At 42.4% G+C, this 57671-nt stretch carries 54 protein-coding genes and 1 pseudogene (1 of these 55 running past the window's edge); 24 read left to right on the forward strand and 31 right to left on the reverse strand.

The window, feature by feature from the left end; all coding sequences use genetic code 11:
• Window positions 1-287 (forward strand): annotated as a pseudogene (locus tag LPA49_RS18135) (IS4 family transposase); the annotation flags it as partial.
• Window positions 288-336: 49 nt separating this feature from the next.
• On the opposite strand, the gene mutM reads toward LPA49_RS18135, so the two are convergent.
• A complete protein-coding gene (gene mutM, locus LPA49_RS18140; RefSeq protein ID WP_196857573.1) occupies window positions 337-1146 on the reverse strand; it encodes a bifunctional DNA-formamidopyrimidine glycosylase/DNA-(apurinic or apyrimidinic site) lyase in 810 nt (269 codons plus the stop codon).
• Entirely contained in the window at window positions 1139-1648 is a 510-nt protein-coding gene (locus tag LPA49_RS18145) for a hypothetical protein (RefSeq protein WP_196857572.1), read from the reverse strand. The genes mutM and LPA49_RS18145 overlap by 8 nt, the downstream gene beginning before the upstream one ends.
• 151 nt (window positions 1649-1799) lie before the next feature.
• On the opposite strand from LPA49_RS18145, the gene LPA49_RS18150 reads away from it, so the two are divergent.
• Window positions 1800-2726, forward strand: coding sequence for a manganese-dependent inorganic pyrophosphatase (locus tag LPA49_RS18150; protein WP_182396111.1), 927 nt, complete (start codon window positions 1800-1802; stop codon window positions 2724-2726).
• A 75-nt stretch (window positions 2727-2801) separates the two neighbouring features.
• Here the strand turns inward: LPA49_RS18150 and rlmB are convergent, their stop codons facing one another.
• Window positions 2802-3548: a 23S rRNA (guanosine(2251)-2'-O)-methyltransferase RlmB gene (gene rlmB / locus LPA49_RS18155; RefSeq protein ID WP_075594453.1), complete on the reverse strand. Its 747-nt coding sequence runs from the start codon at window positions 3546-3548 to the stop codon at window positions 2802-2804.
• Between the two features lie 14 nt (window positions 3549-3562).
• Window positions 3563-6028 carry a ribonuclease R gene (gene rnr / locus LPA49_RS18160; protein WP_230237407.1) on the reverse strand — a complete coding sequence of 822 codons (2466 nt, stop codon included), beginning with the start codon at window positions 6026-6028 and terminating at the stop codon, window positions 3563-3565.
• Between the two features lie 181 nt (window positions 6029-6209).
• On the opposite strand from rnr, the gene LPA49_RS18165 reads away from it, so the two are divergent.
• From LPA49_RS18165 to queG, 6 genes are all read left to right on the forward strand, one after another.
• Window positions 6210-7058 (forward strand): DUF350 domain-containing protein, encoded by an 849-nt coding sequence (locus LPA49_RS18165; protein WP_227006840.1) that lies wholly within the window; start codon window positions 6210-6212, stop codon window positions 7056-7058.
• A 16-nt stretch (window positions 7059-7074) separates the two neighbouring features.
• Window positions 7075-7335, forward strand: coding sequence for a hypothetical protein (locus LPA49_RS18170; protein ID WP_199524354.1), 261 nt, complete (start codon window positions 7075-7077; stop codon window positions 7333-7335).
• 109 nt (window positions 7336-7444) lie between these two features.
• Window positions 7445-8311: a DMT family transporter gene (locus tag LPA49_RS18175; protein WP_199524355.1), complete on the forward strand. Its 867-nt coding sequence runs from the start codon at window positions 7445-7447 to the stop codon at window positions 8309-8311.
• Entirely contained in the window at window positions 8308-9006 is a 699-nt protein-coding gene (locus LPA49_RS18180; RefSeq protein WP_065978148.1) for a glycerophosphodiester phosphodiesterase family protein, read from the forward strand. The genes LPA49_RS18175 and LPA49_RS18180 overlap by 4 nt, the downstream gene beginning before the upstream one ends.
• An 87-nt stretch (window positions 9007-9093) precedes the next feature.
• Window positions 9094-10311, forward strand: coding sequence for a methyl-accepting chemotaxis protein (locus LPA49_RS18185; RefSeq protein WP_074988893.1), 1218 nt, complete (start codon window positions 9094-9096; stop codon window positions 10309-10311).
• 59 nt (window positions 10312-10370) lie between these two features.
• Window positions 10371-11522, forward strand: coding sequence for a tRNA epoxyqueuosine(34) reductase QueG (gene queG, locus LPA49_RS18190; RefSeq protein ID WP_206770709.1), 1152 nt, complete (start codon window positions 10371-10373; stop codon window positions 11520-11522).
• Window positions 11523-11557: 35 nt separating this feature from the next.
• On the opposite strand, the gene LPA49_RS18195 is transcribed toward queG, so the two are convergent.
• The 3 genes from LPA49_RS18195 to LPA49_RS18205 all read right to left on the reverse strand — a co-directional run bounded on the left by LPA49_RS18195 (window position 11558) and on the right by LPA49_RS18205 (window position 15277).
• The gene (locus tag LPA49_RS18195; protein WP_036971147.1) at window positions 11558-12685 is read right to left on the reverse strand and encodes a PleD family two-component system response regulator; all 1128 of its coding nucleotides are present in this window, start codon (window positions 12683-12685) and stop codon (window positions 11558-11560) included.
• A gap of 19 nt (window positions 12686-12704) precedes the next feature.
• The gene (locus LPA49_RS18200) at window positions 12705-14654 is read right to left on the reverse strand and encodes an ATP-binding protein (protein ID WP_230237450.1); all 1950 of its coding nucleotides are present in this window, start codon (window positions 14652-14654) and stop codon (window positions 12705-12707) included.
• A gap of 110 nt (window positions 14655-14764) precedes the next feature.
• A complete protein-coding gene (locus LPA49_RS18205; protein WP_065978151.1) occupies window positions 14765-15277 on the reverse strand; it encodes a GNAT family N-acetyltransferase in 513 nt (170 codons plus the stop codon).
• A gap of 75 nt (window positions 15278-15352) precedes the next feature.
• Between LPA49_RS18205 and LPA49_RS18210 the strand changes: the two genes are divergently transcribed.
• The 6 genes from LPA49_RS18210 (at window position 15353) to LPA49_RS18235 (ending at window position 20758) form a co-directional block, all read left to right on the forward strand.
• A complete protein-coding gene (locus tag LPA49_RS18210; protein WP_065978152.1) occupies window positions 15353-15928 on the forward strand; it encodes a glutathione peroxidase in 576 nt (191 codons plus the stop codon).
• Window positions 15929-16003: 75 nt separating this feature from the next.
• Complete coding sequence (locus LPA49_RS18215) at window positions 16004-16285, forward strand: peptidylprolyl isomerase (protein ID WP_036971157.1); 282 nt, start codon at window positions 16004-16006, stop codon at window positions 16283-16285.
• Between the two features lie 60 nt (window positions 16286-16345).
• On the forward strand, window positions 16346-16924 hold the full coding sequence (locus LPA49_RS18220) for a glutathione S-transferase family protein (protein WP_230237408.1): 579 nt from the start codon (window positions 16346-16348) through the stop codon (window positions 16922-16924).
• Between the two features lie 17 nt (window positions 16925-16941).
• Window positions 16942-17292, forward strand: a complete 351-nt coding sequence (locus tag LPA49_RS18225) for a DUF2750 domain-containing protein (protein WP_036971160.1) — start codon at window positions 16942-16944, stop codon at window positions 17290-17292.
• Between the two features lie 105 nt (window positions 17293-17397).
• The gene (locus tag LPA49_RS18230) at window positions 17398-18075 is read left to right on the forward strand and encodes a hypothetical protein (protein ID WP_036971162.1); all 678 of its coding nucleotides are present in this window, start codon (window positions 17398-17400) and stop codon (window positions 18073-18075) included.
• Between the two features lie 112 nt (window positions 18076-18187).
• A complete protein-coding gene (locus LPA49_RS18235) occupies window positions 18188-20758 on the forward strand; it encodes a M1 family metallopeptidase (RefSeq protein WP_230237410.1) in 2571 nt (856 codons plus the stop codon).
• A gap of 159 nt (window positions 20759-20917) precedes the next feature.
• On the opposite strand, the gene LPA49_RS18240 is transcribed toward LPA49_RS18235, so the two are convergent.
• Together LPA49_RS18240 and LPA49_RS18245 are read right to left on the reverse strand one after the other, a co-directional pair.
• Complete coding sequence (locus tag LPA49_RS18240; RefSeq protein WP_268260787.1) at window positions 20918-21283, reverse strand: hypothetical protein; 366 nt, start codon at window positions 21281-21283, stop codon at window positions 20918-20920.
• Between the two features lie 64 nt (window positions 21284-21347).
• Window positions 21348-22217, reverse strand: coding sequence for a hypothetical protein (locus tag LPA49_RS18245; protein WP_065978157.1), 870 nt, complete (start codon window positions 22215-22217; stop codon window positions 21348-21350).
• 168 nt (window positions 22218-22385) lie between these two features.
• Between LPA49_RS18245 and LPA49_RS18250 the strand changes: the two genes are divergently transcribed.
• The 3 genes from LPA49_RS18250 to yjjG are packed head-to-tail and all read left to right on the forward strand — an operon-like array spanning window position 22386 to window position 24561.
• Window positions 22386-23285 carry a phosphoribulokinase gene (locus LPA49_RS18250; RefSeq protein ID WP_036971173.1) on the forward strand — a complete coding sequence of 300 codons (900 nt, stop codon included), beginning with the start codon at window positions 22386-22388 and terminating at the stop codon, window positions 23283-23285.
• Window positions 23286-23334: 49 nt separating this feature from the next.
• Complete coding sequence (gene yjjX / locus LPA49_RS18255) at window positions 23335-23874, forward strand: inosine/xanthosine triphosphatase (RefSeq protein ID WP_230237414.1); 540 nt, start codon at window positions 23335-23337, stop codon at window positions 23872-23874.
• A gap of 12 nt (window positions 23875-23886) precedes the next feature.
• Window positions 23887-24561: a pyrimidine 5'-nucleotidase gene (gene yjjG, locus LPA49_RS18260; protein ID WP_230237416.1), complete on the forward strand. Its 675-nt coding sequence runs from the start codon at window positions 23887-23889 to the stop codon at window positions 24559-24561.
• Between the two features lie 114 nt (window positions 24562-24675).
• Here yjjG and lpxC read toward each other — a convergent pair whose 3' ends face one another.
• From lpxC to mraZ, 16 genes are all read right to left on the reverse strand, one after another.
• Window positions 24676-25587, reverse strand: a complete 912-nt coding sequence (lpxC, locus tag LPA49_RS18265; RefSeq protein WP_036971181.1) for a UDP-3-O-acyl-N-acetylglucosamine deacetylase — start codon at window positions 25585-25587, stop codon at window positions 24676-24678.
• 101 nt (window positions 25588-25688) lie between these two features.
• Window positions 25689-26939 (reverse strand): cell division protein FtsZ, encoded by a 1251-nt coding sequence (gene ftsZ, locus LPA49_RS18270; RefSeq protein ID WP_036971183.1) that lies wholly within the window; start codon window positions 26937-26939, stop codon window positions 25689-25691.
• Between the two features lie 21 nt (window positions 26940-26960).
• Entirely contained in the window at window positions 26961-28193 is a 1233-nt protein-coding gene (gene ftsA, locus LPA49_RS18275; protein ID WP_036971185.1) for a cell division protein FtsA, read from the reverse strand.
• Window positions 28190-28969 carry a cell division protein FtsQ/DivIB gene (locus tag LPA49_RS18280; protein ID WP_065978161.1) on the reverse strand — a complete coding sequence of 260 codons (780 nt, stop codon included), beginning with the start codon at window positions 28967-28969 and terminating at the stop codon, window positions 28190-28192. The genes ftsA and LPA49_RS18280 overlap by 4 nt, the downstream gene beginning before the upstream one ends.
• 1 nt (window position 28970) lies before the next feature.
• Entirely contained in the window at window positions 28971-29891 is a 921-nt protein-coding gene (locus LPA49_RS18285; RefSeq protein WP_199524266.1) for a D-alanine--D-alanine ligase, read from the reverse strand.
• A complete protein-coding gene (gene murC, locus LPA49_RS18290; protein WP_036971191.1) occupies window positions 29888-31339 on the reverse strand; it encodes a UDP-N-acetylmuramate--L-alanine ligase in 1452 nt (483 codons plus the stop codon). The genes LPA49_RS18285 and murC overlap by 4 nt, the downstream gene beginning before the upstream one ends.
• Window positions 31339-32415, reverse strand: coding sequence for an undecaprenyldiphospho-muramoylpentapeptide beta-N-acetylglucosaminyltransferase (gene murG, locus LPA49_RS18295; protein WP_036971193.1), 1077 nt, complete (start codon window positions 32413-32415; stop codon window positions 31339-31341). Before murG ends, murC begins: the two co-directional genes overlap by 1 nt.
• Window positions 32412-33587, reverse strand: coding sequence for a cell division protein FtsW (gene ftsW / locus LPA49_RS18300; protein WP_036971195.1), 1176 nt, complete (start codon window positions 33585-33587; stop codon window positions 32412-32414). The genes murG and ftsW overlap by 4 nt, the downstream gene beginning before the upstream one ends.
• Window positions 33584-34909, reverse strand: coding sequence for a UDP-N-acetylmuramoyl-L-alanine--D-glutamate ligase (murD, locus tag LPA49_RS18305; protein ID WP_036971197.1), 1326 nt, complete (start codon window positions 34907-34909; stop codon window positions 33584-33586). The genes ftsW and murD overlap by 4 nt, the downstream gene beginning before the upstream one ends.
• Window positions 34910-35992, reverse strand: coding sequence for a phospho-N-acetylmuramoyl-pentapeptide-transferase (gene mraY, locus LPA49_RS18310; RefSeq protein WP_036971198.1), 1083 nt, complete (start codon window positions 35990-35992; stop codon window positions 34910-34912). It lies immediately after the preceding gene.
• Entirely contained in the window at window positions 35986-37374 is a 1389-nt protein-coding gene (murF, locus tag LPA49_RS18315; RefSeq protein ID WP_065978164.1) for a UDP-N-acetylmuramoyl-tripeptide--D-alanyl-D-alanine ligase, read from the reverse strand. The genes mraY and murF overlap by 7 nt, the downstream gene beginning before the upstream one ends.
• Window positions 37371-38849: a UDP-N-acetylmuramoyl-L-alanyl-D-glutamate--2,6-diaminopimelate ligase gene (murE, locus tag LPA49_RS18320; RefSeq protein WP_230237417.1), complete on the reverse strand. Its 1479-nt coding sequence runs from the start codon at window positions 38847-38849 to the stop codon at window positions 37371-37373. The genes murF and murE overlap by 4 nt, the downstream gene beginning before the upstream one ends.
• Window positions 38842-40659 (reverse strand): penicillin-binding transpeptidase domain-containing protein, encoded by a 1818-nt coding sequence (locus LPA49_RS18325; RefSeq protein ID WP_036971205.1) that lies wholly within the window; start codon window positions 40657-40659, stop codon window positions 38842-38844. The genes murE and LPA49_RS18325 overlap by 8 nt, the downstream gene beginning before the upstream one ends.
• Complete coding sequence (gene ftsL / locus LPA49_RS18330) at window positions 40656-40982, reverse strand: cell division protein FtsL (protein ID WP_065978166.1); 327 nt, start codon at window positions 40980-40982, stop codon at window positions 40656-40658. The genes LPA49_RS18325 and ftsL overlap by 4 nt, the downstream gene beginning before the upstream one ends.
• A complete protein-coding gene (rsmH, locus tag LPA49_RS18335; RefSeq protein ID WP_036971210.1) occupies window positions 40982-41917 on the reverse strand; it encodes a 16S rRNA (cytosine(1402)-N(4))-methyltransferase RsmH in 936 nt (311 codons plus the stop codon). The genes ftsL and rsmH overlap by 1 nt, the downstream gene beginning before the upstream one ends.
• 29 nt (window positions 41918-41946) lie before the next feature.
• Window positions 41947-42405 carry a division/cell wall cluster transcriptional repressor MraZ gene (gene mraZ / locus LPA49_RS18340; protein ID WP_230237420.1) on the reverse strand — a complete coding sequence of 153 codons (459 nt, stop codon included), beginning with the start codon at window positions 42403-42405 and terminating at the stop codon, window positions 41947-41949.
• 470 nt (window positions 42406-42875) lie between these two features.
• Between mraZ and LPA49_RS18345 the strand changes: the two genes are divergently transcribed.
• The 4 genes from LPA49_RS18345 to LPA49_RS18360 all read left to right on the forward strand — a co-directional run bounded on the left by LPA49_RS18345 (window position 42876) and on the right by LPA49_RS18360 (window position 44591).
• The gene (locus LPA49_RS18345) at window positions 42876-43214 is read left to right on the forward strand and encodes a DUF883 domain-containing protein (protein WP_074988822.1); all 339 of its coding nucleotides are present in this window, start codon (window positions 42876-42878) and stop codon (window positions 43212-43214) included.
• A gap of 5 nt (window positions 43215-43219) precedes the next feature.
• Window positions 43220-43666 carry a hypothetical protein gene (locus LPA49_RS18350; RefSeq protein ID WP_230237421.1) on the forward strand — a complete coding sequence of 149 codons (447 nt, stop codon included), beginning with the start codon at window positions 43220-43222 and terminating at the stop codon, window positions 43664-43666.
• Window positions 43666-43923: a hypothetical protein gene (locus tag LPA49_RS18355; RefSeq protein ID WP_036971221.1), complete on the forward strand. Its 258-nt coding sequence runs from the start codon at window positions 43666-43668 to the stop codon at window positions 43921-43923. The genes LPA49_RS18350 and LPA49_RS18355 overlap by 1 nt, the downstream gene beginning before the upstream one ends.
• A gap of 92 nt (window positions 43924-44015) precedes the next feature.
• Window positions 44016-44591, forward strand: a complete 576-nt coding sequence (locus tag LPA49_RS18360) for an AAA family ATPase (protein ID WP_074988821.1) — start codon at window positions 44016-44018, stop codon at window positions 44589-44591.
• A 28-nt stretch (window positions 44592-44619) separates the two neighbouring features.
• Here LPA49_RS18360 and LPA49_RS18365 read toward each other — a convergent pair whose 3' ends face one another.
• The 3 genes from LPA49_RS18365 to LPA49_RS18375 all read right to left on the reverse strand — a co-directional run bounded on the left by LPA49_RS18365 (window position 44620) and on the right by LPA49_RS18375 (window position 47500).
• Window positions 44620-45597 (reverse strand): glutathione S-transferase family protein, encoded by a 978-nt coding sequence (locus LPA49_RS18365; RefSeq protein WP_230237423.1) that lies wholly within the window; start codon window positions 45595-45597, stop codon window positions 44620-44622.
• Window positions 45598-45606: 9 nt separating this feature from the next.
• Window positions 45607-46449 carry a pirin family protein gene (locus LPA49_RS18370; RefSeq protein WP_230237425.1) on the reverse strand — a complete coding sequence of 281 codons (843 nt, stop codon included), beginning with the start codon at window positions 46447-46449 and terminating at the stop codon, window positions 45607-45609.
• Between the two features lie 82 nt (window positions 46450-46531).
• On the reverse strand, window positions 46532-47500 hold the full coding sequence (locus tag LPA49_RS18375; protein ID WP_230237427.1) for a YihY/virulence factor BrkB family protein: 969 nt from the start codon (window positions 47498-47500) through the stop codon (window positions 46532-46534).
• 122 nt (window positions 47501-47622) lie between these two features.
• On the opposite strand from LPA49_RS18375, the gene LPA49_RS18380 reads away from it, so the two are divergent.
• Together LPA49_RS18380 and LPA49_RS18385 are read left to right on the forward strand one after the other, a co-directional pair.
• Window positions 47623-48696 (forward strand): mechanosensitive ion channel family protein, encoded by a 1074-nt coding sequence (locus tag LPA49_RS18380; RefSeq protein ID WP_230237429.1) that lies wholly within the window; start codon window positions 47623-47625, stop codon window positions 48694-48696.
• Between the two features lie 183 nt (window positions 48697-48879).
• Entirely contained in the window at window positions 48880-50340 is a 1461-nt protein-coding gene (locus LPA49_RS18385; protein ID WP_230237431.1) for a Gfo/Idh/MocA family protein, read from the forward strand.
• A gap of 318 nt (window positions 50341-50658) precedes the next feature.
• On the opposite strand, the gene LPA49_RS18390 is transcribed toward LPA49_RS18385, so the two are convergent.
• The 3 genes from LPA49_RS18390 to LPA49_RS18400 form a co-directional block, all read right to left on the reverse strand.
• Window positions 50659-53523 (reverse strand): TonB-dependent receptor, encoded by a 2865-nt coding sequence (locus tag LPA49_RS18390; RefSeq protein WP_230237432.1) that lies wholly within the window; start codon window positions 53521-53523, stop codon window positions 50659-50661.
• 71 nt (window positions 53524-53594) lie between these two features.
• Window positions 53595-54476, reverse strand: coding sequence for a FecR family protein (locus LPA49_RS18395; protein WP_230237435.1), 882 nt, complete (start codon window positions 54474-54476; stop codon window positions 53595-53597).
• A 45-nt stretch (window positions 54477-54521) separates the two neighbouring features.
• Complete coding sequence (locus LPA49_RS18400) at window positions 54522-55061, reverse strand: RNA polymerase sigma factor (protein WP_230237437.1); 540 nt, start codon at window positions 55059-55061, stop codon at window positions 54522-54524.
• A 233-nt stretch (window positions 55062-55294) separates the two neighbouring features.
• On the opposite strand from LPA49_RS18400, the gene LPA49_RS18405 reads away from it, so the two are divergent.
• On the forward strand, window positions 55295-57671 hold the 5' portion of the coding sequence (locus tag LPA49_RS18405; protein WP_230237439.1) for a TonB-dependent receptor. Its footprint extends 380 nt past the window's final position; the window shows 2377 of its 2757 coding nt (coding positions 1-2377); its start codon is at window positions 55295-55297; its stop codon lies beyond the right edge, outside the window.

The raw sequence follows: 57671 nt of genomic DNA on the forward strand, positions 1-57671 counted from the left end.
TCGCTTACAACTTAATACGCATAATCATGCTTGATGCAACTAAAGAAGAAGATATCTTGCCTACTCAATTAAGCTTTAGCCAATCTATGCGGCAGGTAATCGCTTTCTTCATGTTTACGCCAATACATAGTGCAAGTAAGTTACCTGTTCATTATGATGAGTTACTGAAAACACTTAGGTTGTTTATCTTACCCGATAGGCTACCAGACAGGCATTATCCAAGGGTGATAAGAAGGAAACCAAATAAGTATCCTTACAAAAGAAAATGCCAGTCAGCTCTTAACTGACTGGCATTACGCCAACGGGCGTGCTTTTTACTGCCTTATTAATACACGCTTATTTTTGGCAATTTGCACAAAACACGGTACTTCTTTGGCCTAATCTAATTTCTTTTAACGGCTCTTTACAGGTAACGCACGGCTCACCTTTGCGGCCATACACCAATAATTGCTGAGCAAAATAACCCGGTTTACCATCACTTTGCGCAAAATCTTTTAACGTCGTGCCGCCTTGAGTAATCGCCGCAGCTAGTGTGTCTTTAATTATAGGCACTAATTGTTGATAACGTTTTAAGGATACCTTTCCCGCTTCACGTTTGGGGTGGATCCCCGCTTTAAATAGCGACTCATTGGCGTAGATATTCCCCACACCAACAACCACGGCATTATCCATAATAAATTGCTTAACCGGTACTTTCTTGTTTCTTGATTGCTCGTAAACACGCTCAGCAAAAAAATCATCAGTAAGAGGTTCTGGGCCTAGCTTGGTCAGTAAAGTATGGCACTCGCCAGGTGCTTGCCATAAACATGCCCCAAAGCGGCGCGCATCATTTAGCCTAAGCGCTTTTCCAGACTCTAAAACAAACTCGATATGGTCATGTTTTTTAAGTGGTTCATCGGCATTCACAACGCGTAAATTGCCTGACATTCCCAAATGTAATATGACACTTCCACGCTCACAACCCAGTAATAAATACTTTGCTCTGCGTTCAATCGAGTTAACTTTAAGACCTTGTAACTGATATACATCATCAGGCACTGGCCAGCGCATGCTGGCATTATGAATATTCACTTTAGTCACTACGTGGTCGAGCACATGCGGAGTAATCCCCAACCGACTTACTTCAACTTCTGGTAATTCAGGCATCTGTCATTCTCTTAAACGGATATAACGGAAATAACTGAGCGGCATCGGCGTGTTCAAGCGCAAATACACGCTGTAACCGCTTATCGAGTAGGTAGTAATTTCCTTCAATGGTATAAAGTTGATACACCGCAGGTAATTGCTCACCCGCTAACCACACTGAAGCAACATAGTTCGCTGATGTCTTCGAAAGCTTACTTACAGGTATACTTGCAAGATTGAGCTGTTGATGCTGCCACAGCTCAACTAATTGCTCTAACGCTTGCTCATCCCCGTGCCATGTTGTTTCTTGTAAGTTTTGACTACGCCAAGAAGTGCCAATTCGCTCAATTTTAAGTTCGGGAAATGCCATCGCCAAAATAAAACTTTGTTCAGGTAGCAGCGCGTGCATGCCGTCCTCTGCAGGTTGAGTATTGAGCTTTTTATGTAAACCATTGAAGAAAAAAATCATCAATAGCATTGAAATAATGACCACATTATTCCACGCTTTTCTGCTCAATCGCATGTGTATCTTCCTCTACTTTCAATACGTTAAAGTGTAACTAAAATTCTGGTTAATTGGCAGTTGTAATTGATCAACAAAATTTCATGTCTGTTATGTATCAATCTGTAGAGACTTTGCTAAAATATCTGCCAAATTTAAAGGAGTTCCGTCAATGTCAATGTATGTAGTGGGCCATAAGATCCCTGATTCAGATTCAATTTGCGGTGCAATTGCGCTTGCTTACTTAAAAAACCAAATCAATGAACCGGCCATTCCAACGCGTTTAGGTGAAATATCACCTGAAACACAATTTATCTTAGATAAATTTGGCTTCGAAGCACCTGAGCTTAAACTTAGCTACGCAGGTGAAGACGTTTATATCGTTGACCATACAGAAAAAACACAAGCACCTGATGACATCGACGAAGCACGCGTTGTAGGTGTAGTCGATCACCACAAATTAGGCGACTTAACATCATCAACACCTCTTGAGTGTTGGATTCGCCCGGTGGGTTGCTCAAATACCATTATTAAAATGATGTATGATTTTTACAATGTAGAAATCCCGAAAGACATCGCGGGCATCATGTTATGCGCTATTTTAAGCGACACCGTTATCTTTAAATCACCAACATGCACCACTGCTGATATTAAGTGTGTTGAAGCACTTGCTGACATTGCCGGTATCGAAGATTTCAAAGAACTTGGCATGGAAATGTTCAAAGTAAAATCTGCAGTAGAAGGCACGCCAGCTCGCGACCTAGTTATGCGTGATTTTAAAGACTTCAACATGAACGGCAAGCTAGTCGGTATTGGTCAACTAGAAGTCATTGACCTTGCTGTTTTTGATGAGATCAAAGCAGACCTTGAAGCTGACATCGTGAAGCTAAAAGAAGAAGGCGGCCGTCACTCAGTATTACTACTATTAACAGATATCATGAAAGAAGGCTCACAAATGCTGATAAGCTCTGATGACGTTGCTGTTATTGAAGCGGCATATGATGTTAAATCTGAGAATAGCAAAGTATGGTTAGATGGTGTATTAAGCCGTAAAAAGCAAGTTGTACCGCCACTACAAGACGCATTCGCAAAAATCTAATTGTCATTCGCGGTGCCGAATATAGATATGCAAAAGCCGATATTATATCGGCTTTTTTATTGTCGAACGCAAAGATTAAAGCTGCGTCGCATTACGCTGACGTAATACTTCAAATAAGCAAATACCGGTCGCAACCGATACATTTAAACTTGATACCGTGCCTGCCATGGGTATTTTAACGAGTAGGTCGCAGTGCTCGCGAGTTAGACGACGCATACCGTCACCTTCGGCTCCCATCACTATGGCCATAGGACCTGTTAAGTTAGCATCAAATAATTCGGTGTCAGTTTCACCCGCTGTGCCAACAACCCACACACCTGCGTCTTTAATTTCACGTAATGTGCGTGCAAGGTTTGTCACTTGTACTAAAGGCACTGTTTCAGCGGCACCACAGGCTACCTTACGTGCTGTGCCATTAAGCTTTGCAGACTTATCTTTAGGCACAATAATCGCGTGTACGCCTGCTGCATCCGCACTGCGTAAACACGCACCTAAATTATGCGGATCGGTTATGCCATCTAACACTAACAAGAAAGGCGTGTCTTCGCGGGCAATGATTTCGTCGAGATCTTTTTCATTGTACATTCGCGCTGCTTTCACGTTAGCAATGATCCCTTGGTGCTGTTCACCATTGGCTTTGTTATCAAGTGCTTTGCGCTGCATAAATTGCACTGAAATACCGAACTTACGAGCTTCATCAATAATCGGGTTTAAACGCTTATCTTCACGCCCTTTTAGCGCATAAATTTCTAAAAAGCGCTCAGGCTCTTTTGCTAAAATAGCTTCAACAGAGTGAAAACCAAAGATTAATTCATTACTCACGTATTATTTGCTCCTCAGCTAGTACGTTTTCGGGCGTTCTTGCCCGGTCTTTTTGCCTTTTTGGTGGCTTTTTTCTTGCTCTTCTTCTTACCTGCTTTTACAACATCCGCTTGTTTGCTGTTAGGTTTTTTACGCCCTTTTGCATGAGAAGACTTGCCACGCTTTGCATTATCTTTCTCTGAAGATTTAGGGTCTGAGCGACTATCATCCCCTTTTTTGCCAGGGATGTTCCCTGCTTTTAACTGTGCACGAATACTCGGTTTTGCAGGTGCACTTTGCGCACGGCGTCGCGCATAGCGGTCTTGCGGTACATCACCAGCAAACACTAAATTAATTCGACGCTCATCTAAGCTGACAGACGATACCTGAACCGTCACTTTATCGCCTAAGCGATGAACCGTATGAGTTTGCTCACCAATAAGACAGTGTTTTGCATTGTCATAATGGAAGTATTCATTGCCAAGATTCGTTACGTGGATCATGCCATCTATTTGTAAGTCGTCTATGCGAACAAATAAACCAAAGTTAGTGACCGATGAAATAACCCCGCCAAATTCATCGCCAACATGGTCTTGCATAAACTCACATTTAAGCCAATCGGCGACTTCACGGGTCGCATCATCTGCGCGACGTTCAGTGGTTGAACATTGCTCGCCTAAAATATCAACTTCATCATTACTGTAAGCATACTCGCCCGACGTTTGTTGGCCTTGTGCTTTTAAAACAGCTTTAATCGCACGGTGCACAACTAAATCAGGGTAACGGCGAATTGGCGATGTAAAATGCGCGTAAGCAGGTAACGCCAAACCAAAGTGCCCAATGTTGTCTGGTTGATACACAGCCTGTTTCATCGAACGTAATAACATGGTTTGAATTAACTCGGCTTCAGGACGGTCACCTAGTTTTGCAAGTACATGTGTTATTTCTTTTGGTGTCGGCTCATCTGACAATGTTGACTCAATGCCCAGTTCAGATAAAAAGTTTCTGAAAAAACCAAGCTTTTCAGCATCAGGTTCATCATGCACACGATAAAGTGCACTGGCCTCATGTTTTTCTAATAAACGAGCTGCCGATACATTCGCCAAAATCATGCATTCTTCAATGAGCTTATGCGCATCATTACGCACCACAGGGACGATTGATTCAATTTTTCGGTGAGCATCAAACACAAAACGCGTTTCTAGCGTTTCAAACTCAATTGCACCACGCTCTTGGCGAGCTGCTTTCAGTGCCATGTACATTTGATGTAAATTAGTTAAATGCGGCACCATTGGCGCGTATTCTTCGCACAGCCTTTCATCACCTTGCAAAATTGCATGCACTTTAGTGTAAGTAAAACGGGCATGTGAATTCATCACCGCTTCGTAAAACTTATAATTCTCTAAGGTGCCCTGCTCAGATACGGTCATCTCGGCAACCATACATAAGCGATCAACATTGGGGTTTAATGAACACAAACCATTTGACAACACCTTCGGCAACATGGGGATCACTTGCTCAGGAAAGTACACTGAATTACCGCGTTCTATCGCTTCTTTATTCAGTGGCGTGTTCATACCAACATAATGTGATACATCAGCAATCGCGACCCATAAACGCCAACCACCTGATGGTTTTCGCTCACAGTAAACGGCGTCATCAAAGTCTCGTGCATCTTCACCATCAATTGTTACTAATGGTAAATCACGTAAATCGACTCGGCCTTGCTTTGCTTGCTCATCAACAAATTCACCTAAATGGGCAACTTGCTTTTCAACGGCTTCAGGCCATACATGCGGAATATCATGGTTTCGAAGTGCTACTTCAATTTCCATACCGGGGGCTAAATGTTCACCCAATACTTCCGTTACTTTACCCACTGCATTCATGTGACGACTTGGGTTTTGCGTGATCTGAACTTGCACCATTTGATTATGACGCGCGCCATTCTCACTGCCAGGCAGTATCATGATATCTTGCGTGATTCGCGGGTCTTCGGCAACAACCACCGCAATGCCATGCTCAACAAAATAACGACCAACAATCGGGGCGCGCTCATTCGTTAACACTTTAATGATACGCGCGTCGCATTTACCACTGCCGCCTTTGCGATTGCCTTTAGCAAGCACAATGTCGCCATGCAGCACCATGTTCATCTGGTGTTTTGCGATAAACCAATCTTTATTTTCGCCTTCAACTTCTAAAAAGCCGAACCCATCACGATGGCCAACTACTTTGCCTTTCACAAGGCCTGATTCATCAATCAACGCGTAGCATTTAAATTTATTGAAATACAACTGACCGTCACGCTCCATAGCGCGCAAACGACGTTTAAACGCAATTTGGCGTTCAGTGTCATCCACGTGTAATTCGTCACAAAGTTGTGTGAAGTTTGCTGGTTTAGCGCGAGATTCTAAGTGAGTAAGTATAAACTCACGGCTAGGGACTGGGTTTTCGTACTTTTCTTGTTCTCGACTGAGATTGGGATCCTGTTTTGTCATTCACTATCTTGTTAGTTGGTTATGTTGTTATTTTAACCCATAACCACGCAATGAGACAGGCAAATGCTATGAAACTTTTAAGAAATTAACTAAATATGCCAAAAATAACACGTTGATATTCTTCGCAGTAAAGAGTCTGTGGTAATATTTTCTGAAAATAACAACAACCTAACAAATTTATATGGATATTAATTTAACCCACTACCTTGCAGCAATGGCGTACAACAGCGCATACATCGCTCTTTTTATCGCGATAATCGCACTCGCTAAGCTGTCGTATAACTTAGCAACCCCCTACAACACCACAAATCAGTTAACAGATAATGCCAATACAGCATTAGGTTTATCAATTGGTGGCTATTTGGGCGCTATTACGATTATTTATGGTTTTGTACTAGCAGGACCAAGCAAAGGTCTACTGACCGACTTAATTAATGTATCGCTGTATAGTGTACTCGGCATGGTGTTATTAACATGCTCACGCTTTCTAAATGATAAGTTACTGCTGCGTTTATTCTGCAACCAAGAACAGTTAATTAATCGACAAAATGAAGCCGTTGGCTTAGTACAAGCTGCTAATTACATGGCTGCAGCCTTAATCATTGGTGGCGCTTTAACAGGTGAAGGGACGTGGTTATCAGCCATTGTATTTTACGCACTCGGACAGCTTTTGCTGATCATGTTTGCTAAAGGCTATGATCACCTCACTGCTTTTGACCTGCATGAACAGCTTGAAAAAGGCAATAAAGCTGTAGCGATGAGCTTCTCAGGTACCATGTTAGCGTTAGCAATCATTCTGTGCCATGCCCTGCTTGGTGGCTTTCATACTTGGCAACAAAGTCTTAGTTTATTTTTTATTGATGCGTTGTTTGGCTTCTTAATCTTGCCGATCGTACGTTACTTGGTTGATAAAATTATCTTCAGTAAAATCTCTCTTGACCAAGCTATGCATGACAATAATACCGCTGTTGCCGTTATCGAAAGCAGCATCGCAATAAGTGTTGCAGTGATTATCACGATCGCTATTTAAGCTTATTGGAGTAAGGATGAACATCTATAAGCTGTTTACTATCGCGTCGATTGCTTTTTTAAGCTGTTTTTTGATACGCGCAGACCTTCAAGAGCCTCTGCAAAATGGCCAATATGGCAACTTCAAAGAATATTATGGCCAAGATAAGCCCTATTTATTTAATGTTCCTGAAGATGGCCAAATGATGCACAGCTATTTATTTTTACGCCAGATATCAGTGCAAATAACGAAAAAGTCTCGACCCTCGATGAGCCCAATGTGCTGCACTATTATTTAAAAGGCTGGAAACACTGGAACTAAACCAATGGATTAGCCCATAGGATGGTTTACAAAGCAAAGGATTACCGTTAAAAAGAGAGTTAAGCATAATAATAACAAGGGTCGCAATGCAGGCGCACAAACAAAGTCTTATGTACTTACACATTGCAGTGTTGCTATTTGGTGGAACTGCGTTGTTTGCCAAGCTCATTAACTTAAGTGCATTAGACATTACCGTATACAGAACAGGTATTGCCGGTTGTGCCTTATTGATCTTACTTTATATCCAAAAAAAGGCGATTAAACTCCACTCTCGCCGTGATTATCTTATTGCTCTATTACTCGGAGTGACTGTCGGTATTCATTGGTTAACCTATTTTGCAGGAATGCAATTAGCCGGTATTGCTGTTGGCATGATTGCCTTTTTTACTTACCCCGTGATCACTGTATTTTTAGAGCCTCTTTTTCATGGTCGTAAACCGCAACTGAAAGATATTATTAGCGCTGTAGTGGTGATGTTCGGTATTTACTTACTCATCCCAGATGCAAGCCTTGGGAATGATGTTACGCTTGGCATTGCGACCGGTATTTTATCAGCCTTCTTTTTTGCTTTTAGAAATATTATTCATAAGCGTTACTTTAGCCAATACGGTGGCCCACAGACCATGCTTTATCAAACGTGGATTGCCTGTATTATGCTGTGCGCCTTCCTTGAAGTACCGCCATTACAAGTTGATACAATTAATTGGCTGCTATTGATCACCGCTGGGGTTATTTTTACAGCAGCGCCGCATTCACTTTTTGCTGCAAGTTTACAACACTTATCAGCCTCAACGGCTGGATTAATTTCTTGCTTGCAACCGCTATACGGCACGTTTTTGGCTTTTTTAATTTTGCATGAGCAACCAACAATAAGCACAATTATGGGGGGCGTTTTGGTTATAAGCGCCGCTTTTTATGAAACATGGTCAGTGACTCGGAAACACACGCAATGATAAAAGTATTCGCTCACAGAGGTGCCAGTGGTACCTACCCAGAAAATACCAAAAGTGCCATATTAGCCGCTGTAGATTTGGCTGTTGACGGTATTGAAATCGACGTACAAAGCTGCCTTGATGATTATATGATTATTCATGACACATGGCTTGACCGGACCACATCAGGTCGCGGTAAAGTGAATGCCTGCAGCAAAGCCCAAATTCAACAGTTCGATGCAGGTAATGGCGAAATAGTGCCAACGCTACAGCAAGCGATTGATTGGGTTAATGATAAAACACTGCTCAATTTAGAACTCAAACATACCTTTTCACTTGATAAGTTTGTAGAGCTTATTGAATCAAACATTAGCACTGGAAAGTTATCAAGAGATAATCTTTTAGTCTCATCCTTTGATCATCATCAACTCATGTGGCTCAAGCAAAAGTTACCCTGGGTGAAGATTGGCGCGTTAACCGCATCAATTCCTATCAATTACAGTGAGTTTGCGCAAAAGCTGCATGCCTACAGCATTCATATTGATAAAAACTTTATAAACCATGAGTTTGTTGCCGATGCCAAACAACGCGGACTTAAAGTCTATGCGTATACGGTCGATAAGGTAGAAGATATCGAGTTAATGCTTGATTATGGCGTGGATGGAATTTTTACTAATTTCCCATGCCATACACAAATGACACTGCAGTCGCTGTGACTCAAAAAGAATAAGCTATACTGTGTCGAATAACGTGGAATTAAATAAGACTAAGAAACGCCCGACATGAATCAACATAACACCTCAATGAGTAGCTATATGCGCATTTATAATTTTATCGAACAAACTTTCTTTTACACCTTAACGCGTAAAATTGTCGGTAACTTGGGGTTTGTGTTTGCCTTTCAGGTCATTACTTTAATTTGGCTTTACAGTAGCTTATCTGAACAGCAAGCAAGCACAGGGCTATTCTGGCTCATGACACTCGTTATTGTTGGCAGTTTTATTTTCACACTTTTTTATATGCGTTTTTTAATTGTGCGGCCCGTACAGGCTATGCGCGATACTTTAGCGCAAATTAATCGTCATGATGCTGACTTATCGGCAAAACTCCCACACTTTACCTTTGATGAATTTCGCGATTTAAGCGAGCAATACAATACTTTTACATCTCACCTAAGCCAGCTACTGGCCACCACATACCAAAGTGCGCAAGCCAGTGCCGATAGTAGTTCAAAAATGACAGAATCGATGCAGCAAACAGCGAAGCTTAGCCATCAACAAATTACGTTTAGCCATACAATTACCGATGCAAGTAATCAAATTACGACAAGTTTAGAGCATATCTCTGCAAACACCGACAGTGTTCATACGGTTAACAGTGAGCACCTAAGTTTTGTACAACATTCAGCTGCGGAACTATCGACTCTGGTAAAAAAAGTGGCCATGATCAGCCAAATTCTCGGCAACTTTTCTGCGACCGTGTCGGGGTTAAAAGAAAACAGTGAAAATATTCGTGCTATTTTAAAAATGGTTGAAGAGTTTTCTGATCAAACAAATTTGTTAGCCTTAAATGCCGCCATTGAAGCTGCACGTGCCGGTGAAGCTGGACGAGGGTTTGCGGTTGTTGCTGATGAAGTTAGAACTCTTTCTGTAAAAGTGAACGATGCAACCCGTCAAATTAGCGACTTTATTAATCAAATGAATAGCTTGGTAAACGAAACAAATAAAGAGTCTGAGTTATTAATTAGCCATTCAAGTGAAGCTGAAACAGCCATTAGCAATACCTCAGCAGGGTTTAGCAACATGCTGAGTGAGTTTGAGCAAAATCAACAGCAGCTACAACAGATTGTTAGTGCTGTTCATTTACTAGAACAAACACAAACTCAAACACACCAAAGTGTCGAGCAAATTGTGGCGTTAGGTGAGCAAGCGAAACAGCAAATAGATGAATCCCTTGCTGATTGTGAGCAATCACATTTACTTAGCCAACAAACCCAACAACAGCTAAAGCGGTTTGTTTAATGGGCGCTGAAACGCTTTTAATTCTAAGCTTTCTATAACTATGATAAAGTAGCCATTCCTTGGCTACTTTTTTATTCACCGTGACAACACCTATCGATTACCAGCAACTCGCGCAGCAAATTAAGCAATGGGGTAAAGACCTTGGTTTTGCAGAAGTCGGGATCACCGATATTGATCTCACTCAGCACGAAGCCCAGCTTCAACGTTGGTTAGATTTGGGTTACCACGGCGACATGGAATACATGGCTGCGCATGGGATGAAACGTGCCCGTCCAGCAGAATTAGTGCCGGGTACTCAGCGTGTTATCTCGGTTAAAATGAACTACCTTCCACCCGATGCCAGCTTTGCTAAAAACCTCAAGCAAACCGAAAAAGCGTACATAAGTCGCTATGCGCTAGGTCGCGACTACCATAAGCTCATTCGTAATCGCCTCAAAAAATTAGGCCAAAAAATAGAACAACAAGTAGGTCAGCTAGGATTTCGCCCATTTGTGGACTCTGCGCCAGTCCTTGAACGACAATTAGCAGAAAAAGCAGGGTTAGGCTGGCGTGGAAAACACAGCCTTCTTATAAATAAAGAAGCGGGGTCGTGGTTTTTCTTAGGCGAGTTATTTGTTGATATTCCACTGCCTATCGATAACGAGAATACCTTTGAAGGCTGTGGCAAATGTGTGGCGTGTATGACTCTGTGCCCGACAGGTGCGATTGTTGAGCCGTATGTAGTCGATGCCCGTAAATGTATCTCTTATCTCACGATTGAGCTGCAAGGCCCTATTCCTGAAGAGTACCGTTCATTACTTGGTAACCGTGTGTATGGCTGTGATGACTGTCAACTCGTGTGTCCGTGGAATCGTTATGGACAAATAACCGATGAAGCCGACTTCCATCCTCGAACGCAATTAAAAGATCAAGACTTACTCACACTCTTTGCATGGGATGAAGCCACATTCCTAAAAAACACTGAAGGCAGCCCGATTCGTCGTATTGGCCATGAACGCTGGCAAAGAAATCTAGCGGTTGGACTTGGTAATGCTGACTATAGCGACACAATTATTATCGCGCTTAAAAAGGCGCTTCAAAGTGCAACGCCACTGGTCGCAGAGCACATAGAGTGGGCGCTTTCACAACAACAGAACAAGCGTCAGCTTAAATTACGTAAAACCGCACGTTTGATTCGTATTGTTGAAAAAGGTTTACCACGAGATGCTTAAAGCGCGGCCAGCACCGCGCGTACTCAATGAGTGTGTCATTGCTTTAATAAGACCGATAAATCGTTTTCAATCTCTTTAAATGCGGCCTTTACTCCCTGCACTGACTCTTCACGCGCTACTGAGTTTTGAATGGTTTCATCGACTTTCTGATAAATAAAGATCTCTTGGTCTTCGTCTAATCCCATTGTGGGTATTCGTTGTTCCAAATCCTCTTGTAACTGTTTAAACACCGCTTCGTTATTAATACGATTGTCATTCAAAAGCTCTATGAGCCCCTTAAACTTACTGTGTACTTTAGACACTGCGTCATTCAGTTGCTGTTGCTGTTTAACCAGTTCTTTTTTTGTAATTATCGCTTTAAGCTGCTGCTCGGTCACACTCACTAAAAAGCAAATGTGGTCACGAATACGGCCATGTTTATCGGGATCTTGTTCTGGCATATTCAAAATGAGTAAGCTAATCATTTCATAATTTACTAAAATTCGACTCGAAAACTCATGTAAACGGCCTTTGTTTTTAAGCATTTCAAATAGCTCAACAACAATGGGCGAACAAACACCTGACACTGAAAAGTGCTCTAGACCCGATGCTAAGCGAAATTCAACATTACTTTGTAAGTCAAATGCGCTTAAACAATGAAGTAATGCTTTACCCAACTCTTTTTCATCATCAATTAAACCGATATGCTCGATATAATTAACAATTTGGCCCATTTCACTACTATTAGCCATTGCATTAAAGGCTGTTGACGTGGCGTCTTCCACTTGTTGTTCAAGCATTTCTTTTTCGATCAGTACTTGGTTTAAGTGTTGTAGCTTGAGCTTTAATTCATCATGCCCAAAAGGTTTTACAATATAATCTTCAGCCCCTACAGAATACCCTTCCATACGCTCTTCAACCGTGCCTCTGGCCGACACAAACATAACGATTATTTTTTCTGTATTCGGGTTTTCTTTTAACTTTCGGCATACTTCATAACCACTCATTTGTGGCATGCTAACATCCAGCAAGATAACTTGTGGATCAAACGCTTCAACAACATCTAAACATTCTGGACCGCTGTTGACCATTTTCAGCTCAAAATCGAGTTCTTCGAGGATCTCTTCAATTATTTCTAAGTTAAATGGTTCATCATCGACGGCTAAAATTCGCTTCAAGGCCATGTCTAGTTCTTCCGTTTTGTTAATTAAGCTTCATAGTTTGCTCTTCAGTCGCTAAATGCTGAGACAAATCTATATTCAAAGGTAATCGCACTAAAATTGTAGCGCCCCCATATTCGTTGTTATGTGCGGAGATAGTGCCTTGGTGTAAACTCACAAACTCCCGACAAATAGCTAACCCAAGGCCTGTGCCTCCTGCGCCACTATTGGTTTTGCTACTTTGTTCAAACTTGGCAAATACTTTTTCAAGTTCACACTCTGGAATACCAATACCACGGTCAACAACCGCTACTTCAGCGATGTTATTTTGCACTGATAACTGAATATCTATCTCGCTGAACGGTTCACTGAATTTCAGCGCGTTTCCTAATAAATTGCGCATAATTTGATTGATCTGTTCTTCATCACAATCCAGAACGATATCTTGCCCAGTCTCCTGTAGACGAATCATTATATTTCGCTCAAGTGCTGTACCAGACACATCATCAATACTAGTTTTTATAATGTTGCCCAGATTGTGTTTTTGAGGGTTAAATGGAAACTTGCCAACATCCAATTTAGATAAGTCGAGTAGGTTATTAAGCAGCGATAACAACCGCTCTCCACTTTGCTCTATCCGCGATAAATACTTGTTTAACTTATCTTTATTTAGATCATCATTCGCAACTTTTTCAAGTCCAAAGCGTGCAAAACTTAAAATCGAATGCATAGGAGTTCTTAACTCATGAGACATATTAGCTAAAAACTCTGATTTACTCAGATTTGCGGCCTCGGCAACGTTTTTAGCATGCTCAAGTTGTGCCGTACGCGCTTTAACTTCTTCTTCGAGCATGTCTTTTGCTTCAAGCAGCAAGTCTTCTTTTTCTTTCAGGTGGGTAACATTTTTAAAGATAACCGCCAACGCAATTTCACCATGGTGATCTATTTCGTTAAACGAGCCTACGAGAGGAACCTCATTGCCGTTTTCTTTAAGCAGTCTTAAGTCACAGCTAAATTGACGATTTTTATTCAGGGTGCTTATTTTATCTTTAATACGGTTTATTGAAGGTGTATCAAAAAAGTCAAACACCGAGCAGTTTTCAAACTCTTTAAGCGGTTTTTCAAATAACAGTTCACAGGCATCATTGGTTTCAATAATTTTACCCGTGCGATCAAACAATATAATCGCATCAGGAGTGTGTTTAAAAATAACCCTTAACAGGCTGTCTTTTTCTATGAGGGCATCAACGGTATTTTGTAAACGCTCAACTAACTCTGCGTTGTGGCGTTTGAGTAGCTCCGTTTGCCATAATTTATGAACCGACTGTAATAGGCTATTATCATCAACGGGCTTAACCAGCACATCCTCCACCCCCTGGCGAATCGCTTCAATCATCGAAACCTGTTCAGGCTTTGAGGTGTACAGTAAACAACGGCTGTTAGGCTGCGTCCCTTTCAGCTTGTTAAACAACTCAAGTCCAGTGCCATCTTCAAAGGTAAAGTCGCTTATTAATAAATCAATGCTGTGTTGATTTATTATTTCAATAGCTGAAAGCTTACTCCCAGCTTTAAAGGTTTTAATGTGCGCGCCTTTTAAGTTTTGAGTAATTTTTTCTAATCGTTCTGGGAGATGGTCAACAACCAATACCGTGGGCAGCTTTAAGATGTTGTCACTACCCAGCTCTAACACCCCTTCTAATAAAGTGCTAATTTCTTTGTTTGCAAAAAATGGGTAAATAACCACTGAATTAGGCAGCAAGCGATTAATTTCACTGAAGTGCTCGAGTAAATCACTACGCTGTGCTTTGGGTGCAAGCAATAAAAAATTTTCTTGCGAAAACACCCCACTCAGTTTCTTTATAGTTTCTGTCGGCACACCATGAGAAGCCGCAACTAAATCAAATTCTTGAGTTAAAACAGTGTCATCTATCATCGAAAAGTGCAATAACTCGACTTTACAGCCAATGAGTTCCAATAACACTTTTACGCGCATTGCTAAAACACTATTACTATCGACAATTAATATTCTTCGCACAGTACACTAGGCTCAAATTAATGATAATTACCTAATTAGAGTAGTCGAAAAAAACAAAGTCACTAAATTTACACTGCTTTTTTTATTACTTTAAGATCTAAGTGCTTACCTAAAATAACGAGGCTATATGCTTTATCATCCATAATTGCAACTTCAGGCAGTTCTCCCCAAACCTGATAATCAAAACGATTAAACAGTTTAATGCTCGGCAGGTTATGACTAAAAATAAACGCTAGCAAAACTTTTATATTAAGCGTTTTGGCATGCTCCTCTGCAAACGAAAGCAACGTTTTGCCTAACCCCTGTCCCTGAGCGTTTGAGGTAATATATATACTAATTTCGACTGTGCCATCATACGCTGGACGCCCATAAAAAGATTTATAGCTGAGCCATGCAAGTACTTTCGCGTTTTGCTCATACACAAAAATCGGCCTTTGTTCTGTATGGGCTGCGAACCATGCTTGTCGCTCAGCCACCGTTACCTCTTCGGTATCTGCGGTTACCATACGCCCAGGAATTGTTTCGTTATAAATAGCGACAATCTGTGTTAAGTCGTGTTCTGTTGCTGTTCGAATAGTCATAAATAACTGAAATTAAATGATCACTTTCTCGCATATTAGCGTATATTCATCACAAATAACTAGCAGGAAATCATTATGAATAAATATGCTTTGTTACTCTGTGCAAGCCTTATGTCTACTCATCTTGCAGCAGAATCTCCCCCGTCAATTCAAGACCCAGTCGCAGAAACTCAATGTGATGACTTTACCAATGTAACGCTGCGTAAATTACGCTCAAAAGAAAGTGTTAATCTTTGCGAATTTAAAGGTAAGCCATTGCTCATAGTGAATACCGCAAGTAACTGTGGATTTACGCCACAGTTTGAGGGTTTAGAGGCAATTCATAAAGAATACAAAGACCGTGGTCTCGTTGTTCTTGGTTTCCCTTCTGATGACTTTTTCCAAGAAGAAGATGACGAAAAAGACACCGCAAAAGTATGCTACATTAATTACGGTGTTACCTTTACCATGTTCGCTACCAGCGCGGTGCGTGGTAGTGACGCAAACCCAATTTTTAAGCACCTAAACGAAGCAACAAGTTCACCTAATTGGAACTTTTACAAATATATTGTTTCGGCAGACCGTAAAACGGTTGAGCGTTTTAACAGTAAAACCAAACCAGAATCAAAAGCTATGCGTGACGCGATTGAAGCGCAGTTAGCTGCAAAATAAATTTAACCTTTCGTTCAGCAAATATTGAACTAAACTCATTATTTAATTTAGAAAAACACACAATGGGGAGTTATTATGGCAGTAGCCAGCGCAAGACATATACTCGTAGACAGTGAAGCACAATGTCTAGACCTTAAACAACAAATTGAACAAGGCGCAGACTTTGCAGAACTCGCACGTACTCACTCAAATTGTCCTTCAGGCCAAGATGGCGGTGCGTTAGGTGAATTTGGTCCGGGCATGATGGTTCCAGAATTCGATAAAGTTGTTTTTTCAGCGCCAATAAATCAAGTGCAAGGGCCTGTGCAAACTCAATTTGGTTATCATCTACTTGAAGTAACTAGCCGAACAGACTAACTTCATAATGAATCGTTAAAAGCCGCTTTCGCGGCTTTTTTTTTGATAGGAAACTAATCTATGAAACTGCTTGGTTCAACAACTTCACCGTATGTCCGCCGGATACGAATGTGGGCACTGAACAATGATATTGCGCTTGAGTTTATTAATTTAGATATTTTTTCACAGCAAGATAGACACACTATGATTGCACACAATCCCGCTCGAAAAGTTCCGGTATTAATTGATAATGGTTTTAGTGTATGCGATTCAAACTCAATTATTCGCTACTTATTAGAAAAATCAGATCAACCTTTATTGAGCTGGCAGCAAGAAAACCTTTTAACCATTATTAACGCCTGCAATGACTCGCTCGTTGAAATGCTACTGTGCCAGCGCTCAGGATTTGATACAAAAGACGATAAATTGTTCTTTAATTTACAAAATGAACGAATTGCTGAAACATTGCGCTATTTAAATAGTCATTTATCTGAGCCTGCATTTAAAAGCTGTGAATACCTCAACATCAGTTTATACTGCTTGCTAGATTGGATTTGCTTTCGTGAATTAACTGATTGGAGTCAACTCGAGAATTTAGCGGACTTTTATCAACAATTCTCAGCAAAAGCAGCTGTAAAACACACAGATCCACGAAATTAATGATAAGGGTTAAGCAAATGAGCGATATCGAAATAGAATCAGAATTAGTTAACTTTGTTGAAAAAGTACGTTTAAACGAGTCTATGTGGGCACTTGGTGCCGAAGATGGTGGTTTTGTTGTGTGTGAATCAAACCAATTTAGCGACACCGATGTGTTGTTGCTATGGGGCACAGAAGACGCTGCAAAAGCACAATGTAAAGACGAGTGGAATGACTATACACCGGTAGAAATTGGTTTAGACGAATTTTTAGATGAGTGGGTTGAAGACTTAAACGAGGATGATGCGCTCGTTGGTCTAAATTGGAACGACGACCAAGTATGCGTCGAAATAGAGCCTGTAGGTCTTGCTAAGGCCCTTTGCGACTAACTATATTGACAGCAAATGGTACTGTGGTTACAGAGTGCCATTTGCTGGAAACTTTACATTTCTCAGGTATACTCTTCAAGACATCTTTATTATCAAGGTATTAGGTTGAAGTCCCATCTCGGTCGTAGGCCCTTTTCGGCCATGGAGTTACATACCCTGTATACTGGTTACATCTTTAGTGATCAGCTTTTGCCCCGTGAACAAGCAAAACACTGGCATTTTTGGCTTCCTCTTTTTGCTTATTATACTGGCGCTTACAGTGATGAAATTGGCCATCTCACCCTAGATGATATTGTCACATTGTCAGATGTGCGTTGCTTTCACTTTCATACCCACGGCAAGATAAAGTCACGCTTTGTGCCGATTCATGATGCCTTATTCGCAGCAGGGCTTGACCCATACCTAGACTTTTTAAAAGCACAAGGGCATACCCGCTTAATGTTTGATTTACCTTCTAAGTCAGGACGTTACAGTGAAAAAGTCCGTATTTGGTTTTCTGGTGAAGGTGAACGAGCTGGTTATCTACAAAAATGTGCCATTCCCAATGTTGATCAACAAGGGATGAAAACGGCTATCAGCAGTTTAAGACTCAACTTTGAACAACAAGTGCGTATTCATGCAATACAAGCTAACAGTAAAGATGCGTTTAACTATTTAATGGGCTTTAAAGAGTTTTCAGGCTCTTTATTTAACGATATGTCGTTGCTTAACGGCATTCTACAAAATGTGAGACAAATTAATCCACAGTTGCACTGGCGACGCTTCATTGAACGCCATCATTAAATTGACAAACTTTGTTACTAACTAATTATTACTGTTCAATTTAAAACCTGATAGCATGGAAAACAGCACTCAAAGTCAGTGCCTTTCTAACAACAAAAAATCAGGGATACTTATGTTCTTAAAAAGCCTATTAACTGTGAGTGTTGCACTTGCGGTTAGCTCAGCCCATGCCAATGAATATGTAATAGAAAAACTAGCAAAACCTAGCTCACAACAGGTAGAGCTGACACTTGATCCTGCGAAAGACACTTTTTCTGGCCACACTGAAATTGCCATCGAAGTACTCAAAGCAACGAACTATATAGAATTAAACGGTATTGATTACGCGGTCAGTATGGCAAAAATTCTAGGTGACGAAAATTGTGACCTAAGTGCAGACATGCTGAAAACAGGCAAAGTAAAATTTTCGTGTGATGAAAAAATCCAACCTGGAAAGTATACGCTAATGGTTGATTTTACTGCGCCTTATAACCGCCAAAGTGTGGGCTTATATAAAACGCTTGATCAAGGTACTCCCTATTTATTTACTCAATTTGAAATGAGTGATGCACGCCGTGCCTTCCCTGTTTTTGACGAACCGAGTTATAAAATTCCATTTCAGTTAACGATTACTGCACCGACAACACAAAAAGTGTATGCCAACACGCCGGTATTAAAAACCACGGTCAATGGCGATATGACAACACACTATTTTGATAAAACGCCTCCTATTCCCTCTTATCTTGTAGCAATGGCGGTCGGTCCTTTTGAAGAGCTAGAAATTAAAGGCATGCCAATTCCTGGCAGAGTATTAACGCCACAAGGTAAGATTCATCTTGCGGATTACGCCAAAGAAAATATGCCTCGCGTTCTCAAAGCACTGGAAGATTACTTTGGTATCCCTTACGTTTATAAAAAATTAGACTCGGTTGCAGTGCCTGAGTTTCCATTCGGTGCAATGGAAAATGCTGGTCTTGTAACTTATCGTGAAGACATTCTATTAGTTGACTTAGCGACCGCGACTCGTAGCAAAAAAGAACGTAATGTATCAATCATTGCACACGAACTTGCACACCAATGGTACGGTAACCTTGTTACCATGAAGTGGTGGAATGATTTATGGCTAAATGAAGCATTTGCAAGCTGGATGGCGGCAAAAATTACGGCACAAATTAATCCTGAATTTGAATCACACTTAAATTTACCGCAAAACTATGTGATGGCATTAGATGCACGCTTAAGCACGAAACCCATTCGTAAACCGATTAAAACCGAAGCTGATATCATGGATGGCCTTGGCCTTGCTTACAGTAAAGGGAGCGCGGTACTGTCTATGGTTGAAAACTGGATAGGCGAAGATGCTTTCCAGCAAGGTATTCAAGCCTACTTGAAAAAATTCTCGTATAAAAATGCTGAAGCAGCTGACCTGTGGCGAGCATTAGGTGAAGCTTCAAATAAAGATGTGGCGAGTGTATTAAAGTCATTTATTGAGCAATCTTCTTTTCCACTTATCAAAGTAACCCAAGACGGTAAGAAAATTACCATCAGCCAGAGCCGTTTTGTGAATGCAGGTGTTGAAGCCCCTGCTCAACTGTGGAACGTGCCTGTTGCTATAAAATATGGTGCAGGTGACAAAGTAAAAACAGCTAACTTGCTGCTAAACAAAGAAACACAACAGCTAACACTTGATTTTGAACCTGAGTGGATTTACCCAGATCAAGGAGCTATGGGCTATTACCGTTGGTTACTAGACGATGCGCAGTTTAATGCCCTGCTAGATAACGCAGCTGACAAATTAACAGTCCGTGAGCGTTTGGCACTCCTTTCTGCCGCTGACTCTTTACTTGATGCCGGTGTTATTTCTGCTGCCCGCTTAATGCAAACCCTAGAAACATTTGTGAGCGATGCACACCCACTTGTAGCGAATACAGCATTGGGTTACTTAGCTTCGCAAAAACGTGTTTTTGAAGATGATAGCAACCGCGACTTATGGCCTAAGTTTATCCGTAAGAGCATTGCTCCTGCCGCGAAGCAATATGGCTTAACAGCCAAAGCTGATGAAGATGCTGCAGTATCTCAGCTACGAGCGCAAGTGATCAGCCGACTAGGTTTTGATGGTGAAGATCGCAAAGTCATTGATACGGCTAAAGCACAAGCCGCACTTTACTTAAACAATCCTGAAAATGTTGACCCATATTTAGCATCAACCTACTTAAACCTTGCAGCTTATCATGGTGATGAAAAACTACTCGCGAAGTACAAAGAAACGTTCAAAACCACTAAAGATCCGCAAGTACGCACAAAAATGCTTGCTGCAATGGGTTATTTTGGTAAACCAGAGCTACAAAAAGCAGTCCTTGAGTACAGCCTAACTGATGAAGTAACGGCCTCAGATATGCGTACTTTATTAGGGGGTCTAAGTTATGGTAAAGAACGCCAAGCGTTGTTCATTGATTGGATTTATAACAACTACGATGCCATCACTAAAAACTTACCGCCATTTTTTGTACCGAACTTACCGTTTTTCACAACGGCAAGTTGTGATGCTCAAAGCTTAGCCACAACAAAAACCTTCTTCACTGATAAAATCTCTGAAGTACCAGGGTATGAGCGCTCACTCAGCAAGCTTGAAGAAAGCGTCAATGACTGCCTTTCGCTTAAAAAGCGCGAGCTGGCCTCGGTGAATAGTTTTCTTAAACGTTAACAGCACAATGTAAAAAAGGGTCACACTGTGACCCTTTTTTATTAACTCTTAACGAGTCCGCACTTATAGTCGTGTCTGTCATTAACTTATAATGCAATTAACCAACTGCGTTCATTAAAATAGCGACACTATTATTACGTTAAAATTATTGCGTTAAAATTATTGCGCTAAAATTTTATTAAATTGCTTAATAAACTGCTCTGCCGCTAACACTGAAGTAACTTTAAATGCGAGCCCATAATGAATAGGCTGGGCACTTTTATAAATACGTGTAGGAAAACGTGTCATTTCACTGCTATGGAAATAATCTTTAATGCGAGAGATGCCGTCCAATGCTTCAAAGTAGTCACTAAACACCTCAAAAACAGGCCTAATGACTAATTTAGCCTGCCCGCTTTGTTCATGCACATAAAATGCTTCTTTGGAATTAGCGGGCATAAACTCATTAATATTTTTTATTTTAAAGTTACTACGACAGCCAATTTTTATCAGTTGTTCAGTAAGTTGTTCTGCAGAGAAAGACAAATGCGCGCCTATTTTAAAACGAGAAGTAGTAGCCACATTACAGTAATCCCTTAAAAAGCGTTACTTATTTATCACAAACAAAGGCAAGTTTCTTATTATGGTAACTCAAACGTGTTATTTTGGTTTCACAATAAGACGTTAAATCTAACCATTGAGAAACCGGCTCTGGATTCATTAAATCTCGCTTATAAACGCGATTATTAATCGCATAAATAACTGTCTGCTCATCCAACAAGGTGAAATCTTGTAATTGTGCCGGTAGACGTAAAATATCTGTTACTTGCTCAAATTGGGGTGTAAAACGCGCCAGCCAATGTTGCTTATCTTTGTGGTAGCTAAATAAGTAGCTATTCGTTTGCGCATCAAAAAGTAAGGTTCGGCCAATAGCATTCGCAACGACCTTCGGTTTAGCAGCTGCAACCGTGGTATATTGTAAGGTATGTGGTTCGCCCAAAATAAACATAACAAGGTCGTTGTCGGCGCCCCATGCATGGTAACCTACAGGCTCAATCCACTCGAAGATACGCGCAGCAGATTGTTCACCCTGCAACGGATATTGCCAGAGCTTTTGCTTACCATCTTCTTCCACAACGATGGCTGACAACGCCTGCTTGTTAGGCATTAATGTGGGTGAATATTCACTAACAGCAGAGTGCGTTAAATTTGTTGCTTGCTGAGTTGTAAAATTATAGAAATATAAATCTGTTTGCGATTGTCCATCATCGCCAAGCACCTCATGCGTGTAATAAAGCCCCTCATCAATTAAGAACGGTTGGTTATTGTAACTTTTATTATCCGTAATTCTTGTTACCTTCATACCATAAGGGGTCTCAAGATCAGCCAGTAACACTTCGCTTTTAGGCATAGCTGCGTCCGCTTGGCTGCTTAAAAACGTTCCAAATGCGCCAAAAAGGAAAGAGGTAAGTAATCTCATTATGTTCTCTCGTTTTAATTTTTATTGGCTCATGATAGCGTTATTTAATCAGGCAGTCACTTGACCTTACTATGCTCGACCTTTATAACTAGGACGTGTTCGTTTTTTATCAGTTTTTCTGATTGGTAAAAGTAACACTGCACGGCTTAACAAATAACGAGAACAACTATGTCAGCTAAACACCCTATCATCGCAATTACCGGCTCATCTGGCGCTGGCACCACCACCACCACCAATGCCATTAAGCATATTTTTAGAAGCTTAAATATAGATGCGGCCTTTATTGAAGGCGATAGCTTTCATCGTTATACACGACCAGAAATGGATAAAAAAGTGCGAGAAGCACAGCAAGAAGGCAAACATATCAGTTATTTTGGCCGTGAAGCGAATGACTTTGGTGCGCTTGAGCAACTGTTTTATCAATACGGCGAAACAGGCCAAGGTAAAATCAGACGTTACTTACATACCTTTGATGAAGCCGTTCCTTATAATCAGCTACCGGGGACTTTTACACCCTGGCAAGACTTAGAATCGAATACAGATATACTCTTTTATGAAGGCTTACACGGCGGTGCAGTAGACCAAGATCACGATGTTGCAAAGCATGTTGATTTATTGATTGGTATGGTGCCAATTATCAATCTTGAGTGGATCCAAAAACTAATCCGCGACACCTCAGAGCGAGGTCACACGCGTGAAGCGGTAATGGGGTCTATTATTCGTAGTATGGATGACTATATAAACCAAATCACCCCTCAGTTTTCTCGTACTCACATCAATTTCCAGCGCGTACCGACTGTAGACACTTCAAACCCATTTAGTGCAAAAGATATTCCCTCGCTTGATGAAAGCTTTGTGGTTATTCGCTTTAGAGGTATTGAAGATGTGGACTTCCCCTATTACTTACGCATGATAGAAGGCAGCTTTATGTCACGTATCAATACGCTAGTGGTGCCTGGAGGAAAAATGGGCTTAGCCATGGAGCTGGTACTAACACCACTCATTAAAGATATTATTCTAAAAAAACGTGCCCTTGAAAATTTAGCCCCCGTTGACTTGCCGATTTAAATGACTCGGGTACACTGCTGACTCAGCCTGGAATGATGGAGTAGTCAGCTTGAAAACGACATTAAATGTAATAGTGGGATCTAAAAATCCTGTAAAAGTGAATGCTGCTAAACATATTTTTAGCCTTTACTTTCCTGAGCACACCATTCAGTGCCAAGGTGTTCACGCACCGTCTGGCGTCCCCGACCAACCTTTAGGTGAAGATGAAACCCGCATAGGGGCAGAAAATCGCGTAAAATACTGCCAAGCGCATTACGAAGCCGATTTCTACACAGCAATGGAAGGTGGCGCAGAGCAATTTAGTTACGGCGCAGCAACGTTTGCATTCGTCGTTATTACCAATAGCGAACAATTCAGTGTCGGCCGCAGCAGCAACTTACCTTTACCCCCTCCTTTCTTCAAGGCATTACTTGCGGGTAAAGAGTTGGGCGATGTGATGGATGAAGCCTTCAATACCGTGAATATCAAACAGCAAGGTGGTGCAATTGGCTTATTAACCAATCACATTGCAACACGCGAAAGCACCTATATACAAGCGCTTACATTGGCTATGGCACCGTTTTTACACCCTACACTTTATAACCAATAAACTTGGAATATCATGAAGTATACACATGTTTTATTTGATGCCGATGAAACCCTGTTTAGTTTTAACGCATTTGCAGGTCTTAAAGTAATGTTCGCCAATTACGGCGTAGACTTTACAGAGACAGATTATCATGAATATCAATTAACCAATAAACCACTATGGGTTGCCTATCAAAAGCATGAAATTACTGCCAATGAGCTACAGATAACCCGTTTTACCGAATGGGCAAACAAACTCAATGTGCCCGCTCAAACGCTTAATGATGCCTTTTTAGAAGCGATGGCATCTATTTGTGTGCCATTGCCCGGTGCCGTTGAGCTACTCAATAAGCTAAAGCCTCACGCAAGATTAGGTATCATTACCAATGGTTTTGCCAAACTTCAGCAAAAGCGCCTAAAGCATACAGGACTGCAAGACATGTTTGATTGGCTGGTGATTTCTGAGCTAGTGGGTAAAGCCAAACCCGCACCCGAGATTTTTCAACACACTTTTCAGTTAATGGATAATCCACCGAAAGAACAGATTTTAATGGTGGGTGACACCGCAGCCAGTGACATTCTCGGTGGCCATAATGTTGGCATTGATACCTGCTGGCTTCAGCACCCTGGCGTTGAGTTACCTGAAGGGATTACACCCACCTACCAAATAAATCAGTTATATGAACTGGAAGCTATTCTTGGTTTATAGCAACTCAAAATGATTAAGTATTTTTGCGGATTGGTAATACAAGTTATGCTTATCGTAAAGCAAAAAAAATGACGCTTTAAAGCGTCATTTTTTATAACTGTAATATGCGTGCGATTAAGCTGTTGCTACTTCTAGGCCTGGTGCTGGCATCGTCACTGGCGTATCGAATGTTGCCCATTCCCATGCTGACTCAGTCGCCATAATTTTACGAAGTAACTTATTGTTTAAATCATGGCCTGACTTATAAGCCGTGATTTTACCTAGAATGTTATGGCCCGTCATAAACATGTCGCCCACACAGTCTAAGATTTTGTGTTTAACAAACTCATCGCTGTAACGTAAGCCGTTTGGATTCAATACTTTAAATTCATCCAAAACAACTGCGTTATCCATGCTACCACCTAAGGCTAGGTTGTTTGCATGCATATATTCAATGTCTTTCATAAAGCCAAAAGTACGCGCACGGCTGATTTCTTCAGTGAAGCTTTGTGCCGTAATATCTAAACCAATACGTTGGCGACTTTCATTGATAGCAGGATGATCAAATGCGATCTCGAAATCGATGTGAAAACCATCGTATGGTTCGATCTCAGCCCATTTATCACCTTCTTCAATACGTACTTTTTCTTTAATACGAATAAAGCGCTTAGCTGCATTTACTTCTTTAATGCCGCCTTTTTGTAACAAGTAAATGAATGGTAATGCACTACCATCCATAATAGGCACTTCTGAGCTGTCTAATTCAACAATTAGATTATCAATACCCATTGCCGCTACCGCAGCAATTAGGTGCTCAGTCGTTGATAAGCGAACGCCATCTTTGTTTGTTAAACAGGTACACAATTGCGTATCACCAACGGCTTCAGGTGTTGTTTCAAAATCAACAACCGGATCAAGGTCCACACGACGAAATACTATCCCAGTATTTGCGCTCGCAGGTCGGAGAGTAATAGTGACCTTCTCACCTTTATGAAGTCCAATTCCTATGGCTTTGACTACTTCTGCAATCGTACGCTGTTTAATCATAGGTTCGCTCACTTATAGTTACAGTTAGACGGCGGATTGTATCATAAATACATCCAGCTGCCAAATTTGTTTATTTATCGAACAAATATCAGTAAAAAGTCTTAGTCAGCTTGCTTTCTTAAGAAAGCGGGGATGTCAAAATAATCGCCACCCTCTGATTTATCAGACTTTTTATTGCTCTCAGCTGTCTTTGACGAGACAGAGCTGCTTGTTGTGCTTTGCTTTACAGGCTCTTGCTTTTCAGATGTAGCTGACATGCTCACATCATCACTGCTGCCTTGACTTGCAAAGCTTGGTACATACATGCTGCTAGTCGTTTGGTTCATTGAGCTTTGTACATCAGAGCCTGATGCTTTCTTAAAGCCATTATCAACGATGCCAAACTGTGGACGACGATCGCCCCCTAAACCTGTTGCAACAACAGTTACACGTAACTCGTCGCTCATTTCTGGGTCAATTACCGCACCAACAACCACGGTTGCGTTTTCAGACGCTAATGCTTTAACGTGGTTACCCACAATTTCAAATTCTTCAATCGCAATATCCATGCCCGCAGTGATATTAACAAGAATACCTTTAGCACCTGTTAAATCAACATCTTCAAGTAATGGACTTGAAATAGCGGCTTCTGCTGCTTCTTGTGCACGGTCTGGGCCAGATGCTGACGCTGTGCCCATCATCGCAGTTCCCATCGCTGACATTACAGTACGTACGTCGGCGAAATCCACGTTGATTAGACCTGAGCGTGTGATTAATTCTGCAATGCCTTGAACAGCACCAAATAACACGTCATTTGCTTTTGCGAAGGCATCTAATAGTGTAGTCCCTTTGCCTAAAACTTTAAGCAATTTATTGTTCGGAATTGTAATAAGAGAGTCTACAATTTCTGACAATTCATTAATGCCTTGTTCAGCCGCTGCAGCACGCTTTTTACCTTCAAAATCAAACGGACGAGTAACCACTGCAACCGTTAAGATCCCTAACTCTTTTGCAATTTTTGCAACCACAGGCGCAGCCCCTGTACCTGTACCGCCACCCATACCGGCTGCGATAAAGACCATATCAGCGCCTTCAAGGCTAGCACGGATAGTTTCAGCGTCTTCTTCTGCTGAATTACGGCCTACTTCAGGGTTTGCACCCGCACCTAAACCAGAGGTGATCTGTGTACCTAGTTGCACGGTTACATCGGCAGATGAATTACGTAATGCTTGTGCATCCGTATTTGCCGCAATAAAACGTACACCTTCAATTTGTTGTTTTACCATGTGTTCAACAGCGTTACCGCCGCCGCCGCCCACACCAATTACTTTAATGACAGCTTCTTCGCTGTGCTGTTCCATCATATCAAACATCTTTACTCTCCGACTTGAGCTTTAAAACTCACCTTGGAACCACTTCGTAATACGGTTCCACCAATTATTATCACCTTCAGCTTTCGATTTTTGTGCATTCATCGATTGCATAGTACGGCCGTATTGTAACAAACCAACCGCGGTCGCGTACGAAGGATCATCCACATAATCTGTCAAACCAACAATCCCGATTGGTTTGCCAATTCTGACTGGCATTTGGAAAATGTCTTCTGCCACTTCCATTGCCCCTGTCATTTTTGCTGTTCCGCCAGTGATGACGAGACCCGCAGCAATTTGGTCTTCTAAACCTGAGCGGCGTATTTCTTCCATAGCCAGCTCAAATAATTCTCTAAAACGCGGCTCAACAACCTCAGATAAGGTATGACGAGACATAATACGCGCAGGTCGCCCACCCACACTTGGCACTTCAATCGTGTCTTCGTTGCTCGCCATTTGGCTGCTTGCACAGGCATATTGTACTTTGAGTGACTCTGCATGTGATATAGGTGTTCTGAATATTTTTGCAATATCACCCGTTACTTGATTACCTGCAACAGGAATAACGGCTGAGTGACGAAGCGCACCATTAATATAAATGGTGATATCCATTGTACCGCCACCAATATCCAGCACCGCTACCCCTAACTCTTTTTCATCATCCGTCAGTACGGAATAACATGACGCTAATGCAGTAAAGATAAGTTGGTCCACTTCAAGACCACATCGCTCTACACATTTTTCAATATTTTTTGCCATGTCGTTTGAGCAAGTAATAATGTGGGCTCGCGCTTCCATTCTCACGCCACTCATACCCAATGGGTTTTTAATGCCTTCTTGCATATCAATGCTGTATTCTTGCGGTAATGCATGCAGCATTTTGCGCTCTGCCGAAATTGGCACTGAACGCGCAATATGAATCACATTTTCAATGTCTTCATCTGTCACCTCGGTGTTGTTAATAGCAACCACACCGCTTTCATTCTGACACTGAATATGCTTACCAGAAATACCTAAGTACACTGAACTAATGCGGCAATCGGCCATCAGTTCTGCTTCGTCAATAGCACGACGAATCGATTCAGAAACAAGGTTAAGGTCGTTTACGCCGCCTTTATCCATACCATGCGATACCTGGCTGCCTACCCCCACAATACTGAGCTTATTATCTGCGGTGATTTCACCAACGGTGGCCACTACTTTTGAGGTGCCAACGTCTAATCCAATCACTAGGTTTCTTTCTGCTGACTTAGTCATGCCTTACTCTTATTTTCTAATTGTTCTTCTTGAAGTGGCTTCCAGCTCACTGCAAGACCGGTATCGTACCGTAAATCAACAACATCAATTTGTGCATCTGCACGTTGTTCCATGCGCGGATAAACGTCAATAAAACGTTGTACACGCTTCGCTTTTTCTTTGCGACCTAAATTCAGGCGTATGCCGTTATCAAGCCATAACTGCCACGAAAAACGCTCAGAGAGCGCTAAACTTGTCAGCTCTAAATCATTCACCCTTAGCATTGCTTGAAACTGACGAAAAGCCGTCCAAGCTTCTATTTCACTGCCTTCAGGGCCATATAGCTGCGGTAGCGTATCAGGTAATTTATCACTACTTGCTTGGAACACTTCCCCTGATTGATTCAAGAGTAAATCACTGTTCCAATGGGCTACCGCTTGGTGCTCAACCACATACACTTGTAAGGTGTCTGGCCACTGTTTTCTTACCGATGCCGTTGCGACCCATGGCAGACTTTGTACCAAGCGTTGCACATGTTTGACATCCAATTCAAAAAAACTCGATAAGTCGGCTTTTTTTATCGCACTAATAATTGCTTTTTCATCAGTGTATTGAGGCTGTCCAAGCACTGATAAATGCTTAATTTGCGCATCTTTGTTTTCAACCAACCAATCAGACACCCCTGTGGTAATCTTTACTAAAGAAAAAATGACCACCAGAAAAAAGCTCACACCAAAAATCAGCGACCAATTAAGTTGCTGTTTTAACTGTTGCGCTTTCTTCAAAAAAGGATGCATATTAAAGTGTTTGCTCCAGAATGCGAACAACTAATTGTTCAAAACTTGCACCATTGGCTTTAGCCGCCATTGGCACCAACGACTTTTCGGTCATGCCTGGGACTGTATTCACTTCTAATAAGTAAAAATTCCCCTGTTCATCACGCATTGCATCAACACGCCCCCAGCCACTCGCGCCAACTAAATCAAAGGCTTTAAGAGCCATATCTTGCAATAATTCTGTTTCTTGCTGAGATAAATCTGCAGGGCAATGGTACTGCGTGGTATTTGATTGATACTTAGCCTGATAGTCGTAAAAACCATTCGGTGTTGTCATTTCAATAACAGGCTGAACATCTTGACCTAAAACAGCGACGGTAAATTCACGCCCCGTAATCCATTGCTCTACGAGTACTTGGCTGTCAAATTTAAAGGCCGCATTTAAAGCGGCATCTAACTGCTCAGCCGTATGCGCTTCAGCCATACCAATGCTTGACCCTTCGTGCGATGGCTTAACCATCACCTTACCAAATTCATTTATGATTGCTTGGCTATCAAACTCATGGCGGCTATCAACAACGGTGTAAGGTGCTGTGCTTAAACCCATTGCTTTAAATAAATGCTTACAACGCACTTTATCCATAGCCAATGCAGAGCCCAATACATCACTGCCGGTATAAGGAAGTCCCATAAATTCAAGCGCACCTTGAATCGTACCATCTTCACCGCCTCGGCCATGAAGTGCGATAAATACTCGTTCAATATTGCGCTCTTTTAATTGCCAAAGAGGCTGTTCTTTAGGATCAAATGCGATGGCATCAACGCCAACACTCTGCAATGCGTTCAATACGGCTTGGCCTGATTTAAGCGAGACTTCTCGTTCAGCTGATGTACCGCCAAAAAGAACTGCTACTTTGCCAAATTTGTCGCTTGTCTGGCTCATACATTTACCTGCTTAAGTTGTTCAATAGACAAGTTGCTTGCTGCTAACTTTTTCACTAATTGGCCTATGTTACCAGCGCCTTGCGTTAAAACTAAATCATTATCTTGCATTACATCAGCAAGCACACCCGCAAGCTCTGCACTGCTTGCTACATGCAATGGCTCTTTGCCGCGTTGGCGTAAACTACGACATAAACTCTTACTGTCGGCACCGACTATGGGCTCTTCACCTGCAGCATAAACATCAAGCAGTAATAACTGATCGACATCGGCAAGTACTTTAACGAAATCTTCGTATAAATCTCGAGTACGGCTATAACGATGCGGTTGGTACACCATGACTAACCGTTTATCTGGCCAGCCTTCACGTACAGCAGCAATGGTTGCGGCCACTTCTGATGGGTGATGCCCATAATCATCGACTAACATCACATTACCGCGTTCATTTTCAAATGTGCCGTAATGTTGAAAACGACGGCCTACACCTTCAAATTTTACCAGCGCTTCTAAAATTGCATTATTTGCAATATTTTGATCTTTTGCCACCGCAATCGCAGCGGTTGCATTTAATGCATTGTGCTTGCCTGGCATATTCAAGCTAACAGCTAAGCTTTCACCGTGTTTATTCACTACATTGAATGAACAGGTATTGGCTGTCTGGCTAAAATCAACCATGCGGTAATCAGCATCGGCCGATTCACCGTAGGTGATCACTGGACGACCAAAACGAGGAATAAGCTCTGCAGCCACCTCAGAATCTATGCAAACAACCGCTAAACCGTAAAATGGCAAGTTATGAATAAAGTCGACATAGGTGTCTTTCATTTTCTCAAAACTGCCACCATAGGTATCCATATGATCTTCTTCGATATTTGTGATCACCGACACCATCGGCTGTAAGTGTAAAAACGACGCATCACTCTCATCGGCTTCGGCAATTAAAAAATCACTTTTACCAACCTTCGCATTACTACCCGCACTGTTTAGCAGGCCGCCAATAATAAAAGTGGGATCAAGCCCTGCTTGTGCATAAATGCTCGCAATTAAACTTGTTGTCGTGGTTTTACCATGTGTTCCTGCCACGGCAATGCCATGACGAAAGCGCATTAATTCTGCAAGCATCTCTGCGCGGCGAACAATCGGAATACGCGCCGCTTTTGCTGCTTTAATTTCTGGATTTTGATCGTTAATCGCACTTGATACCACGACCACGCTGGCATCTTTGACATTATTTTCATCATGCCCGATAAACACTTCTGCGCCGACATGAATCAAGCGTTCTGTCATGGCACTGTGTGCGATATCTGAGCCGGTAATACGGTAGCCTTCAAAAGCAAGTACTTCGGCAATGCCCCCCATCCCTGCGCCACCAATACCAATAAAGTGGATGGTGTCAATTCGACGCATCGCAGGACGAGTGCTGTTTTCTTTCATCGTGCTTTCTTTCACTACTTATCTCTTCTATTTGCTAGCTGCTCACAGCACTTCGCAACATTGGCTGTGGCATCTAAAATGGCAAGCTGTTTCGCTTTACTTGCCATAGTTGAAATTTTTTCTGGTGCGTTTAAGTAAGGTGATAACACATTCACAACCGCATCTTTTGTAAACTCACTTTGCGGCATCAGCAAAGCGGCTTGCGCGGCGACTAAATACCCTGCATTAGCCGTTTGATGGTCATCCACTGCATGTGGAAACGGCACAAATAGAGCCATTCGACCCGCCGCAGCGATTTCACTTACTGTCAATGCACCAGCACGGCAAATTACCAAATCGGCCCATTGATAAGCGCTATCCATATCATCAATAAATTCAGTCACTTTGCTAAAATCAGCTAACCCTAACTGTTGATAGCTCGCGGTGACATTAGGTTCATTATTTTTGCCCGTTTGGTGCCATATATTAAGCGTTGTTTGCGCTGAAAGCTCACTGAATACAGCCGGTAAAGTCTGATTCAATACTTGCGCCCCCAGCGAACCACCAACCACTAGCACATTAATCGGCGTTTGCGTTTGCTTAGCCGTTACCGTCGCAACACTAGCGCGCACTGGGTTACCAACGATTTCACACTGCCCTTTAGCAAAAGCCGAAGGAAAAGCAGCCAAAACCTTATTCGCACACTTTGCTAACCAACGGTTACTCATACCTGCCACTGCATTCTGTTCATGAATAACCAGAGGGATCCCTAAGCTTTTTGCGGCAATTCCTGTTGGGCCTGTCACATAGCCGCCCATGGCGAGTACGACATCAGGCTTTTGCGCTTTTAAAATTTTACGCGCCTGCAAAATGGCATTTATCACCATAAAAGGGGCTTTAATCAAGCGCTTTATACCATTACCGCGCACACCTTTTACGTTAATAAAGTCAATTTCAATATTGTGTTTGGGCACAACATTGGCTTCCATTCTATCGGGTGTTCCAATCCAGCTTACCTGCCAACCTTGCTGCTTTAAAAAATCTGCAACCGCAATGCCAGGGAAAATATGCCCACCGGTGCCACCGGCAACTACAAGTAATTTTTTACTCATCGTTTGCCTCCGCGTGAGGTAGCTTGCTTTGTCGCCATTTTGGTTTCAAAATCAATTCGCAAAAGTACACCTGTTGCGATGGTCATAATTAATAAACTAGAACCACCGTACGAAATAAACGGCAAGGTTAAGCCTTTGGTCGGTAAGATCCCCGCACTTGCGCCGACATTTACCATAGTTTGAAAAGCAAACCAAATACCAATCGCAAAGGCAAAATAACCTTCATACTCTTTACCGCACTTCAACGCTTTTTGACCAATAAGCAAGGCTCTAAAAACAAATATTGCAAGCACCACTAAAATACTTAACACCCCAAAAAACCCTAGCTCTTCACCTATAACAGCGAAGATAAAGTCATTGTGTGCTTCGGGAAGGTACTGTAGCTTTTGCACACTATTACCTAAGCCTTGGCCAAACCAGCCACCTTGACTGTATGCCATTAGCGACTGTACTAATTGGTAACCTTTTCCGAACGGGTCTTCCCAAGGTTCAAGAAAGCCTGTAACACGTGCCATACGGTAAGGTTCAGCAATAATCAGCACGACTACCGCAGCAATCCCCGTTAATATAAGACCAAAGAATTGCCATAGTTTTGCACCCGCTAGAAAGAGCAAGCCCACCGTCGTAACAAACAGAACCACTACGGTGCCTAAGTCAGGCTGCATCAATATCAATAAAGCATACACACCAAACACGGCTAACGGCTTAAAGAAGCCTTTCAGGTTTTCTTGTACTTCTGCGCGCTTACGCACTAAATAGCCAGCAATATAACTAAAAAAATACAGCTTAGCGGCTTCTGCTACCTGAAAACCAATGGGTCCTACTGGTATCCAGCGCTTTGCACCATTGACCTCACGACCAACTATCAATACCAGTACCAGTAAAGCTAAGCCCAGCAAGAGTAAATAAGGGTTACTGCGTTTCCACCAATCCATTGGGACATTGGTGGCTATCCAGAATAAGAAAAAGCCCATAATTAAGAACATGCTATGGCGAATAATGATGTGATAAGGATTATCAAATAAACGCTCAGCGGTGGGCATCGATGCACTGGTCACCATCACAAAGCCAACCCCAATCAACATCAACATGCAATACATCAACGGCACATCATAAAGTTGTGCAGATTGTTTAGGTGTAAGCGCGTCACGAATATCAGCAAATGCAATCATACTGCCTCCGCCAATACGCACTGGGTAAAGTCATCCCCACGCTGCATATAGTTGTTATACATATCTATGCTGGCACAAGCGGGGGCAAGCAATACGATATCGCCCTGATCACTCAGCTGTTTTGCAAGTAGCACTGCTTCATGCATGTTGCTAGTAAGGTGGCCTTTATCTGAAAGCGCCACTAATGCTTTTGCATCTTTACCAAAGCAGACCAAGGCTTTTACTTTGTCGTTCAAATACGGTTTTAGGGCATCTAAATCAGCCCCCTTCGCATCGCCACCGGCAATGACAACTAATTGCTTAGCTTGATCAGCTAGGCTTTCAATTGCGGCGATAGTCGCGCCAACATTCGTTGCTTTTGAGTCATTAAAATACTTTACACCACTAATTTCAGCGACAAACTGACACCGGTGCGCAAGTCCAGTAAAGGCACTAAATGCTTGCTGATAGTGCTCGGCTGTGATTTCAAATGGGCTTAATAACGCCATCACTGCCAATGCATTTTGTTGATTATGCGAGCCCACAACATTTAAGCTGCTTACAGGTAACAGAGGCTTACCTTGTGCTGCAAAATATTGTTCACCCTGTTGATCAACTAACGAGTAATCGGCATTACGAAGTGCAAAGCTTAACTGCGGCTGCTTTGCAGTGTGTGTTGCCGCATCAATTGCATTCACAACACAAAGCGCTGCGCCATTATAGATACGTTGCTTCGAGTCGATATAAGCTTGATAGCTTGGGTAGCGATCTAAATGATCTTCACTGACATTGAGTACACACGCACTGTGTGCTTTTAAGCTCTGGGTGGTATCAAGCTGAAAACTGGATAACTCAAGCACAAAAACATCGTAGTCATGCGCTAATAAATCAAGTACAGCCGTGCCTATATTGCCGCCAAGGCCCACTTTATAACCCGCAGCTTTGAGTACCTCAAATGCCAGCGTCACCACAGTTGATTTTCCGTTTGACCCCGTCACTGCCACAATAGGCTTATCTGTTAAGCGCGCGAAGAGCTCAACATCGCCAATCACTTCTACCCCCGCAGCCATTGCTTTTGCGACTGCTGGCGTTGTTAAACTAAGCCCAGGGCTGATAATAATGATGTCGGTATTGCTAAGCGCTGCATTATCTAAATCACCAAAGTGGGTAACCAGCTCACTCGCATGCTCAGCTAGCCAATCAGCACCTGGCGGCTGCTCTCGGCTATCCACAACCTTTGGCTGAATATTCTGAGACAATAAAAAACGCACAATGCCCAGACCGGTTACACCGAGTCCGAGCACTGTTATGTGTTTATTTTTAATCTCGTTAATTACTGTCATTTACCTGATCTTCAATGTCGCAAGGCCCGCAAGCACGAGCACAATCGAAATAATCCAAAAGCGCACAATCACACGTGGTTCTGGCCATCCCTTTAACTCATAATGGTGATGAATAGGCGCCATTCTAAAAATGCGCTGCCCACGTAACTTATATGAACCGACTTGTAAAATTACCGATAAAGCTTCCATCACAAACACACCGCCCATAATAATGAGCACTAATTCTTGGCGAACTAATACCGCAATAATGCCCAGTGCGCCGCCAAGCGCAAGCGAGCCCACATCGCCCATAAATACTTGTGCTGGGTATGTGTTAAACCATAAGAAACCAAGCCCTGCCCCCACAATCGCGGTGCACACTACAACCAGTTCGCTTGCCAGCGGTAAATGAGGAATATGTAAGTAGCTAGAGAAATTCACGTTACCCGTTAAATAAGCAATAATGGCCAGAGCCGACGCGACTAAAATAGTCGGAACAATTGCTAAACCGTCAAGCCCATCCGTTAGGTTTACCGCGTTAGATGTGCCGACAATAACAAAGTAAGTCATGACGATATAAAACAAGCCAAGTTGTGGCAGTACATCTTTAAAAAACGGCACTACTAACGATGTTTCAGTGCCTTGCTGCGCAGTAAAATAAAGTGCGCTTGCCACAACTAAGGCGATCACTGACTGCCAAAAGTACTTCCACTTAGCGATGAGACCTTTGGGGTCTTTACGAATTACTTTGCGATAGTCATCAATAAAGCCCACTACGCCTAATGATCCCACAACAAATAACGTTGCCCACACATATTTATTTGATAAATCAGCCCACAACAGCGTACTGGTAAAAATCGCACCAAGAATCAAAATTCCGCCCATAGTAGGCGTGCCTTTTTTAGACAGATGAGATTCCGGACCATCATGGCGAACCACTTGACCAATCTGCATTTTTTGTAAACCGCGAATAAGCTTAGGGCCATAATAAAGTGAAATAAGTAAGGCGGTTAAAATACCTAAAATCGCTCGCAGCGTCAGGTATGAAAACACATTAAAGCCGCTGTAATACTGTGTTAAATACTCTGCCAACCACACTAACATGACGTTACCCCATTGTTGCCATCTTGCTGGCTGTTAACTAAATCTGCTACCACAAGTTCCATACGAGAACTTCGCGATCCTTTCACTACAATGGTGGTCTTTTGCTGAGATTCAGCGAGCACACTTTGTAATTGTTGTAATAATTGCTCACGGCTTGAGAAATGACGATTTGGCTTTTCAAAAACATCACTGGCCGACTTACTCAATACGCCAAGGCTGTAAAGTTCATCAATGCCCTTTTGCTGAGCATACTCACCCACTTGTTGGTGATAAAAACGTGCTTCTTCACCAAGTTCGCCCATATCACCCAAGGCGAAAATACGGCGTCCGGGCATATCGCTCAATAAATCAATGGCTGCTTTAACTGACTGCACATTTGCGTTGTAAGTATCATCAATTACCGTTAGCTTATCTGATACTTTCAGTACGTTAACACGTCCCTTTACTTCGCCCATGGATGCAAGCGCAGTTGCAATACTGTCTAAACTCACACCTAATTCAGTGGTTAACGCGGTAGCGATAAGCGCATTAGCAATATTGTGCTTACCAGGCAAAGCAAGCGTTACAGGGACTTTGTGCTCTGTTGTACACAGCATAAATGAAGCGCGCGCTTGTTCATCAAGCACTACATCTTCAGCCCAATAATCTAACTGTTGTGTAGTAGAAAAACGCTTTACTGTTCGGTGAGTCAGTTTATCTAACCAATAATCAGCAAAGTCGCTATCACAATTAACAATGGCAACCCCATCCGGTTTTAAGCCATCGTAAATTTCACCCTTCGCTGTCGCTACACCTTGTAACGAGCCAAAACCTTCTAAGTGCGACGCGGCAACATTACACACAACAGCCACATCTGGTTTTGTCATGGCAACAGTGTAAGCAATCTCACCAATATGATTAGCACCCAATTCAATCACGGCATATTCATGCTGAGGCTCAAGGCGCAACAATGTTAGCGGCACACCAATATCGTTATTAAAGTTGCCTTTAGTCGAGAGCACTTCACCGTGGCCTGACAGAATTGCTGCACACATTTCTTTTACGGTCGTTTTACCAACACTGCCTGTTATTGCGATGGTTTTTGGTGAGACTTCTGCCATCACCGCCGCCCCAATATGACCCAGTGCAATGCGAGTATCTGCGACAACAAATTGCACAATATCAACGTTAACAGGGCGCGCAACAATGGCTGCAATCGCCCCTTTTTCTTTTGCTTGCGCTACAAATTTATGGCCATCAAAATTAGGCCCTTGTAATGCTAAAAATACTTCACCCTCGCACAGTGTGCGTGTGTCGGTATTTATATTTTTCACTTTGTGATTACCACCGTGGTAATCGGTTGCTAGAACTTGTGCTAGCCAATCAAAATCCATCGGGATCATAACTGCGCCCCTTGCGATTTTTCTTTTAGTTGTTGTTGTACATATTGGCGGTCGCAGAAGTCGATACGCTGATCGCCAATAATTTGATAGTCTTCATGGCCTTTGCCTGCAATAAGAATCACATCATCGGCATTTGCTTGCTCTATTGCATAACTAATTGCACGAGCACGGTCTGCTTCGCAGTGCGCGCGCTCTGGGTACTCAAGTCCTGCGACCACGTCAGCAATAATTGCATTTGGGTCTTCACTGCGTGGGTTATCGCTGGTGACGATAATACGATCAGCATTACCTTCAGCCGCTTTTGCCATCATTGGACGCTTGCCTTTATCGCGGTCACCGCCACAGCCAAACACACAGCTCACGCCCCCGGGGACATGCTTTTGTAAAGCCTGCAATGCCAGTGCAAGTGCATCTGGTGTATGTGCATAGTCAACAATACAAGTTGGTTGACCCGGTGCGCTAAACGCTTGCATGCGCCCAGCAACCGGTTGCAATGATTTACATGCGTCTACTAACTGTGAAAGCGGGTAACCCATACCTAATAGCGTGGCCATTGCTGCTGCAAGGTTATAGAGGTTAAATTCACCAAATAATGCAGATTGCACCTCAGCGTGACCCCAGCTTGTTTCGAACGTTGCCGAAATACCGGTGTTGCTATAAACGACATCGCTAAAATAAACATAGCGTGCGCCTTTCGGTGCTAAATTTTTATGGCCATAACAAATTAGGTTATTGAAGTCGTACTTTTCTAACCACTGTTCGACTTGTGCATCGTCTTGATTAAGCACAACAGTTTCTGGATTATGATCACGCAGCAACATCAATTTGGCATCGCCATACGCATCCATTGTGCCATGATAATCTAAGTGATCACGCGACAAATTGGTAAAAACGGCGGCTTTAAACTGACAATGATCAACGCGCTGTTGCACCAGACCATGCGATGAAACTTCCATTGCAACCACATTCATGTGTTGATCACGTAGTTCAGATAAAATACGTTGTAAATCAACACTTGATGGAGTGGTATTGGCTAAGGGTGTTAGCTGTTCAGGGTGACCATAACCCAGCGTACCAATAACCGCTGCAGATTTATGGCATTGCTGCGCTAAATGCGCGATCATTGCCGTCGTTGTTGATTTGCCATTGGTGCCTGTTACGCCCACTAAATCTAACTCAGCAGAGGGCTGTTGGTAGAATGCAGCAGCGAGTGCTGGCAGCTTTTTAGCTAAGTCAGACACTAAGTAAAGTGGTTCGAAATGACTTTCAAACTCACATAAGCGATCAGCAATCACAGCAACCGCACCATTTTCAATGGCTTTCTTTATAAACTGGCCGCCATCAAGCTGATGGCCTTTAATTGCCACAAATACATCACCGGGATGAACATCGCGACTATCTAGACGCAGTTGATTGACTAATAAAGAATTAGCCTCCACGTCAATATGATTAAGAATGGGTTTTAAATCACGCATCGTTATCTTTGCCTTCCACGTACGCAACCGCATCTTTGTCCGGTGCGACGTTTAAAATTCTTAAGGCATTGGAGACAATCTCTGCAAATGCAGGACCTGCCGTCGCTCCGCCATAATAAACATCTCCACCCGGTTCATTTATCATTACCACAACAGCTAAACGAGGATTGCTGGCTGGCGCTATACCTGCAAAATAACCGACATATTCGTCACCATAACCACCCACAGCGGCCTTTTTAGAGGTCCCTGTTTTACCCGCTGCACGGTAGCCATCTACGTGAACTTTTTGTGCCGTACCGCCTTTTTCAAATACACTTTCCATCATGTGAACAACGGCTTCAACATCCTTTTGTTGAAAAACACGCTCGCCTTCAGGAATTGAATCTTGCTTCAGCACAGTCAAAGGACGCATAACGCCACCCGACCCTAACATGGCATAAAAACGCGCCATTTGTGCCGTGCTTACCGCTAAGTTATAACCAAACGATAAAGCGGCAATTTCGTGATCAGACCAACGACGGTGTGGATAAAATAAGCCACTACTTTCACCGACCATTCCGGTGCCGCTGTCACTGCCAAAGCCAACTTTTTCATAAAGGCCCACAAAATAGTCTTTCGGTACGGTTTGGCTGACCTTCGTCACACCCATATTACTTGAGTACTTTAAGATTTCTCTTAAGCTCATTTCGCCGTGATTACGCGTGTCTTGTACTAAGCTCCCGCCAACGCGCATCCAGCCTGGGTAAGTATCAATAATTTCATCCGGTTGGATTGAGCCGTAGTCTAAACCAGCCAAAATGGCTAGTGGCTTAACAGTCGAACCCGGTTCAAACAAATCGGTAATGGCACGGTTACGGCGTTTGTGTGGTGCTGCGTCTGATAAATTATTCGGGTTGAATGAAGGGCTATTAACCATTGCCAGTACTTCACCGGTTTTTACATCTACGACCATAGCCGAGCCCGATGTTGCTTTGTAAGATAATACGGCTGACTTCACCGCTTTATAAGCAATGGCTTGAATACGTTGATCAATACTTAAATGGATATTCTCTGGTTCTACACGCTCACGCTCATCAAGTACTTCAACTTCGCGGCCTTGGGCATCTTTACGAATAGTACGCTGGCCTTCAACACCGGTTAGTTGTTGTTCGTATAGTTTTTCGATTCCTTCGATTCCATGACCGTCGATATTCGTAAAACCAATCACGTGCGCTGTCACTTCGCCAGCAGGATAATAACGTTTTGATTCGTCGAGTAAATGAATACCAGGCAAACGTAAATCACCAATATAATTAGCAACCGCAGGCGTTACCTGACGCTTTAAATATACAAATCGGCGTTTCGGATTATCGCGCAGGCGCGCATTGATTTTAGTTGGCTCAATACGCAGTACATCCGCCAGCTCACGCCAACGAATATCATTGCTGTAATAAGCGGCAATGCGTCTATTTAATTCTGCGGTGTTCTCTGCCAGTGCATTTTGATCTTCACCATTTTTACGCGCTTGGCGAAGCACTTTGCTGACCAACGATTTATGCAAGGCTTTGGGGTCTGCATACACACTAACCACAGGCACACTTACCGCCAGCTCTTTGCCATTGCGATCAAAGATCATACCGCGTTGTACATGTTGCTTTTCAACACGTACTGTGCGTTTATCACTTTCTGAACGCGCTTTGTCTGGTTCAATTACTTGCAAAAATGCGGCACGCGCTACCAGCGTCATAAAGACTAAAAATACAACCGAGCACACCAGCATAAAGCGCCATGTGATCAAGGTATTAGTTGGCTTTTTCCTTCTGCTTATCATTGCAGTATTACCACCTTTTCGTCTTGGCTGGTTGGCCGTTTCATTTCTAATTGCATGGTTGCAACTTCTTCGATACGTGCATGCTGTGAATAAAACTCTTCTTCTACCAACAAGTAGCGCCATTCAAGGTCTAGTTCATCACGCTCTTGCAATAACTTATCTTGTTCTATTAACTGTTGACGAGCTAAGTGAGTTACCTGCACGACACTCAAGCTCGATGCGAGAATCACAACCAACAAGGCCAAGGTCAGCTTATTAGCTCCTAGGCCTTTGAAAATCTCTACAAATAAATTTGGTTGGCGATGTGTCGCTTTTGCTTTCATTACAACCTCTGTGCAACCCTTAGCACCGAGCTGCGCGAACGAGGATTTAATTCAATTTCTTCCTTGCTCGGCTTAATGGCTTTACCCACTGCTTTTAACGTCAGGTTTTTATTTATTTGTGCATCTGTTAAAGGCAGACCTCTGGGTATCGCCTCTCCCTTACTCTGTTTCTTAATAAACTGCTTAACAATACGATCTTCGAGTGAGTGGAACGAAATAACCACCAGCCGTCCACCCGGCTTTAATACTTCAACAGCAGCTTGAAGCGCCGTTTGAATTTCTTCGAGCTCACTGTTGATATAAATTCGAATCGCCTGAAAGGTGCGTGTTGCAGGGTGCTTATGTTTATCTTTTACTGGCACGGCTTGATCAACTAAATCAGCCAATTGTTTGGTACTCGTAATCGGTGTGTGCTCGCGAGTTTCAATAATTTTATGAGCAATACGACGACCAAATTTTTCTTCACCAAAGGTTTTGATCACATGGGTAATGTCTTCAAGTTCCGCTTCGGCTAACCACTGTGCAGCACTGCGACCGCTGGTTGGGTCCATGCGCATATCAAGCGGGCCATCTTTCATGAAACTAAAACCGCGTTCTGCATCGTCTAGTTGAGGTGATGACACACCAATGTCTAATAAAATGCCATCGACTTTACCAATTAAGTCATTGTCTTCCGCCACCGTTTTTAAATTAGAAAAACGGGTATGGGCAATTGAAAAACGGGCATCATCAGCAAATTTTTCGGCAGCTTTAATAGCTTGCGGATCTTGGTCGATTGCTTGTAAGCGACCGTGATCATTTAGACGCGCTAAAATTTGTCCTGAGTGTCCACCGCGACCAAATGTGCCATCCATGTAAATACCTTCGGGCTTTATGTCCAAAGCATTTATGGTTTCTTCCATCAGTACAGAGACATGTTCAAATTGCGCTGTCATTAGCTATTTTTTGCCTTTTTTATTTGTGGTTAGAGTGAGAAATTATCGAATTCGGGATTCGCCTCAAGATCGCCTAGGCGTTCTATCTCAGTATCTTGGCGCATTTGTTCATGCCAACGATCTTCATCCCAAATCTCAAACTTATTCATCAAGCCAACCAACATGATTTTTTTTCCAAGTTCAGCATGTGCACGTAAAGACGGTGCAAGCAAAATTCGGCCATTTTTATCGAGTTGATACTCTGTAGCGTTACCAAGCAACATGCGTTGCATTCGGCGTGCACGTGGATTCATATTAGAAATTTTTAATAACCGCGCTTCAATTTCAAGCCACTCAGCCAACGGATATAACCACAAACAAGGCTCATTAAGTGCTACGGTGCAAATAACGGTGCCCTGATCTTCAGACAAGATCGCATCTCGGTACTTAGTCGGTACCGCAAAGCGTCCTTTATCATCCAAACTCAGAGAGCTCGCACCCCGAAACATAGCTTGCCTTAAAATTAGGTTGTAAATCGTTAACGATTATTACTGATCCAATTTGATCCACTAAAAACCACTTTTTACCACAGTGCTCCAGTTTAGGGCTTGACAAGCTATTTTGTCAAGTAAGCAGATCATCATAACTTGCTTGTAAAGCCAGAAAAAATAAGGCTTCAAGCAAAGCTACTGAATTACGTGGGAAAAAGTGGGAAACAAAGAAAAAAATCTTTTTTGCGGTTTTCTTGGCAAGCTATTGGGTAAAAATGGCTAATGAATGACCAATGAATAATTACAAATTAGTAGAATAAAATCGAATTCGGTAATTTTTACGCAATAACCCTGCAATAGTTACGGGTAATACCGACTTATATGAGCCATTAATTTCATAACAACCTGATATTAAATAATATTATTTGTTGGTACGAAGGTTGCGACGGTGTACTTACCAATTTAATGGCAATTTTTAAGGAATGATTATGACTACCGCAACAAACAAATCGAATTCAAGCACCACAAGCAGTGCAGATACGAAAGCGGCTCAAGTAGAGGCGCCATTTACTGAAAAAGCAACCGAAGCAGCGCATCATGCCGTTGATGCTTTATCATCACGTGCAGCAAGCGCTGAACACAGTGTTCGAGAGGGAGCTACTAATTCGGCAAAAACATTGTCTGAAAAACAAGCGGTTGCGCGTGAAAAAATAAATGAATACAGCGGCAAAACACGTCAGCTAGCATCTGAAAACCCATTAGCGACAGCGGGTATTGCATTTGCAGCAGGTATGCTAGTGAGCGCACTAATCCGTCGTAATAAGTAACGATTATGCCGAACTCTCACCCTACTGATGAGAAAACGCAAGAAACCACTGATCAGCAACTCCATGCTGATCAGTGGCAAGATCATCTTGCCAAACTCACTGACTACACTAAACAGCTTTACGTTGATTACCGTCAACAAATGGGGATCTGCAAAGATTTAGCTGCAGCTGAATGGCGTTTGTCAATGCGTTCACTGGCACTCACCATAATATTGATCGTCTGTTTTGCTGGGGGATTGGTGTTACTTTGGGCTGGACTATTAGCATCCATCGGTCTTGCTATATTTAGCCTAAGTGAATCAATTTGGCTGTCAGCGGTGTCGCTGTTTGCCATGCAAATACTTTGCTTAATTTGGCTGTGGAAAAATATTGGTTATATCAGTAGCAAAATTGGCTTTGATAAAACCATGACAAGTATTCGACAGTTACTAAACCTCAATAAGGAAGAATGATGTTTATTGATTACTTCATAAAAAAACCGCAGAAAAAGGTTAATAACTTAAGCCAGCAAATGGATTTACTCGATGAATTGAAACGCCAACATCACCAAGCATTTAATTATCGCTTAAAGCGATTCGCCGTTACTAAAGTCGGGCTTGCGAGTGCCTTTTCGGCGGGTGTAGGTTATGGGGCTTTAAAAAATGATGATCATCAGCATGGAAAACTCAAACAACTCAGTCAGTTTAGCTGGCTGTTACGACTGTTGTGATCTTTATCACAAAAAATACGCTTTTTACTTCTCATTTGTTAGTCTTTTCTTTACCGTGTAAATAAGTTTTGCGTGTTAACAGGATAACCTAATTGAAAAAACGGATTGTATTAACCGGTGGCCCCGGTGGCGGTAAAACAACAGCAATCGACTTATTACGACGCGAGTTCTCGAAACAAATTGTGGTAGTGCCTGAATCGGCAACCATGTTATTTGGCGGCGGAATAGAACGGGGTAATGCCCCTCACCTTGTAAAAGCTCACCAGCAAGCTATCTTCAGCTTACAGAAACACCTTGAACATATTCAACGTACTATGCACCCTGATCGTTTAATGCTGTGCGATCGTGGTAGCTTAGATGGTCTCGCATATTGGCCAGGTGATCAGGCGGAGTTTTTTCAATGCTTAGGGACCGATCTTCACACTGAACTTAATCAATATGATGCTGTGATTTTTTTTGAAACCGCGGCCAAGTCAGGGCAAAGTATCCACAGTAACAACCCTGTTCGTAACGAGTCTGACCAGCAAGCAATTTTGCTAGATGATAAATTACAAGCAGTATGGTCACAGCACCCGCATTTTAACCTCGTAAAAAGCGCTGAGTCGTTTATTCAAAAAGTCATGTTTGGTATCGACACTATTCGCGACGTAATGAAAGGGTATCAGTAGCAGCTCACATGAGCTGCTACTCTGTGTACTATAATTGGCCACGATTGTGCGCTCGGCCATAGTCTATATCGGGTCCTTTTGGCACTACTTGCGTCGGATTTATCATCGTATGGCTGAAGTAATAGTGACGTTTTATGTGGTAAAAATCGACCGTCTCACTCACCTTTTCAATTTGGTATAACTCGCGTAAATAATGACTAATTGCAGGGTAACTTTCGATGGTGCGTAAATTACATTTAAAATGACCCACATAAACACTGTCAAAGCGAATTAAGGTCGTGAATAAACGCCAATCAGCCTCTGTGAGAGTGTCGCCCACTAAGTAGCGATTATGAGTCAAACGCTGTTCAATTTTATCAAGAGCGGCAAACAAATCATCAAACGCTTCGGTGTACGCTTCTTGCGTTGTTGCAAAGCCTGCACGGTACACACCGTTATTGATATTGTGATAAACAAACTCGTTTATTTCATCAATTTCAGTACGTAGCGCTGCAGGGTAAAAATCGCGTTCATTGTTAGTAAGTTCATTGAATGCACTATTAAACATCCGAATAATCTCTGCAGACTCATTACTGACAATGCGCTGGGTCTGTTTATCCCAAAGTACAGGTACCGTCACTCTGCCAGAATAATCAGCTTTGTTACGCGTATAAATTTGATGCATGTAATCGCTATCAAATAAAGCATCCCCTGTGCTGTGATTATCTTTATCGAATGTCCACCCATTCTCTAGCATGTCAGGACTCACAACCGAGACACTAATGTAGTCTTCAAGGCCTTTTAAATGGCGAAAAATCAGCGTGCGATGAGCCCAGGGACACGCTAATGAAACATACAAGTGATACCGACCTTTCTCAGCCTTGAATCCCCCATCGCCACTTGCCCCTTTGCTACCATCAGCCGTTACCCAGTTACGCAACTGCGCTGATTCACGCTTAAATTCACCTTGGTTGTTGTCTGTGTCGTACCATTTATCTTGCCACTGGCCGTTTACAAGTAATCCCACGATAACCTCCTAGAGTGTGCCAAATTTACCTTGTTGATAATCTCTTACAGCCTGATGTAACTCTGCTTGCGTCGTCATAACAAAAGGTCCCATATGAGCAATCGGCTGCTTTAGTGGCTCGCCCGCAAGCACCAAGACACCCGCCTCCGTTTGCGAATTAAATTCAATGTCACTGCCAGGCTCTAAAATTAACAAGCTCCCCGCTTTAACAGGCCCTCCCTGTTCAGTGTTAATTTCTCCCGTGTGTATATACAACATGACTTTAGTTTGCTTAAGAGGCGCGTGTTTAAATTCAGTGCCGGCAGGCAAAGTCACATCAGCTAACATGCCATTAGCGGCTAAATCTTGTAAGCTTGAAACCTGCTCTTCACTGGCAAACTGCCAACTACCTGCAAGCGCTTTTAACTCAACCCCTTGATCATTACGAGTCACCGGTGCGGGGGCTTCTGTTGTATCTTGGTAACGCGGTGCTCTGAGCTTTTCTGCACTTGGCATATTTAACCAGATTTGGAATCCATGCATGCCTTCTTTTGCATCTGCTAACGGCATTTCACTGTGGATCACACCAAAGCCAGTACTCATCCATTGCACATCACCTGCACGAATCGCTTTTTTGTTACCCATTTGATCTTGGTGCTCAAACCCTCCTTTAATAATATAAGTGAAGGTTTCAATGCCACGATGAGGGTGTGCAGGAAAGCCCCCCATAAAATCACTGTGATCGTCAGACTTAAGCTCATCGATCATTAAAAATGGATCTAAGTATTTTCCATCAAAGCCTGGGATACGGCTAATATTGACACCATCACCATCTTGAGTGGCATGGCTATTTAATTGTTGAATCACTTTCATAACGTTACTCCCGTAAATTATATGAAATGATTGTAGACGCCAATTTAACTAACAACCATGCGTAAAATTAGCGCCAATCGTTCTATTCAGAAGAATGTTTAGTCTGTTGTGTCATCAATGTATCTGCTACGGTTGCTCCGCGCTCTCCGACTTCTTTTTCGGGGCCGACTGTACTATCAATGACCGTTTGCTGTTCAGCACTGGCATTAATTGCCGCCCCAAAAATAATGATATAAGCACTGATATAAAGCCACATCAGCATAATAACCACGCCCCCTAAAGAGCCATAGGTTTCGTTATAACGTGCAAATTGCGAGACATAAAATGAAAAACCAACCGATGCCACGATCCACAATACAGTCGCGAGCATTGAACCCGGTGTGATCCAACGCCACTTAGCAGGGTTTCGATGAGGTGCGTAGCGGTATAAAAATGCCAATGCACCGTTAAAAATGATTGCCAACAACGGCCAAGTTATCAGCGTGATCATTAAATCTATTAACTCTGTTAGGCCAACCAGATTAAGCACAATAGGTAAAATACCAATAATTAATAACGCCACGAGAGCGACGATTATGGCGCCCAACGAAAATAAAAAACGGACCAGTAACGCCACAAAAAATTGCCGTTTGTTATGCTGATGGTATGTAATATTACAGGCCGTGATCAGCGCTTGGCAGCCCTTACTGCTACTCCAGACTGTTAACAATAAAGTGCCTATAGCACTCATACTCAAGACTTTTTGCGATTGCTGCGTCACTTCACTCACTTGCAGTAAAATAATATCGCGACTACTGGCAGGTAAAATTGCAATCACTTTAGATAACTGCTCATGAATGTCCGTTGGTGAAGCAAAATAGGCATAAATAGACACAATGGCAGCCAGTGCAGGAAAGATTGCTAGCAGTGCATAAAATGCGACACCTGCCGCAACAAACGATAAATTATCTTGTGATAAATTATGATATACCCGTTTGCTTATATCCCACCAACCTCGTAATGGGATTTCCAGCGGCGAGCGAGCCTGAAAACCGCGATTGCCCTGAGACATATTCTTCCTCACTTTCTACTTAGCTTAAGGTGTCGTTGCAAACTACTTGCCACTAATAATGGCGTCTAACTTGCATTGAGCTACGCTTATAACTGCCCGGCTATAATCCATGGAGTGGTGCAATGAATTTTTATTTATATCTTACTAATCAAGTAACTAATTTAATCACACCCACACTATCAACCACGACGTCGACGCCAATTGAAAGCCTTACGTGGTACGATTTAAACTCACAAGTTACGCAGTTTTTACACACTGCTTGGCAAATGTTACCGGCTCTCACACTCGGTATTGTCGCCATTATTATTTGCTACTTACTGGCTCGCCCTTTGTCATATGTACTGATTAAACCACTGGGTTTTGTGAGTGAAAGTAAGCTTTTACATGTCGTTACACGGCGCTTTTTTAGCATCGTTATTATTTTGTTTGGGGTGTACTTATTTTTACGTCTTGCAGGGCTAACCAGTTTTGCCGTCGCTATCATGAGTGGTACAGGATTGGTGGGCTTGATCCTTGGCTTCGCATTTCGTGATATCGCCGAAAATTTTATCTCGAGTATGCTACTCAGCGTACAGCGACCGTTTCGAATTGACGATGTAATAGAAGTAGATGGCCGCTTAGGGGTGGTAAAAAAAGTCACAGCTCGCGCCACTACTTTGGTGGATTTTGATGGTAATCATATTCAAATACCGAATGCTACCGTCTATAAAAATGTCATTAAGAACCTTACTGCGAACCCCAAAATGCGCGGCCATTTTACAGTAGGCATTGGCTACGATAATGACATTCGCTATGCTCAGCAATTAGCCATGCAAGTCGTAAGTCAAAACCCTGCTGTTATTAATGATCTCCCCAGTCAGGTTCTCATTGAATCGCTTGGATCTGCCACACTTAATTTAACCATTTATTTTTGGGTAAACAGCAGTGAACATAGCACGGTTAAAGTGGCATCTCAGCTAATGCGAATGTTAGTAAACACCTATTTAGCAGAAAAAATTAGTATGCCAGATGATGCTCGCGAACGAATTATTTTAAATACCGATGCCGAGCACACCAGTCATCACACCACTTCGCCCCCACAAACATCAAACACACTCGACGACCATAGCTTGGATGATATAAGTAGTGATGCAGATGATATTCGTGAACAAGCCGATCAGTCTCGCGATCCTGAGCAAGGCAGTAATATTATTTAATATTTATCCTGTAAATTAAATACATCCATTAAATCAAGATTGAACTGTGTTAGCTGTATGTATTATTGCGGACATGCAGCAGTTTTGATTACCTGTTAACTTTTGTAATTGTCTTTCAATTAAGATAAAAAGAAACAACTGACACATACTCTTAATAATAATCTCAGTGATTTAGGTATCGTTATGACAATAGATAGACGTAGTTTTTTAAAATCTGCCGCAGCTATTACCGCCGCGACAGTCGTGACTGGCTGTGCGAAAAGCCAACAAGGTGATAATCAAAGCACACCACTTGCGTCACAAGGTAAAAGCGTAATGGGCTTAGCTGTGCCTGCGATGGATGTGGTACGTGTTGGTTTTATTGGCGTTGGTCAACGTGGTAGCGGCCATGTAAAACACCTTTGCCACATTGAAGGTGTTGAAATTAAAGCTATCTGTGACACAGATCAGCTAATGCTCGAGAAATCAATTAACTATGTTGTTGAAAAAGGCTTACCTAAACCAACTGCTTACACGGGGTCTGATAAAGCCTATTTAGACATGCTGGCTCGCAATGACATCGACATCGTGATCATTTCAACACCTTGGCGTTGGCACACACCAATGAGTGTTGAAACCATGGAAAGTGGTAAACATGCCTTTGTTGAAGTACCCGCAGCAACCACTATGGAAGAGTGCTGGCAACTAGTAAACACTGCTGAGCGCACTCAAAAGAACTGCATGATGATGGAAAACGTTAACTACGGCCGTGACGAGTTAATGGTTCTAAACATGGTTCGTAAAGGCGTATTTGGCGAGTTACTACATGGTGAAGCCGCTTATATTCATGACCTGCGTTGGCAAATGAAAGAAATTGACCGCAGTACCGGCTCGTGGCGTACTTACTGGCATACAAAAGTAAACGGTAACTTATACCCCACTCATGGCTTAGGCCCCGTTTCTCAATATATGAACATCAACCGGGGTGATCGCTTTGATTTCGTAACATCAGTCAGCTCACCTGCACTTGGCCGTGCAGCCTACGCAGAACGTGAATTTCCTGCAGGCCACGAACGTCGTTCACTGAAATTTACTGCTGGCGACATGAACACCAGCATTATTAAAACAGTGAAAGGCCGAAGCATTATGGTTCAGCACGACACCACAAGCCCACGCCCGTACAGCCGCCATAACCTAATTCAAGGTACTAATGGGACATTTGCAGGTTTTCCTAACCGCATTGCCCTAGAAGATGTACCACCAGCCATTGCAAAAATCTACCAGCAGCAATATGAAGCTGAAGTAGCAGCATGGGAAAGTGCGGGCTCACAAGGTCGTAAACCACATATGCAAAATTTCCATAGCTGGGATCACGATATGGAAAAATGGCGTGCAGAGTTTGATCATCCATTATGGCAACGTATGGGTGAAGAAGCCGTTCGCAACGGTGGTCACGGCGGCATGGATTTCATAATGTTATGGCGCATGATTTACTGCTTGCGTAACAATGAACCACTGGATCAAGATGTTTACGATGCTGCAGCCTGGTCATCAATCTTCCCACAAAGTATGGCATCGGTTGCAGACAGAAGTAACAGCAAAACGATACCAGACTTTACCCGTGGCGCTTGGCAAACAGGTAAGCCACTCGGGATTGTGTCTTAACAACTTACATGCCAAAGCCCGCACCTTGCATTGCGGGCTTGTTGATTAATACATAAAGTGATTAGCACAAAGTAAGTCATTGTCACGATTAAGACTCATTATATCTGGCATATTCCATTGGCCCCACAAACTCAACATAACCATCATTATTGTAGTTGCATAACAAAATACACCTATGCCAAGACCACATTTAAATACACAACTATAACCAAAGCGCTATGTTGATACTCTTAACTAATGATGAGTGATGACAGCTAAATGGCAATGCTTCAACGAGCGCTAACCTAGCAGCGGACATAAAAATTCGATGGATTTTCTTTACAGAGTCAGTGCAAGGCTAAGTACAAAACGGCGACCAAATTGCTCTACTTTCATGAGGGATGTTGCATCGTTTGTTTGCACTTCTCGAACAAGTCTTTTGTCTGTTGCATTAAAAATATCAAACCGCAGTGCGACCGCATCAGAGAAAAACCAGCTGTAACTTAAATCGACACTCGTAAAATCATCGATATATACATCAGCATTGTTCGATAAGTCTCGCTGCTCTAAAAACTCACTACGGTAATTAATATTGGCGGCACCTTGCCACTTCTTTGCATTAAACATTAAGCGCAGATTTGCAGTCAGCTCTGACACCCCTTCAATATCAGGGTTATTAATTTGCTCTGCCGTTAACTTCGCGTCCACCAACTGATTCACGCTCGTTATCATACTGGTTTGCACTGAGTTATCTGATAGGAATGGCAATCGCCAATCAGCACTGAATAGCAGTCCAGAGATCGTTGCTTGACCATCATTATTTGCTTGCAGAGCTGAGTAATCCTGCTGTTGATAAGTAACTGTTTTTATTTGATCAACAATAAAGTTATCGAGTTGATGATTAAATGTCATAAGTTGCAGGCTATTTTCTTCGCCTAACCAGTTTAGTGACATACTGGTGGTGTTAGCAACGACAGGCTCTAAGGCTGGGTTGCCTAACTCAGCATACGGCAAACCACCTGAATTCACATGAAGCTTAGGATTTAAATCAGAATAATTAGGTCGATTTACTGAACGACTATAGCCTAATCGACCAAGCCAGTGTGGAGAAAATTGCCATTTTAAACTAAACGAGGGTAACCACATCGCAAACTTTACCTGCTCTGATAACGTTTTTAATTGACCACGTTCATCAAGTTGATGCCCTAATGTATGGCTTTTTGTATTACTGTGTCTAAGCCCAAATGCCGCAGTTAAGTTTTCTAAATAAGGTATCTGCCATACGCTATGAACATAGCTTTCATAGGCTGTAAATTCAGTTTCATAACTATTTAAATGATCATTTTCGTGTCGCTCACCAAAGGGCAACTCAATATCATATAACTGTAAAAGATCACGCTTTGGAATCAACCAAGGTTGCACTGGCTGCGACAAAAAATCAGCTTTAAATGCGTGAGTCAATGGCACTAGCCAACGACCATCAAGCGCAGGCAAAGTCGCTAACTGTGAACTCGACAAACTAACATCTTGGCGTTGATATCTATGTGACTGTTCGGATTTTTCTGTACCAAATTGCAGATTCGATAATCCCCATGTTGATGCTATTTGCCATACACTGTCCACTCCCCATTCTGTAACTTCGTCATTAACCTCAATCATACGGCGACTCAATTGTGACAAGCGTGAGTAACTATCAACGAGGGCTAAATTAGTTGCGAACTCATACTGCGCGACTTGTTTTTTAGAGATAGCAACCGTTGCTGGTACTGGTTTTAGCCCTACATGAGTCCGCGTAATTGGGGTTTGAGTTGCACTTAACGATTCACTGTGGCTATAAAAAGGACTTATTCGCCAATGCGTTTCATCCTTTGCGTACCATGTGGGCATTATTTGCAGCGTCTGATTATGGTAATACAGACCCGACTCTTCTCGTGAAGATTTACCTTGTGCAGCATTAAATTGCATGTTTTGGATGCTGTTTTTCCTCTCATCGCGTGTCGCTTCTGCATGTTCATTGAGAGGATTAATAGAAAGTCGATGCTCATCATAGGTAAAATCAGTATCTGACCGAAGCCATAGTGTATTTAGTTCAAATTGTGGGTGGGGCTGCCAGGCAATATTTGCGTAGTAACTAGTGCGAGTTCTATCCTCATTTTCAATGGTAAGCGCTAGCGTATCAGTGGGAACTAAACTGGTATCATCAAGTTCTTTCCAGTGATAGTTATCTGGTGCACCACCATTCTCGCCCCAATGCCAAGTTTCGAATTGAAATTGTCTTTGTAGGCGATTTTCATAATTAAATTTAACTAACGCAGCCAATTTGCCATCAGCTGAAATAGCATTACTCGTTAAGCCAAAGCTTGGTTGAAAATTACGATCTCCCGCAAGCGCAGCACTGGTTAGGGTTGCCTTAAAGTGATTACTATTAAGTGAGAGCGGATCATCACTCATTAAATTAACAGTTGCTCCCGCAGCTCCGCTTGGTAATCTTGCATCCGCCAGTTTATACACCGCAATATTCGAAAAAAGTTCTGCACTGAAGGTATCAAAGCGGTACTGCTGACCATATTGGTTTGAATTGCGAACATTTTCAGTATTTGCTAATCGATGCCCATTTAACAGAGTTAATTGATACTCAGGTCCTAGCCCCATCGCATTAATATTTAGTGCCTCACCTCGGTCCCGGGAGATACTCACGCCAGGGATCGCTTGAAGCGCCTCTGCCAAATTCTCCGCGGGTAATAAGGACAACATAGCACCACTGGCAAAATCAGCTTCACCTATATAATTTTGCTTTTGCTGCTGCGCGTAATGGGCACTTTGTTGATAATTGCTATCATAAACATGCGAAACCGCGTGACTTGCTTTATCGCCCGTTACGGTCACTTCTTCCATCAAAGGCTGTGACTTAATATTTGTGTCTAATTGAATGGACTTTAAAACAACAATGCCTGACGTAGTTTGTTGCCAGATAAAGCCGTTTTTTAATAGCAGCGCATCTAGGCTTGCTTCTAAACTGTCAGCTTTAGAAGTCAATGGCACTTGTAGAATCACTGAGCTGACTAGGTCGTCTGGGTAGATGATCGCTGTTTGATATTGCTCTGCCAAAGCGATGAGCTGCGCCTTTAGCGTGCTTTGTGCAGCATAAAGCTGCTTAGTGAACATACCAAGCAGCATTAAAATACAACAGCAAATGCACCTCATTAACTTACATCCTCATAACTAGAGGAGTATATTGTGCCTATTTCCGATGAAAAGTTTATGACGAAATCATGTCAGTTTTCGGCCTTTTCACTTAACTCAATGCTGTCAGGAAACTGTTTAATTTTAAGCGTATTTAACTGAGCTATCAGCTTTGCTGCACCGAGTATATCGTCTATCGCAAAGCGGCCACTGACTTTTATATCACTAGACACATTATTTAAAACCACTGGCTTTTTGCTATAACGATTTAATTGAAATAAAGCATCATTAATAGACACGTTATCTAAATCTAACCAACCTTCTTGCCAATCAGGTTGTAACGCATTAAATCGTGATACGTTTATTGCAGAGTCGCTCACTCGTGCGCGCTGCCCTTTTACTAATTCAACATGCTGCGAACCATCTAAGCTAGTAACAGAAACCTTCCCATGAAAAACATCCACTAAGGTTTCTCGCAATGTTTTATCAACATTAAAAGCTGTACCAAGCACTTCGATACTCGCATTGCCTACATCGATTGTAAATGGACGCGATTCATCACGATGTACAGAAAAATACGCTTCGCCTTTACTTAGAATCGCTTTGCGGGCTTGGTTGTTTTCACTAAATTCAAGCTGAGAATGCACATTCATCGCAACCAAAGTGCCATCAGACAAGCTCACATCTTGGGCTTCTTCGCTGATAAACTGCTTGGCAGTTACCGTGTTTACTGCTGGTAAATACGGCGGTTCATAAGTAGGTATCAGCGCCCACATAACGACCGCAAAACATGCTGCGACAGCACCTCCTCCCCAAGAATACAACGCTAAACGACGACGCTTTTTAGCTCGTGCAAGTTGTTCATCCTGTTGCGTGTCCACCAGCTCAAGCGCAGCTAATAACGCCGCATCGTCCCAAATGGCTTTTTCCAATGCATTATCCGATTCATAATCATGTTGATGTGAAGAGTTCATCGCTATCTCAATTACTCGTAATGTTAATATGACGATTTAACCGCCCTAACGGGGACATTCGTGCACTAAAAAATGCTCAGCCATGGCATTTTTCAGCATCTCCATTGCCCGCGAAATATGTTTTTTCACAGCTTCTTCAGACAACCCCAAGCTACTCGCAATTTCTGCCCGTGTTTGGCCTTTAATACGGCGTCGAATAAATACATCTCTGCGCAGTGCTGGCATTTGCAACAAAATTTGTTGGTAAAGTGCAATACGTTGCTCATATTCAAGCGCTGACTCAAGCGATAATGCTTCGCAATGCGGCTCATGCTCTAAAGTTTCAGGAGATTTACTTTGTTGACGATGATGATCAATCACCAGATGTTGCGCCATACGATAACCATACGCGAGCGGATTATCTATCGGGTCTAAGTGTTCAGAGTTAAGTGCCTTTAATAGCAACTTTTGAAACAAATCATCGGCATCGGCACGCTCACTCACTGCTTTGCAAAAAAATCCTTTTAATGCATCTTGATTAGCAATAAAGCATTGCAATAGCGCTCTACTATGTACAGAAGCTGTATTATTTAAACCGTTAGTCATTGAAGATAGAGACATAATTTTAGTGATGAGGCTAGCTTGTTTATCTAGGTATGACGCGAATCCTAACCTAAAGGGGACAACGGTATGATGAATATTGAATGACAGTTTTACGTAATTCTCGACTTAAAAATGTCACAAAAGCTTCATTTAAAAATTGGTCCCCTTCTTTGTTAATGCATCGTCTTTAGAGGCGAATTTAAACCAAATATTGCATTTAACAGGAATTAACCCTCATGACTTACCGTGCATTTTCATTATCGCCTTTAGCACTTGCTGTTGGCTCATTAGTAATCGCTCCCGCTTACGCAGAACAAAACCAAGAGCCGATTGAAGAAATTGTTGTCACTGGCAGCTACGTAAAGAGTTTAGAAAAAGCAATTGATTTAAAACGCACCAATATCGGCTTTTCAGATTCAATTGTCGCTTCTGACATAGCAGACTTCCCTGAGCAAAATTTAGCCGAAGCCTTGCAGCGTATGCCGGGTGTCACCATAGAGCGTAATAAAGGTCTAGGTCAAAAAGTAAATGTACGTAGTTTACCGTCTGAGTTTACATTTGTATCAATCAATAATCTTGCGACAGCCTCAGGCAGTGGTGGTCGAGATGTTGAATTTGATATGTTCGCTTCCGAAATTATTCAAAGTGTTACAGTTAAAAAGTCACCAACAGCGGCTGATGAAGAAGGCGGTATTGCGGGCTCTGTCGCAATAACAACGGCACGACCATTTGACTATGATGGTCGCCAACTTGTGGCATCCGTTGAAGGCGCCTATAACGACATTTCAGAAAAGAGCGATCCTAAATTTGCATTTTTAGCGAGTGATACCTTTGGTAACTGGGGAGCCCTGGCTTCATTTGCTTACTCAGAGCGTACCAACAGAACTGACAGCAACTCTGGCATTAACTTTCGCCCATTATCTCGCTGGTTAGAAAAATCAGGTTCGTCACAATGGCAATCAGACCAAGCTGCTGACGTTTTAGAGCGCGATACTGGTATCAGTATTAATGACCGTTTTGATAAAGACGAAACAAGTCGCGTGGTATTTCTTGATAAAGTTGGCGATCGTGCTTACCTGACAGAACAAGAAAAGTGGGGCGCTACCTTATCACTACAATACAAACCTAGCAGTGAATTTAGCCTTACTTTTGATGCGCTACTTGGTAACTTTGATAATCACGAAGATGAATATGATGCTGCGGCTTACTCTGCTTCAAGTATAAGTTCACTTGAAAAAATATATAGTTACGATGATAACACGTTGTCTGACTATGGCATCACCGTACTCACAGATGTGAACTACGCAGCAACTCAGCATGAGTTTTTAAGTAAAGAGAACAGCAGTGATACAGATTACCAACAGTTCAGTTTAACCCTTGATTGGATGCTAGGTGACTGGGAAGTTTACGGCGTTGTTGGTTATAGTGGCGCAGATAAACTGGCAGAAACGACCAACCTCAAACACACCGCTTATCGCCCAACGCGTTCTCGCTATACATCAACAGGTGGTGAAACCATTGCCAGCGATAACCCTAATACATTTGATATGTATAACTCACCAGAAGCCTATACATTCGATTACTACGAGGTCAATTTAGAAGATATCTCTGATGACAAATATGCGGCTCAGCTCGATTTTAGTCGCCATTTCCAGTTAGATTTTTTCCCTGCGTTATCTAAAGTGCAATTTGGTGCACGCTACACCGACAAATCAAAACAACGTAATTATGGTACAAACCGCATAACAGGTGCTTCTGCTGATGATTCATCATGGGTTGGTACACGCACTTTAGCCGATAGCGAGCTCACAGTAATTTCAGATCTAGTATCTGGTGGCGAATATTTATCAGCAGTATCATCTAAACAAGATTGGAGCCAAATTTCCAATAACTATGCACGTAGTGAATTGCGTTATGATGGTTTTGGAGTTCAGTACGCCCCCGATCAATTCTACGAAGTCTCTGAAAAAACAACCGCTATTTATGCGATGGCAGACTTTGCATTTGAAATAGGCACATTACCTGCCACTTTGAATGCGGGTGTTCGATATATTGATACGAATGTTGATTCATCGGGTTATCACCAAGTGCAAAGTGATGACGGCAGCACAGGTTATACGTCGGCACCTATCTCAAAAGAAGGTAGCTACAAAGAGACGCTACCAAGTCTTAACTTTAGCTTAGAGCTTACTGATAATTTATTATTTCGCGCTGCAGCATCAGAAACCTTTATTCGCCCTGCCCTGACTGATATTGCTTATAAACGCACGGTAAGTTTAAGCGAGTTTAAATACCGTGACGGTAACCCAGATTTAAAACCAACCTACGCTGATCAATGGGAAACCGGTTTAGAGTGGTACCTAGAAGAAGGTGGTTTACTTGCAGTGTCTTATTTCGAAAAAGAAATTGAAGGCGTTGTTCGTGAATCCTTAACCGGTGTTGTGACTGACGTAACTAAATATAATGATAACGGTACTGTCGACGGTGTGTACGACTTCGACGTCTACCAAAAAGTAAACGCTGAGGGTTCATACGATGTAAGTGGTATTGAATTTATTGCACAAATTCCTTTTGCTCGTTTCCACCCAATGTTACAAGGTTTTGGTATAAATG

The sequence above is a fragment of the Pseudoalteromonas sp. MB41 genome, from assembly GCF_020966275.1.
In the GTDB taxonomy this organism is placed as follows: Bacteria; Pseudomonadota; Gammaproteobacteria; order Enterobacterales; family Alteromonadaceae; genus Pseudoalteromonas; species Pseudoalteromonas lipolytica.

Coding starts and splice junctions, on each gene's coding strand:
- mutM (WP_196857573.1), bottom strand. CDS start 1,146: ATGCCTGAATTACCAGAAGTTGAAGTAAGTCGGTTGGGGATTACTCCG.
- LPA49_RS18150 (WP_182396111.1), top strand. CDS start 1,800: ATGTCAATGTATGTAGTGGGCCATAAGATCCCTGATTCAGATTCAATT.
- LPA49_RS18200 (WP_230237450.1), bottom strand. CDS start 14,654: ATGCGCGTAAAAGTGTTATTGGAACTCATTGGCTGTAAAGTCGAGTTA.
- LPA49_RS18345 (WP_074988822.1), top strand. CDS start 42,876: ATGACTACCGCAACAAACAAATCGAATTCAAGCACCACAAGCAGTGCA.
- LPA49_RS18350 (WP_230237421.1), top strand. CDS start 43,220: ATGCCGAACTCTCACCCTACTGATGAGAAAACGCAAGAAACCACTGAT.
- LPA49_RS18215 (WP_036971157.1), top strand. CDS start 16,004: ATGGCAGTAGCCAGCGCAAGACATATACTCGTAGACAGTGAAGCACAA.
- LPA49_RS18325 (WP_036971205.1), bottom strand. CDS start 40,659: ATGATAAGCAGAAGGAAAAAGCCAACTAATACCTTGATCACATGGCGC.
- LPA49_RS18210 (WP_065978152.1), top strand. CDS start 15,353: ATGAATAAATATGCTTTGTTACTCTGTGCAAGCCTTATGTCTACTCAT.
- LPA49_RS18355 (WP_036971221.1), top strand. CDS start 43,666: ATGTTTATTGATTACTTCATAAAAAAACCGCAGAAAAAGGTTAATAAC.
- LPA49_RS18165 (WP_227006840.1), top strand. CDS start 6,210: ATGGATATTAATTTAACCCACTACCTTGCAGCAATGGCGTACAACAGC.
- LPA49_RS18375 (WP_230237427.1), bottom strand. CDS start 47,500: ATGTCTCAGGGCAATCGCGGTTTTCAGGCTCGCTCGCCGCTGGAAATC.
- LPA49_RS18390 (WP_230237432.1), bottom strand. CDS start 53,523: ATGAGGTGCATTTGCTGTTGTATTTTAATGCTGCTTGGTATGTTCACT.
- LPA49_RS18285 (WP_199524266.1), bottom strand. CDS start 29,891: ATGAGCCAGACAAGCGACAAATTTGGCAAAGTAGCAGTTCTTTTTGGC.
- ftsZ (WP_036971183.1), bottom strand. CDS start 26,939: ATGTTTGATATGATGGAACAGCACAGCGAAGAAGCTGTCATTAAAGTA.
- rnr (WP_230237407.1), bottom strand. CDS start 6,028: ATGACAAAACAGGATCCCAATCTCAGTCGAGAACAAGAAAAGTACGAA.
- LPA49_RS18145 (WP_196857572.1), bottom strand. CDS start 1,648: ATGCGATTGAGCAGAAAAGCGTGGAATAATGTGGTCATTATTTCAATG.
- mraY (WP_036971198.1), bottom strand. CDS start 35,992: ATGTTAGTGTGGTTGGCAGAGTATTTAACACAGTATTACAGCGGCTTT.
- LPA49_RS18245 (WP_065978157.1), bottom strand. CDS start 22,217: ATGAGATTACTTACCTCTTTCCTTTTTGGCGCATTTGGAACGTTTTTA.
- LPA49_RS18235 (WP_230237410.1), top strand. CDS start 18,188: ATGTTCTTAAAAAGCCTATTAACTGTGAGTGTTGCACTTGCGGTTAGC.
- LPA49_RS18280 (WP_065978161.1), bottom strand. CDS start 28,969: ATGCATCCTTTTTTGAAGAAAGCGCAACAGTTAAAACAGCAACTTAAT.
- LPA49_RS18400 (WP_230237437.1), bottom strand. CDS start 55,061: ATGACTAACGGTTTAAATAATACAGCTTCTGTACATAGTAGAGCGCTA.
- LPA49_RS18385 (WP_230237431.1), top strand. CDS start 48,880: ATGACAATAGATAGACGTAGTTTTTTAAAATCTGCCGCAGCTATTACC.
- ftsL (WP_065978166.1), bottom strand. CDS start 40,982: ATGAAAGCAAAAGCGACACATCGCCAACCAAATTTATTTGTAGAGATT.
- murE (WP_230237417.1), bottom strand. CDS start 38,849: ATGCGTGATTTAAAACCCATTCTTAATCATATTGACGTGGAGGCTAAT.
- LPA49_RS18370 (WP_230237425.1), bottom strand. CDS start 46,449: ATGAAAGTGATTCAACAATTAAATAGCCATGCCACTCAAGATGGTGAT.
- LPA49_RS18180 (WP_065978148.1), top strand. CDS start 8,308: ATGATAAAAGTATTCGCTCACAGAGGTGCCAGTGGTACCTACCCAGAA.
- LPA49_RS18170 (WP_199524354.1), top strand. CDS start 7,075: ATGAACATCTATAAGCTGTTTACTATCGCGTCGATTGCTTTTTTAAGC.
- LPA49_RS18205 (WP_065978151.1), bottom strand. CDS start 15,277: ATGACTATTCGAACAGCAACAGAACACGACTTAACACAGATTGTCGCT.
- rsmH (WP_036971210.1), bottom strand. CDS start 41,917: ATGACAGCGCAATTTGAACATGTCTCTGTACTGATGGAAGAAACCATA.
- murF (WP_065978164.1), bottom strand. CDS start 37,374: ATGATCCCGATGGATTTTGATTGGCTAGCACAAGTTCTAGCAACCGAT.
- LPA49_RS18220 (WP_230237408.1), top strand. CDS start 16,346: ATGAAACTGCTTGGTTCAACAACTTCACCGTATGTCCGCCGGATACGA.
- LPA49_RS18225 (WP_036971160.1), top strand. CDS start 16,942: ATGAGCGATATCGAAATAGAATCAGAATTAGTTAACTTTGTTGAAAAA.
- murD (WP_036971197.1), bottom strand. CDS start 34,909: ATGACAGTAATTAACGAGATTAAAAATAAACACATAACAGTGCTCGGA.
- mraZ (WP_230237420.1), bottom strand. CDS start 42,405: ATGTTTCGGGGTGCGAGCTCTCTGAGTTTGGATGATAAAGGACGCTTT.
- LPA49_RS18380 (WP_230237429.1), top strand. CDS start 47,623: ATGAATTTTTATTTATATCTTACTAATCAAGTAACTAATTTAATCACA.
- murG (WP_036971193.1), bottom strand. CDS start 32,415: ATGAGTAAAAAATTACTTGTAGTTGCCGGTGGCACCGGTGGGCATATT.
- LPA49_RS18395 (WP_230237435.1), bottom strand. CDS start 54,476: ATGAACTCTTCACATCAACATGATTATGAATCGGATAATGCATTGGAA.
- LPA49_RS18195 (WP_036971147.1), bottom strand. CDS start 12,685: ATGGCCTTGAAGCGAATTTTAGCCGTCGATGATGAACCATTTAACTTA.
- LPA49_RS18250 (WP_036971173.1), top strand. CDS start 22,386: ATGTCAGCTAAACACCCTATCATCGCAATTACCGGCTCATCTGGCGCT.
- yjjG (WP_230237416.1), top strand. CDS start 23,887: ATGAAGTATACACATGTTTTATTTGATGCCGATGAAACCCTGTTTAGT.
- LPA49_RS18185 (WP_074988893.1), top strand. CDS start 9,094: ATGAGTAGCTATATGCGCATTTATAATTTTATCGAACAAACTTTCTTT.
- LPA49_RS18175 (WP_199524355.1), top strand. CDS start 7,445: ATGCAGGCGCACAAACAAAGTCTTATGTACTTACACATTGCAGTGTTG.
- ftsW (WP_036971195.1), bottom strand. CDS start 33,587: ATGATTGCATTTGCTGATATTCGTGACGCGCTTACACCTAAACAATCT.
- ftsA (WP_036971185.1), bottom strand. CDS start 28,193: ATGACTAAGTCAGCAGAAAGAAACCTAGTGATTGGATTAGACGTTGGC.
- lpxC (WP_036971181.1), bottom strand. CDS start 25,587: ATGATTAAACAGCGTACGATTGCAGAAGTAGTCAAAGCCATAGGAATT.